The sequence below is a fragment of the Streptomyces sp. NPDC048419 genome (genome assembly GCF_043200415.1).
GTDB lineage: Bacteria > Actinomycetota > Actinomycetes > Streptomycetales > Streptomycetaceae > Streptomyces.
Genome location: NZ_JBICXT010000001.1, coordinates 863,257 through 920,206 on the forward strand (window position 1 = coordinate 863,257; position 56,950 = coordinate 920,206).

Genomic DNA, 56,950 nt, shown 5'->3' on the forward strand with positions numbered 1-56,950 from the left:
GACGATGTACCGCATCGGCTGCACCATGACCGGCGGTTCGTCCGGCGGCGGCTGGTTCCGCGTGGTGAACGGCAGGACCGAGCTGGTGTCCAACACCTCCATCGGCCCGTCCAACAACACCTGGCTCGCGGGCCCGCAGCTCGGCAGGGGCGCCGAGGCGCTCTACGAGAACATGAGCAAGACGTACGGCGGTCAGTGACGCCGGAATGCTGAAGGCCCGCCCCCTGTCGCAGGGGGCGGGCCTTCGTGCTGTGGATCAGACGGCCGGAACGGGCACGTACGGCTGGAGTTCCGCGGCCAGTTCCTCGTGCACCCGCGCCTTGAGCAGGGTGCCCTCCGGGGTGTGCTCCTCGGAGATCACCTCGCCCTCGTCGTGGGCGCGTGCCACCAGCTTGCCGTGGGTGTACGGCACCAGGGCCTCGATCTCGACGGACGGCCGGGGCAGTTCGTTGTCGATCAGCGCGAGCAGTTCGGCGATGCCACGGCCGGTGCGGGCCGAGACGGCGATGGAACGCTTCTCGATCCGCAGGAGCCGCTGAAGGGTCAGCGGGTCGGCGGCGTCCGCCTTGTTGATCACGACGATCTCGGGCACGTCGGTGGCGCCGACGTCCCTGACCACCTCGCGCACGGCGGCCAGCTGCTCCTCCGGGTCCGGGTGCGATCCGTCCACCACGTGCAGGATCAGGTCGGACTCGCCGACCTCCTCCATGGTGGAGCGGAACGCCTCGACCAGGTGGTGCGGCAGGTGCCGGACGAAGCCGACCGTGTCCGCCAGCGTGTACAGCCGGCCGCTGGGCGTCTCCGCGCGGCGGACAGTCGGGTCCAGGGTCGCGAACAGCGCGTTCTCGACCAGGACGCCGGCGCCTGTGAGGCGGTTGAGCAGCGACGACTTGCCCGCGTTGGTGTAGCCCGCGATGGCGACCGAGGGCACCCTGTGGCGCTTGCGCTCCTGGCGCTTGATCTCGCGGCCGGTCTTCATGTCCGCGATCTCCCGGCGCATCTTCGCCATCTTCTCGCGGATCCGTCGCCGGTCGGTCTCGATCTTGGTCTCACCGGGACCACGGGTGGCGAGGCCGCCGCCCTTGCCGCCGCCCATCTGACGGGACAGCGACTGACCCCAGCCTCGCAGCCTCGGCAGCATGTACTGCATCTGCGCGAGCGCGACCTGCGCCTTGCCCTCTCGGGACTTGGCGTGCTGGGCGAAGATGTCGAGGATCAGGGCCGTACGGTCGATGACCTTGACCTTGACGACGTCCTCGAGGTGGATGAGCTGGCCAGGGCTGAGCTCACCGTCGCAGATGACGGTGTCCGCGCCCGATTCGAGAACGATGTCCCGCAGCTCGTTGGCCTTGCCGGAACCGATGTACGTGGCGGCGTCCGGCTTGTCACGGCGCTGGATCACGCCGTCGAGCACGAGCGCGCCCGCGGTCTCCGCGAGGGCGGCGAGCTCCGCGAGGGAGTTCTCCGCGTCCCGCACCGTTCCCGAGGTCCAGACACCGACGAGCACGACCCGCTCCAGGCGGAGCTGCCGGTACTCGACCTCGGTGACGTCCTCGAGCTCGGTGGACAGGCCCACGACACGGCGCAGGGCCGCGCGCTCGGAGCGGTCGAACTGATCGCCGTCCCGGTCTTCGTCGATCTCGTGGCTCCAGGCGACGTCCTCTTCCATCAGGGCATCGGCCCGAAGACCTTCGGCGTAGTTGTGCGCGAAGCGCTCAGTGTCCTGGGAAGGGGATGAAGAGGAGGTCATTGGATCCTTACGTCGATGGGGATTGCGTCAGTAATCACAACGTAGGAGTACCCCGGGAGATTCCCGCGACCCCGCGTCGTGGACCTGACGATGGTCGCACGGTACGGCCCGTCTCGTCATCGCCTTATTGCGCGGCCTTGCCCGACCGTCCCTTGCCGCCCTTGGCGTCGGGCGCGTCCGACTTCCAGTCCGGGTGGCCGGGCATCGGCGGGGTCTTCTCGCCGTAGAGCCACGCCTTGAAGAAGCCGCTCAGGTCGCGTCCGGAGATCCGGGAGGCGAGGCGCTCGTAGTCGGCGGTGTCGGCCGTCCCGTCCCGGTGGAGGCTCACCCAGCTCCGTTCCAGCTGCTCGAAGGCGGGGCGGCCGATCTCCTGGCGCAGGGCGTAGAGGGCGAGGGCTGCGCCGTCGTACACGTTCGGCCGGAAGATGCTGATCTTCTGGCCGGGCTCAGGTCCCTTGGGGGCGGCCGGCGGGCCACCGGCCGCGCGCCAGCCGTCGGAGGCGGCGTAGGCGGCCTTCATGCGCTTCTCCATGGGCTTGCCGGCCTTCTCCTCGGCGTACAGGGCCTCGTACCACGTGGCGTGCCCTTCGTTGAGCCACAGGTCGGACCAGGTACGGGGGCTGACGCTGTCGCCGAACCACTGGTGGGAGAGCTCGTGCACCATGATCGACTCGACGTACCAGGCGGGATAGGTGTTCCCGGCGAAGAGCTCCTTCTCGAAGAGGGAGAGGGTCTGCGTCTCGAGTTCGAAGCCGGTGGAGGCGTCCGCCATGAGGATGCCGTACGTCTCGAAGGGATAGCGGCCGACCTTGCTCTCCATCCAGGCGATCTGGCCGGGTGTCTTGGCGAGCCAGGGTTCGAGTTCCTTGCGGTCCGCGGTGCGCACGACGTCGCGTACGGGCATGCCGTGCGGTCCGGTGCGGTGCAGCACGCTGGAGCGGCCGATGGACACCTGGGCGAGCTCGGTGGCCATGGGGTGCCGGGTGCGATACGTCCACGTGGTCGTCTTGCCGGTCTTCTCCCGGTCGACCGGCAGACCGTTGGCCACGGCCGTGTAGCCGTTGGGGGCGGTGATCCGGAAGGTGAACAGCGCCTTGTCCGAGGGGATGTCGTTGCACGGGAACACCAGGTGCCCGGCGTCGGCCTGGTTGGCCATGGCGAGGCCGTCCGAGGTCTGCACCCAGCCGCCGTCCTGGCCCTTCGCGGGCACCGGGTCGCTGGTGTGCCGCACGGTGATGCGCGTCCAGCTGCCCGCGGGCAGCACCTTGTCCGGTGTGACGACGAGGTCCTCGCCCGCGCCGGCGAAGGTGGCCGGCTCGCCGTCGACCCGGACCGACTCGACCTTGCCGTGGGCGAAGTCGAGGTTGAAGTGGTCCAGCGCCGCAGTCGTCCTGGCGTTGATCGTGGTGACCGCCTGCAGCGGCTTGCTGTTGCTGCCGGGATAGGTGAAAGAGAGGTCGTACGACTGCACGTCGTATCCCGGGTTGCCCAGGTACGGGAAGAGGCGGTCGCCGACGCCCACAGGGGTGGCGGGTGTGCCCGCGGCGAGGAGGCAGACGGAGACGGCGGAGGCGAGCAGCGCGGTCGCCTTCAGACGGCGACGGCCGCGGAGCTGGAGGCGGAAGCGGGAGGGGGCGCCGGGCCGGAAGCCGTGGGAGGGGGTGTCCGGGGTCTGTGAGCGAGGGGTGAGCAGCATGGATCACCGCTATCAGCGCGTACGCCCCGGACGGCGGCGACGCGCGTTCCGCCCACTCGAACGGGTAGATCGGTAACGGCGTGCGGCTCCCGCTCACGCTCCCGGCGTGTGCGCCCTGCTCACGTCGTACACGCCCGCGACGTTCCGCATCGCCCGCATCAGCGCGGGCAGGTGCGCCGCGTCCGGGAGCTGGACGGTGTACGTGTGCCGGACGCGCTGCTGGGTGGGGGGCTCGACCGTCGCGGACACGATCTCGGCGCCTTCGAGGGCCATGGCCTCGGTCAGGTCCGCCAGCAGATGGGGGCGGCCGAACGATTCGGCGAGCAGCGTGACCCGGCACTCGGTGGTGTCTCCCCAGCGCACGCCGACCTCCGCGCGCCCGGCGCTCTTCATGCGCTCCACTGCGGCGCACTCGATCCGGTGGACGGTGACCACACCTCCGCGTACCGCGAACCCGGTCACCTCGTCGGGCGGCACCGGTGTGCAGCAGCCGGCCAGGCGCACGGTCGCGCCGGGCTGGTCCACGATGATGTCGGCCGTGGTGGACCGGAGGACCGAGCTCTCGGCGGTGGGCCGGAGCGCGGCCGCGGGCGGCTCCTGCCGCTGCTCCCGGGCGTCGTCCGCGGCCGGATGAGCCGCGAGCCAGCGCTGGATGGCGATGCGGGCGGCGGGCGTGTGCGCGTGCTCCAGCCACTCCCTGGAGGGCTCGGAAGCCGGGTCCTGGCCCATGAGGAGCTGGACGGTGTCGCCGTCGCGCAGGACCGTGCTCAGCGTCGCCAGGCGGCCGTTGACCCGGGCGCCGATGCAGGCGTGCGCGTCCTCGCCGTACTGGGCGTAGGCGGCGTCGACGCAACTGGCGCCCTCGGGCAGGCCGAGCGTGCCGCCGTCCGGCCGGAAGACGGTGATCTCGCGGTCCTGGGCGAGGTCCTCGCGCAGGGTGGACCAGAACGTGTCGGGGTCGGGCGCGCCCTCCTGCCAGTCCAGGAGGCGGGAGAGCCAGCCGGGACGCGTGGGGTCGATGCGCTCGCCGTCGGCCGGGTCGTCCGGCGCGGGGGCGTACGGGTTGCCGAGCGCGATGACTCCTGCCTCCGCGACCTTGTGCATCTGGTGGGTGCGGATGAGGACTTCGGCGACCTGTCCGTCGGGATGGGCGACCGCCGTGTGCAGCGACTGGTACAGGTTGAACTTGGGGACGGCGATGAAGTCCTTGAACTCCGAGACCACGGGCGTCATGCAGGTGTGCAGTTCGCCGAGGACGCCGTAGCAGTCCGCGTCCTCGTTCACCAGCACCAGCAGGCGGCCGAAGTCGGCGCCGCGCAGCTGGCCGCGCTTGCGGGCGACGCGGTGGACCGAGACGAAGTGCCGGGGCCGGATGAGGACTTCGGCCGTGATGTCGGCCTCCCGCAGGTGGCCGCGCACCTCGTCGGCGATCTCGGCGAGCGGGTCGTCGGCGCGGGAGGCGTTGTCGACGATCAGCTCCCGCGTGTGCTCGTACTCCTCGGGGTGCAGGATCGCGAAGACGAGGTCTTCCAGTTCGGTCTTGAGCGCCTGGACGCCGAGCCGTTCGGCGAGCGGGATGAGCACGTCGCGGGTGACCTTGGCGATGCGCGCCTGTTTCTCGGGGCGCATGACGCCGAGGGTGCGCATGTTGTGCAGCCGGTCGGCGAGTTTGATCGACATCACGCGGACGTCGTTGCCGGTGGCGACGAGCATCTTGCGGAAGGTCTCGGGCTCGGCGGCGGCACCGTAGTCGACCTTCTCCAGCTTCGTGACGCCGTCGACCAGATAGCGGACGTCCGCGCCGAACTCCTCACCCACCTGATCGAGGGTCACATCCGTGTCCTCAACGGTGTCGTGGAGCAGAGAGGCCGTCAAAGTGGTGGTCTCGGCGCCGAGTTCGGCGAGGATCAGCGTCACCGCGAGGGGATGCGTGATGTACGGCTCACCGCTCTTGCGCATCTGACCGCGGTGCGAGGACTCGGCCAGCACGTAGGCGCGGCGCAGGGGTTCGAGGTCGGCGCCCGGGTAGTGGGCGCGGTGGGCGTCGACGACATGGCTGATGGCGCTGGGCAGCCGGTCACGTGCGGTGGGGCCGAGCAGGGCGGCACGGCCGAGGCGGCGCAGGTCGATGCGCGCCCGCCAGCGCGCCGCGGAGCCTGCTACCGGACCTGGGGTCGCGGGGTTCGTCGCCTCCGCACTCATGGGCACCTCCGGCTGCATGGACCGGCGGACGGGGTGCCCCAGGACGGACACGGCTCAGGGGATGGCAACGGTCCCCCGCCCGGGCCGGTGCTTGATGCTACCGAGCCCATCACGTGCGACCGACCGCCTCTCGCCGAGCGTGAAACGGATCACCCCATCGAGCGAAGGGATCGAGGTTTACGATTTTGCGCCATGTGACAGGCGTCCCACCGTGCTTTCGAACGCCCGGTCGCCACAACGGTAGTTGACACATGCACCACCCGTCACACGCGCCTACGATCCCGAGCCGCCCCACCGTTCAGCGGACGAACGATTCCAGCCACTCGGCATCGATCTCGCCTTCGGCGACGATCACCGCGGGACCCGTCATCTCGATCTCGCCGTCGGGCCGCTCGGTGATGACCAGGACTCCGCCGGGCACATCGACGGTGTACGTCGCCGGGCTCCCGGTGACGGCCGGGTCGGCGCCGTCCCGGCGGGCGGTGGCCACGGCGACCGCGCACGCGCCCGTGCCGCACGAGCGGGTCTCGCCGGAGCCGCGCTCGTGCACGCGCAGGGCGACGTGCCGGGGGCCGCGGTCGGCCACGAACTCCACGTTCACCCCGTCCGGGTAGGCGGAGGCCGGGCTGAACGGCGGCGGGGCGTAGAGGTTCCCGGCGTGCGCGAGGTCCTCGACGAACGCGACCGCGTGCGGATTGCCCATGTTCACGTTCCGCGCCGGCCAGCTGCGCTCGCCGACGCTCACCGTGACGTCCCCCTCGGGCAGCAGCGCCCTGCCCATGCCGACGGTCACGTCACCGTTCTTGGCGATGTGCACGCTCTTCACGCCCGCGCGCGTGGCGACCGAGAGGTCGCCCTCGCCGGCGTACCCGGCACGCTGGAGGTAGCGCGCGAACACCCGCACGCCGTTGCCGCACATCTCCGCGACCGAGCCGTCGCCGTTGCGGTAGTCCATGAACCACTCGGCCTCGGCCGCCATGTGCCGCGCCTCGGGGTGGGCGGCGGACCGCACCACGTGCAGCAGACCGTCACCGCCGATGCCGGCACGGCGGTCGCACAGGGCGGCGACGGCGGCCGGGGGCGGGTCGACGGCGTTCTCGGGGTCCGGGACGATCACGAAGTCGTTCTCCGTGCCGTGGCCCTTGAGGAAGGCGATCCGCGTGCGCGTGCTCATGTCTCGATCGTACGGGGTGGGTAGGACGACCCCACGCGCGCGTGAACGTCAGCGCAGCCGGGCCACGCGCCATACGGCGAGCACCACGACCGCCGCGACGAGCACGACGTACGCCAGCACGACCCGCCAGTCCGGTCTGCGCCCGGAGCCGCGCTGCGGGAGCCCGGGCCACGTGTAACCCACGCGGCGGGCGGCCATCATGCCCCAGCCGGCCGCGCAGGAGCAGATCAGCAGTCCCAGCATGGCGATCACGGCACCGCTGTCGCCGAAGTCGAAGGCGAGCGGGAAGGCGAACATCAGGGAGCCGAGCGCGGCCAGGGCGACGATCGGGGCGAGCTGCCAGATGCGCAGCCGGCGCTGCGGGCGCAGCTCGACCTCGACCTCCGGGCCACCGACGAACATCTCGTCGGGCTCGGGGCCGTCCGCGGTCACTCCGCCCTGTGTGTCATCGGGCCCGTCGGAGCTCAGACGATCCTCGTCCTGCTCCTGTTCACCGCTGTCGACGGTGAGGGGCTCGGTACCTTGTGCGGTGTCGCGAGGGCCGGCCTCCATCGCCACGCGCCCTCCCAACTAGGACTCCACTTGGTCGATCGAAGCTCGATGATGGCACGGCACCGAAGGCCCGGATGGCGGCCGGAGCGTCCCGATGCCATCACGTGATCAGGCTGTAACCGGTCGTTCGACCAACGCCAGCGCGAGCTGCGGAAGTTCTGTGACATCCGCCGCAGCCCCACTGAGCCAGTGCACCCGCGGGTCGCGCCTGAACCAGGAATCCTGACGGCGGGCGAAGCGCTTGGTGGCGCGAACCGTCTCGGCCCGCGCCTCCTCGAGCGTGCACTCCTCCGCGAGCGCCGCGAGCACCTGCTGGTAGCCGAGCGCGCGGGCCGCCGTACGCCCCTCCCGCAGTCCCTGCGCCTCCAGCGCGCGCACCTCCTCCACGAGGCCCGCGTCCCACATCCGGTCGACTCGGCGGGCGATGCGCTCGTCGAGTTCGGGACGGGCCACGTCGACGCCGATCTGGACGGTGTCGTAGACCGAGTCGTGGCCGGGGAGGTTGGCGGTGAAGGGCTGCCCGGTGATCTCGATCACCTCGAGCGCCCGGACGATACGGCGGCCGTTGCTCGGCAGGATCGCCTGCGCCGCCTCGGGGTCGGCGGCGGCCAGCCGGGCGTGCAGCGCGCCCGAGCCGCGCAGCGTGAGCTCCTTTTCGAGACGCGCCCTGACCTCGGGGTCGGTGCCGGGGAACTCCAGGTTGTCGACGGCCCCGCGGACGTACAGACCGGAACCGCCGACCAGGATCGGCCAGCGGCCTTCGGCGAGCAGGGCGTCGATCTTGGCGCGGGCCAGCTTCTGGTACTCGGCGACGGACGCGGTGGCCGTCACGTCCCAGATGTCCAGGAGGTGGTGCGGGACGCCGCCGCGCTCCTCGGGCGTCAGCTTGGCCGTGCCGATGTCCATCCCGCGGTAGAGCTGCATGGAGTCGGCGTTGACGACCTCCCCGCCAAGGCGCTGGGCGAGAAAGACACCCAGATCGGACTTTCCGGCCGCCGTGGGGCCGACGACGGCGATGACTCGGGGGGTGGGGGGTGCGCTGCTCACCGCACCAGTCTCGCAAACCCCGAGGGGGCTCCTCGAACGAGTTACGTGACGGGGCAGAGGCGGGGTCGTTGCCCGTTGCGAGGTTCTCGCCGCCGGTTTCGAGAGGCGGCGACCCGGGCGGCGCAAACGGGCGCACCGGACGACGCGGGATTTCGCCCGCACGAGTAGCGTATGGAGTGGATATGGGCGTTTTCGCACGACTTCTCCGGAGGTCGAAGACCACGGAGGAGGCGTCAACCGCCGAGGCGGAGGCCGGCACACCGACGGCCGAGCCCGAGGCGGCCGAAGCTGCGGCGGAGGCGCCAGAGGCGACGGGGCAAGACCGGACCGAGGACCGGACCGAGGGCGAGCCGGCGAAGCCGGAGGCCGCCGGGGACGCCTCAGGCGAGGATGGCGCCTCCGGCGCGGACAACTCCTCGGCCGAGGGTGTCGAGATCCCCAAGCAGCAGTCCGGCGAGCAGGCGGCCGACAGCGAGGCCGGCGAGGACGCCCGTACGTAGTCGCTCCGCGCGCGAGTGAGCCGACCGTGGCGCGGCGGTGAGCCCCGCGGCGAACGAGCCCGGGAACGACGGAAGGTGGACGATGGGTCTCCTGGACAACTTCAAGGCCAAGCTCTCCCCGGCCAAGGACAAGGTCTCCGGGCTCGCGCAGCAGCACGGGGACAGGATCACGCAGGGACTCGACAAGGCCGCGAAGGCCGTCGACGAGAAGACCAAGGGCAAGTACAGCGACCGGATCCAGACGGGGACGGGCAAGGCCAAGGACGCCATGGACAAGCTCGCGCACAAGGACGACCCGGGCACGGGCGGCGCCACGACGGCGCCGCCCAGCTCGCCACCGCCGGCTTCCTGAGCGGCAGCACGGCGCATCGGCGGACGGCCGCGGGGCCCGAGGGCTCCCGGCCGTCCGCCTCTTTGGCTGCCCTCGCTCTTGCGACAGGTGCGCTACGACCAGGTCGCGACCAAGTACCCCACGCCGTACGGCGCGTCCTCGTACAGCAGGGCGCCGCTCAGGCCCGCGCCCTCGGCCGCGCCCGCGAGCACCTGCCAGGGGGCCCGGCCCGACGCCTTCAGTTCGTACGCCAGCTCGGGGTCCAGCTCCTCGATGGCCGCCACGTCCGCCGCGCCCAGCGCACGCGCGACCTCCGCGTCGAAGGGGGCCGCCCGCTCGTCGAGGTAACCAGGGGCCTTGAGCGTGCGGCAGGCGCTGGCGTCTCCCATAACCAGCAGCGCCACCCGCTCGGCCCGGGCGGCGATGTCCCTTCCCACTTGGATACACCGCTCGGGCGCGAGAGGTTCCCCCACGCCGAGTCCCTCGATCGGGGCGTCCGACCACCCGGTCCGCTCCAGCAGCCACGCGGCGACGGCGAGGGAGGGCGGCAGTACACGCTCCGGCTCCGCGTCCTGCGGTGCGCCCAGCCGTACGTCGACGTCCACGCCGAAGCCGCTGAAGGAACCCCGTGTGCCCTCCGGATGCGTGCCGCGCCCGCTCTGTTCGGCAGGTCCGAGGACCACGAGCAGGTCCGGCCGGGACGCGGCGAGCACCCCGAGCGCGTCGGCGCACGCGGCCCGGACGCCGTCCAGTTCGGGAGCGGCGCCCGCGGCGACCTCGGGCACGAGCAGGGGCGGGCACGGGCAGACCGCGGCGGCGACAAGCATGATCGGCAGCGTACGCCGTCAGTAGGTGATGGGCCCCGAGTCCCACTCCAGCTCGGTGAACAGGAACTGGTAGGTGAACACACCGCCGGACGAGCCGTCCCCGACCAGCATCCAGCCCTCGGCCGTACGGAAGCGCCGCATCCGCAGCGGATAGCGCGGATGCTTGGGCTGGTACAGCCGGACGAGCTCCCCGAACCGCGCCTCCGCCTCCTCGCGCGAGCCGTCGATCGTCGCCATCAGCTCGTACTGCCTGCGGTACGGCCCCTCGCCCGGTGGCTTGTCCAGCAGCAGCGCCCATCGCGCCATCAGGTGTTCTCCCCCGTGTTCACATCGTCGTCGGTCGTCCGGCCGGGGCCGGTCAGTCGCAGCCGCAGCCGCTTCCGGTCGCCACCGGCAGTGGCGCCGGCGCCCCGATCTTCGGCAGGCCCAGCATCACGCCCGCCGGCTTCGCCGCCTCGGCCGCGTGGCGCTTCTCCCAGGCGTCGCCCGCGCGCGTGCGACGCACGTCGAGGACGGCGCCTTCGGCGAGGAGGTGGTGCGGGGCGGCGTAGGTGATCTCGACCGTGACCACGTCGCCGGGGCGCACCTCCTGCTCCGGCTTGGTGAAGTGGACCAGGCGATTGTCGGGGGCGCGGCCGGAGAGGCGGTGGGTGGCACCGTCCTTGCGGCCCTCGCCCTCGGCGACCATCAGCTCCAGGGTCCGGCCGATCTGCTTCTTGTTCTCCTCCCAGGAGATCTCCTCCTGGAGGGCGACGAGACGCTCGTAACGCTCCTGGACGACCTTCTTGGGGATCTGGTCGTCCATGGTCGCGGCCGGGGTGCCGGGACGCTTGGAGTACTGGAAGGTGAAGGCCTGGGCGAAGCGGGCCTCGCGGACGACGTGCAGCGTCTGCTCGAAGTCCTCCTCGGTCTCGCCGGGGAAGCCCACGATGATGTCGGTCGTGATCGCCGCGTGCGGGATGGCGGCCCGCACCTTCTCGATGATCCCGAGGTAGCGCTCCTGCCGGTAGGAGCGGCGCATCGCCTTCAGGACCGTGTCCGAGCCGGACTGCAGCGGCATGTGCAGCTGCGGCATCGCGTTCGGGGTCTCGGCCATGGCCGCGATCACGTCGTCCGTGAAGTCGCGCGGGTGCGGGGAGGTGAAGCGGACGCGCTCCAGGCCGTCGATCTGCCCGCAGGCACGCAGCAGCTTGCTGAAGGCCTCGCGGTCGCCGATGTCGGAGCCGTACGCGTTGACGTTCTGGCCGAGCAGGGTGATCTCGGAGACGCCCTCGGCGACCAGGGCCTCCACCTCGGCGAGGATGTCGCCTGGCCGGCGGTCCTTCTCCTTGCCGCGCAGGGCCGGGACGATGCAGAACGTGCAGGTGTTGTTGCAGCCGACGGAGATCGACACCCATGCCGCGTACGCGCTCTCGCGCCGGGTCGGCAGGGTGGAGGGGAACGCCTCCAGGGACTCGGCGATCTCGACCTGCGCCTCCTCCTGCACGCGTGCGCGTTCCAGCAGGACCGGGAGCTTGCCGATGTTGTGCGTGCCGAAGACGACGTCCACCCAGGGCGCCCTCTTCACGATGGTGTCGCGGTCCTTCTGCGCCAGGCAGCCGCCGACCGCGATCTGCATGCCCGGGCGCGAGGCCTTCTTCGGGGCAAGGTGACCGAGGTTGCCGTACAGCTTGTTGTCGGCGTTCTCACGGACCGCGCAGGTGTTGAAGACGACGACGTCCGCGTCACCGTCCGAACCCTCCGGTGCGCGCACGTAACCGGCGTCTTCGAGCAGGCCTGACAATCGCTCGGAATCGTGGACGTTCATCTGGCACCCGTAGGTGCGCACTTCGTAGGTCTTCACGCCCACGGCCGGGCTCCGGTCGATGCTGCTCATGTGACAAGGGTAGGCGGTGCCGGAAGTGCCTCCCGCAGCCCTGTGGACAACCGGGGGCTCAGGGTTCGATCAGGCCCGCGCGGATCGCGTACCGCGTCAGTTCCAGGCGGTCGCGCATGCCCAGCTTGTGCAGCAGGTTGGCGCGATGGCGCTCGACGGTCTTGGCACTGATGAAGAGCAGCTCGCCGATCTCCTTGGAGGTGTGCCCCTCGGCGACCAGCTTGAGGATCTCCTCCTCGCGTTCGGTGACCGCGCGCGTGGGCAGGTCGTCGCCGCGGCGCAGGCGCTCCAGGTAGGAGCGGACGAGGGCGCGCTCCGCTCCCGGGTACACGAACGGCTCGTCGCGCACGGCCGCGCGGCACGCCCCGACCAGGTCCCGGTCGGCGGCGGACTTGAGGACGTATCCACTGGCTCCGGCCTTGAGCGCCTCGAAGAAGTACTGCTCGTTGTCGTACATCGTCAGGATGAGGATGTGCAGGCCCGGCAGGCGGCGGGACAGTTCGCGGGCCGCCTGGAGGCCGGTCATGCGGGGCATGGCGATGTCCAGGACGGCCAGATCGACTGCACGCGTGCGTGCCAGCTCGACGGCCTCGGCTCCGTCCCCGGCCTCGGCGACGACCGTCAGGTCCGGCTCGCCGTCCAGGATGAGGCGCACTCCCTGGCGTACGAGGGCGTGGTCGTCGGCGAGCAGCACGCGCGCGGGGGCGGTCATCGGCGGCCTCCCCCGGCGACGGGTATGCGCAGGCGCACGTCGGTTCCCCCCTCGGGGCCGGGTTCGAGCAAGAGGTCGGCGCCGACGAGCAGTGCCCGTTCGCGCATGCCGCGGATCCCGGCGCCCTCCGGGGCCGCACCGAGGCCCTTGCCGTTGTCGCGGACGAGGAGTTCGACGCCGTCGGCGAGGGGCCGCAGCCGGACCTCGGCGCGGTCGGCACGCGCGTGCCGGGCGGTGTTGGTGAGCCCTTCCTGGGCCACGCGGTAGACGACCAGTTCGGACTCCTCGCTCAGCGGGGGCAGATCGCCGGGGACGCTGTGGCGCACCGTCAGGCCGTGCGCGGTGAACTCGGTGGCCAGCGAGCGCAGAGCGCTGACCAGGCCGAGTTCCTCCAGAACGCCGGGGCGCAGCCGGCGGGCGATGCGGCGGATCTCGTCCAGGCCGGCGCGGGCGGCCTCCTGCGCCTGGCCCACCTCCGCGCGCAGCTCCCCGGGGACCCGGTCGGCGACGCGCTTGAGCTGGAGGAGCACCGCGGTCAGGGTCTGGCCGACCTCGTCGTGCAGCTCGCGGGCGATGCGCTGCCGCTCGCGCTCCTGCGCCGACAGGGCACGGGCCGCACCGGCGGCCCGCTCGCTCTCCAGCCGGTCGAGCATCGTGTTGTACGTCGTGATCAACTCGGCCGCCTCCGCCGGGCCGCCGACGACCGCGCGGGCGCCGGGACGCAGCAGGTCCGCCGTGGCCATGGCGCGGCCGAGCCGCCGTAGCGGGGTGAGGCCGAGGCGCAGCACGACCGCGTTGCAGAGCAGCAGGAAGGCCAGGCCCACGACGACGATCAGCGCCTCGGCCGGCAGGACGGGCGTCGAGACGGTGACCGGGCCCAGCAGCAGGGCGGCGGCCACGGTCAGGCCCACGGCGTTCAGCAAGAAGATCCGCCAGAACAGCGACACGGTCTTCCCTCTCGCTCTCTTCGCGGACGCTTCCGGCGTGCGTTGCGCGGGCACTCCCGGCGTCCTGCTCACCGGCGCTTGCGGCGTGCTCTCCCCCGGTGCCTCCGGCACGGCTCCGGCCAGCCTCGTCGTCCGCCCCCGGCCGCGTATATCCGTCACGTCACCCATGTCGCCACCGTACGGCCGAATGACAGCATGCGAAGGGGCCCGGTGATCACCGGCAGCTCATGACCATGCCGCCCAAACAAGGGGAGAAACGTGCCTGCGCCACGACTGAGGGCGACACCGCTGCCGGGCATCGGGGTCCAGTACGACCTCGTGACACGTGACCAACGCCATCTGTCGGTGGTGGCGCACCGCGACGGTGCCCGCACGGTGAACGTGTACCGGGCCGAAGACCCCGACTCGTGCGCTCACTCCCTGCGGCTGACCGGCTCCGAGGCGGGCGCGTTGATCGACGCGCTGAAGCCGTCCCACCACAGCGCGAGCCTGCTGTACACCTCCGACCTGGGCCTGGTCGCCGAGCGGATCGAGGTGGCCGCGGCCTCCCGCTGGAACGGGCGGGTGCTGGGCGATACACGAATGCGGACCGAGACGGGGGCGTCCGTGGTGGCGGTGCTGCGCCGGGCCGAGGCGATTCCGTCGCCCACGCCGGACTTCAGGCTGGCCGGCGGTGACATCGTGATCGTCGTGGGCACCCGCGAGGGCGTCGACGCCGCCGCGGCGATACTCGGGCGGGAGTGAACCGGTGCACTCCGCGGTGTTGTTGATCGAGTTCGGTTCCATCCTCCTCGGCCTCGGTCTGCTCGGCCGGGCCGCCGGCCGCTTCCGGCTCTCCCCCATCCCGCTGTATCTGCTGGCCGGGCTGGCCTTCGGCGAGGGCGGCCTGCTGCCGCTCGGGGCGAGCGAGGAGTTCGTCGCCATCGGCGCCGAGATCGGCGTCATTCTGCTGCTCTTGATGCTGGGGCTGGAGTACACGGCCGGCGATCTGGTCACCAACCTCAAGGCGCACTACCCCTCGGGCCTGGTCGACTGCGCGTTCAACGCCGTGCCCGGCGCGGTGGCGGCACTGCTGCTCGGCTGGGGGCCGGTGGCGGCGGTCGTGCTGGCCGGCGTCACCTGGATCTCGTCGTCCGGGGTCATCGCGAAGGTGCTCGGCGACCTCGGGCGGGTCGGCAACCGGGAGACCCCGGTCATCCTGAGCATCCTCGTGCTGGAGGACCTGGCGATGGCGGTGTACCTGCCCATCGTGACCGCGCTGGTGGCCGGGGCCGGGCTGATGGCCGGGAGCGTGACGCTGGCGGTCGCGCTGGGCGCGGCGGGGCTGGTCCTGTTCGTGGCCGTGCGCTACGGGCGCGTCATCTCACGGTTCGTCTCCAACGACGATCCGGAGAAACTGCTGCTCGTCGTGCTGGGTCTGACGATCCTGGTCGCGGGCGTCGCCCAGCAGCTCCAGGTGTCGGCCGCCGTGGGCGCCTTCCTGGTCGGCATCGCGCTGTCCGGTGAGGTCGCGGAGGGCGCGCACACCCTGCTGAGCCCGTTGCGCGACCTGTTCGCCGCGGTCTTCTTCGTCTTCTTCGGGCTGCACACCGACCCGGCGAGCATCCCGCCCGTGCTGCTGCCCGCCCTCGCGCTCGCCCTGCTCACCGCGGCGACGAAGATCGCCACCGGGTACTGGGCGGCACGGCGGGCCGGTATCTCGGTCAAGGGCCGGTGGCGCGCGGGCGGCGCCCTGGTGGCCCGCGGCGAGTTCTCGATCGTCATCGCCGGGCTCGCGGTGAGCGCGGGCATCGAGCCCTCGCTCGGTCCCCTCGCCACGGCCTACGTCCTGATCCTGGTCGTCCTCGGCCCCCTCACCGCCCGCTACACCGAACCCTTGGCCCGTCGTCTGACCGGCCGCGGGACGGCCCGCCCGGATTCCTCACCACCGGCGGAGACGCCTGCGCCGGTGGGCGACCGGCCGTCTTGACTTCGTGACGTCGCGACGACAGGGAGACCGGTCGTGTTGCGGCGGACGGCCTCCCGTCCCGGGCGACGGGCAGTCGGCGGACCCGGCCGCGAACCCGACCACGGACGAGCCGTGCGGCTCACTCCCCGCCCGGTATCCACCCCTGGCGCCGCAGCACCGCCGACACGTCCGGGGCCTCGTAGTGATCGCCCTTGAGGACCTTGCCGTCGGCTCTGCGGCAGACCTGGCCGTCGGGGCCCAGCTTGGTCATGTTGGAGCGGTGGATCTCGGCGATCACGGCGTCGAGGTCGATGCCGTGGACCAGGGCGGTGCCGTAGGCGACGTAGACGACGTCGGCCAGTTCGTGCGCCAGCTTGTCGAGCGGGCCGGTGACCGAGACCTCGGCGACCTCCGCCGCCTCCTCCGCGAGCAGCTTCCCGCGCTGGGCGGCCGGCCGGGCCGGGACCTCGGCGGGCGTGGTGCGGGCGTCGAGCCCGACGGCGTGGTGGAACCGGCGGACCAGGTCGGCGGGCGATGAGCTCATACGGCGACTGTATCGACCGGCACTGACAACGCCCGTCGTGATCGAGTTGCGACCCCCTTGTGACTCCGGCCCTGGTCAGCACCGCGTACCGGCTGGCAGGATCCCACGCATGTCCAAGATGTTCCGCCGGATCGGCCGGCGCCGGGCCCTGGAGGGCGCGGCCGCCGCCATCGTCGCCCTCGGGTTGCTGCTGTGGTGGCTGCTGCCCCTGGGCGAGGCGGCTCCGAGCGGGGCCATCACCATCAGCACGGGCACGCAGGCAGGCGTCTACCAGCAGTACGCCAAGCTCCTGCGCACCGCGCTCGACAAGGACATGCCCGACCTGAAGGTGACGCTGCAGACCAGCGACGGCTCGCAGGAGAACGTCACGCGCGTGGCGAACGGCGAGGCTGACTTCACCATCGCCGCGGCCGACGCCGTCGAGACGTACAAGCTCCAGCACCGGCCCAACGCCGGTCATCTGCGCGGCGTCGCCCGTCTCTACGACGACTATGTGCAGCTCGTCGTCCCGCGCGGCTCGCACATCCACTCCGTCGCGGACCTGAAAGGCAAGCGCGTGGCCGTGGGTCCGCCCAGCTCGGGTGTGCGGCTGATCGCCGAGCGCGTGCTCAACGCGGCCGGCATCGACGCGAAGAAGGACATCACGCCGTTCGCCGACGGCATCGACACCGGCCCGGACCGGCTGCGGCAGGGCAAGATCGACGCGTTCTTCTGGTCGGGCGGGCTGCCGACACAGGGGCTGCAGCAACTTGCCGACCGCTTCACCTTCCGGTTCGTACCGATCGGGGCCGACCTCGTCGCCAAGTTGCACGACCAGGGTGGCGCCACCCGGTACTACCGCGCCACCAACATGCCGGAGTCGGCCTACCCCAGCGTTCAGAACGGCGTCGCCGTACCGACGCTGGCCGTCTCCAACCTTCTGATGACGCGCACGGACGTCAGCCCGCGGCTCACCGAGTGGGTGACCCGCACCGTGATCAGGAGCCGTGACGGGATCGGCACCCGCGTCCACTCGGCCCAGCTCGTCGACCTGCGCACCGCGATCTACACCGACCCGCTGGCGCTGCACGAGGGCGCCAGGCGCTACTACCGCTCGGTCAAACCGTAGGCCCCCTCACGGAGAGCCGTTGGGCAGGTCGCGGAGCCACTCGTCAGGTCACAGCGCCGTCCGTCAGACCGTGGGGCTGTGCCTCGGCACCGCCACCGTCACCGTCAGGCCGTTCGGCTCGTGATGGGCGTAGGAGATGGAGCCGCCGCCCGCCGCGAGCAGGGTGCGCGAGATGGACAGGCCGAGGCCGGAACCCTTGACGTTCTGATCGCGGCCGCTGCGCCAGAAGCGGTCGCCGACGCGGCCGAGCTCCTCGTCGGTCAGGCCCGGGCCGTCGTCGCTCACCACGACGGTCGAGGTATCGCCGTCGGCCGCGACCGTCACCTCGACGCACTCGCCCTCGGGCGTGAACTTCACCGCGTTGTCGATCACCGCGTCAAGGGCGCTGGACAGGGTGACCGGATCGGCCCAGGCGGTGGTCGCCGGGCAACTGCCCACCAGCCGCACGCCCTTGGCCTCGGCGGTCGGCGTCCAGGCCGCGACGCGCTCGGCGGTCAGCGCGCCGATGTCGGTGACCCGCAGGTCGGCCTCGGTGTGCTCGGCCAGTGCCAGGTCGAGCAGGTCGTCCAGGACCTCCGCGAGGCGCTTGCCCTCGGTCCGTACCGATGCCACCTCCTCGTTGCCCTCCGGCAGCTCCAGCGCGAGCAGTTCGATGCGCAGCAGCAGCGCGGCGAGCGGGTTGCGCAGCTGGTGCGAGGCGTCGGCGACGAAGGCGCGCTGCTGCTCCAGGACGTCCTCGACGTTGTCCGCCATCTCGTTGAACGACCGGGCCAGGCGCTGGAGTTCCGGCGGTCCGCCGGCGGCCGCGACCCGGGACTTCAGCCGGCCGCTCGCGATCGCGTGCGTGGTGGCGTCCAGCACGCGTACGGGCCTGAGCACCCAGCCGGTGAGCCGGAGCGCGGCGCCGACCGCGAGCAACATCGCGGCGATCTCGCCCACGCCGATGATCAGCCAGCCGTGCAGGATCCGTGAGCGCAGCTGCCCGGTGGGCGAGTCGGTGACGACGACCGCGACGACGTCACCGTCCCGGATGACCGGTGAGGCGACGACCAGCCGGCCGCGCTGCCAGGGCCACACCTGCCGGGGGTCGTGGCTGCGGCGGCTGAGCAGCGCCTCGGCGAACGCCTCGCGCACCTCGCCCGTCTCGGGGAGGAAGAAGGTCTGCGGCGCCTGCGCCATGGGGACGTCGGTACGGCAGAAGACTCCGGCCCTGATGCCGTAGACGCCGTAGTAGCTGTTCAGCTCGGTGGTGAGGGTGGCGAGGCGCTCGTCCGTGGACGTGCGCGTGGAGCTGCAGGCGTCGGTGACGAACTGCGCGAGGGACGCGAAGCGTGCCGTGTCGTCGATCCGGTCGACGACGACCTTCTGCTGCTGGGCGGCGGCCACGCTGACGGCGAGCGGGACACCGAGAGCGAGCAGTACGGCCGCCATCAGGACGATGAGCAGCGGAAGAAGACGTGTACGCACCCGTGCAGGCTACGAAGCCGGGGCGACGAGCCGGTAACCGACGCCGCGTACGGTCTCGATCAGGGCCGGCATGCGCAGCTTGGCGCGCAGGGACGCGACGTGCACCTCCAGGGTGCGTCCGGTCCCCTCCCAACTGGTGCGCCACACCTCGCTGATGATCTGCTCCCGGCGGAAGACGACCCCGGGGCGCTGCGCGAGCAGGGCGAGCAGATCGAACTCCTTGCGGGTCAGTTGGACAACCGAACCGTCCACGCTGACCTGCCGGGTGGGCAGCTCGATGAGCATCGCGCCGAGACGCAGCTCGTTGTCGCCGCCGCCCGCGGGGTCCTCGTGGGTGGTGCGCCGGCTGACGGCGTGGATGCGCGCGAGCAGCTCACCGGTGTCGTAGGGCTTCACCACGTAGTCGTCGGCGCCGAGGTTGAGCCCGTGGATGCGGGAGCGCACGTCGGAGCGGGCGGTGACCATGATCACCGGGGTGCTGGTGCGCTTGCGGATCTTGCCGCAGACCTCGTATCCGTCCTGGTCGGGCAGCCCCAGGTCGAGCAGGACGACGCCGAAGCAGTCACCCTCCGGAACCAGCGCCTGCAGTGCTTCCTCGCCGCTGCGCGCGTGCGTGACGTCGAAACCGTGCCGGGCCAGAACCGCAGAAAGAGCGGCGGCCACATGGTTGTCGTCCTCGACGAGGAGCAGCCTCATCCGGTCCTCCTTCGATTCATCGGCCGTACGATCAGGATGCGTAAAAACTGCGTGCACGCGCGCGCGTGCACCAACGCAGTCACGCTGATGGACGACAACGGCGTCAAGAGGGTTCCGGTTGCGCGCGGCTTCCGTTATCCGGCCGATACGCCCCCGCCGGGAACTGCTACGACACGTGTCCGATTGCTATCGGATCGTGATGCTCAGATTCCCCTCAGATGTAATGACGCTGGTCGTCGCCGGTTACTACTGTCCTCCGAAACCGAGGAGGACGGAGCCTGAGAGCGATGACCGAAGTATCGGTGGCCAAGAAGGACGTGGCCAGTGCAGGCGACCTTGTCGTCCTGAAGAGCGTCAACAAGCACTTCGGCGCGTTGCACGTGCTGCAGGACATCGATCTGACGATCGCCCGCGGCGAGGTCGTCGTGGTCATCGGGCCCTCCGGGTCCGGCAAGTCCACGCTGTGCCGCACCATCAACCGGCTCGAGACCGTCGACTCGGGCTCGATCGCGATCGACGGCAAGCCGCTGCCCCAGGAGGGCAAGGAGCTGGCACGGCTGCGCGCCGACGTCGGCATGGTCTTCCAGTCCTTCAACCTCTTCGCGCACAAGACCGTGCTCGAGAACGTGATGCTGGGCCAGATCAAGGTCCGCAAGGCAGACAAGAAGAAGGCCGAGGAGAAGGCCCGGGCCCTGCTGGACCGGGTCGGCGTGGCCACACAGGCGGACAAGTACCCCGCGCAGCTCTCCGGCGGCCAGCAGCAGCGTGTCGCCATCGCGCGCGCCCTGGCCATGGACCCGAAGGTCATGCTCTTCGACGAGCCGACGTCGGCCCTCGACCCGGAGATGATCAACGAGGTCCTCGAGGTGATGCAGCAGCTCGCCCGGGACGGCATGACCATGATCGTCGTCACCCATGAGATGGGCTTCGCACGATCGGCTGCAAACCGCGTGGTCTTCATGGCGGACGGCCGGATCGTCGAAGAGGCTGCGCCCGACCAGTTCTTCAGCAACCCGCGCAGCGACCGCGCCAAGGACTTCCTGTCGAAGATCCTTCACCACTGACAGCCGGTCCGCCCCGCCCAGCCACCGCCGGCCCGCATCTCCACGCCGGCTCTCATCTCTTCACCACCCAAAGGATGTTCACCATGAAGCTCCGCAAGGTCACCGCCGCCTCGGCCGCCGTCCTCGCCCTCGCCGTGGCCGCCACGGCTTGTGGGTCCAGTGACAACAAGGACAAGGGCAGTGGGTCCTCGGGCGGCGGCAAGAAGATCACCATCGGCATCAAGTTCGACCAGCCGGGCCTCGGCCAGAAGACGCCGCAGGGCTACTCCGGCTTCGACGTCGACGTCGCCACGTACGTCGCCAAGAAGCTCGGCTACAACGCGAACCAGATCGAGTGGAAGGAGTCGAAGAGCGCCGACCGCGAGACCATGCTGCAGCGCGGTGACGTCGACTTCATCGCCGCCACCTACTCGATCACCCCGGAGCGCCAGCAGAAGGTCGACTTCGCCGGCCCGTACCTGCTGGCCCACCAGGACGTGCTGATCCGCTCCGACGACAACTCCATCAAGTCGCCGGCGGACCTCAACAAGAAGAAGCTGTGCTCGGTCACCGGCTCGACCTCCGCGCAGAACGTCAAGGACAAGCTCGCGCCCAAGGCCCAGCTGCAGCAGTACCCGACCTACTCGGCCTGCCTGACCGGTGTGCAGAACGGCGCCATCGACGCTCTCACCACCGACGACTCGATCCTCGCCGGCTACGCCGCCCAGTCCCAGTACAAGGGCAAGTTCAAGCTCGGCGGCTTCAAGATGACCAACGAGAACTACGGCATCGGCGTCAAGAAGGGCAGCGACCTCAAGGCGAAGATCAACACGGCCCTCGAGGCCATGGTCTCCGACGGGTCGTGGGACACGGCCGTCAAGAAGAACTTCGGCCCGGCCAAGTACAAGAACGAGCCCGCGCCGAAGATCGGCGTCGTCAAGAGCTGAAGCAACGCCTGACAGGTGCGCCGCCTTCACGGGCGGCGCACCCGGGCATCCCTACACGCGGAAGCGCGGGAGATCGTGTTCGACTTTCTTGAAGGTTACGACGTACTGGGTGCCTTCTGGACGACAGTGCAGCTGACGCTGCTCGCCGCCGTCGGTTCCCTGATCTGGGGCACTCTGCTGGCTGCCATGCGGGTCGGCCCTGTGCCCCTGATGCGCGGTTTCGGCACGTTCTACGTGAACACCGTGCGGAACATTCCGTTGACCGTGATCATCCTGTTCACGTCACTGGGCCTGCACAACACCCTGGGCATCGACCTCGGCTCGAAGGTCATCAACACGGTCAACTTCCGGCTCGCCGTCCTCGGCCTGGTCGTCTACACATCGGCGTTCGTGTGCGAGGCGCTGCGGTCCGGCATCAACACGGTGCCGGTCGGCCAGGCGGAGGCGGCACGAGCGATCGGTCTCAACTTCTCGCAGGTGCTGCGGCTGGTCGTGCTGCCGCAGGCGTTCCGTTCGTCCGTCGGCCCGCTGACGAACGTCTTGATCGCACTCACGAAGAACACCACGGTGGCCGCCGCGATCGGCGTCGCCGAGGCGGCCACCCTGATGAAGGAGATGGTCGAGAACGAGGCCCAACTCATCCCGATCGCCGCGGTCTTCGCCCTGGGCTTTGTGATCCTTACCCTGCCGACCGGCCTGATCCTCGGCTGGGTGGGCAAGAAGCTGGCGGTGAAGCGATGAGCTCCCTTCTCTACGACGCCCAGGGGCCCCGCGCCAAGCGGCGCAACGTGCTCTTCACGGGCATCTTCGTCGTCGCCTTCGCGGCGGTGGTGTGGTGGGTGTACACCAGCCTCGACGACAAGGGCCAGCTCGACTGGGCGCTGTGGAAGCCGTTCTTCAGCGGCACCGAAGCCTGGTCCACGTACATCTGGCCGGGCCTGAAGAACACGCTGAAGGCGGCGGCACTGGCGATGATCATCGCGCTGCCCCTCGGCGCGATCCTCGGCATCGCCCGGCTCTCCGACCACGCCTGGATCCGCGTCCCTGCCTCGGTCGTGGTGGAGTTCTTCCGCGCCATCCCCGTACTGGTCCTGATGATTTTCGGGCTGGCCCTGTACGCGAACTACACCAACGTCAGTTCGGACGACCGCCCGCTGTACGCGGTCGTCACCGGCCTCGTGCTCTACAACGCGGCCGTTCTCGCGGAGATCGTCCGAGCCGGAATCCTGGCCCTGCCCAAGGGGCAGTCCGAGGCGGCGATGGCGATCGGTCTGCGCAAGAACCAGGTCATGCGGCTCATCCTGCTGCCTCAGTCGGTCACCGCGATGCTCCCGGCCATCGTCAGCCAGCTCGTCGTGATCGTGAAGGACACGGCCCTCGGCGGCGCGGTCCTCACCTTCCCGGAACTGCTCTCGTCGGCGAACACGATGATCGGCTACTACGGCAACACGATCGCCAGCTTCACGATCGTGGCCGTGATCTACATCGTGGTCAACTTCTCCCTGACGAGCTTCGCCGGCTGGCTGGAGGCCCGGCTGCGGCGGGCCAAGAAGTCGACTGGCGCGGTGGTCGGCGTCGACGCGGTCGCCGAACTGGCCGCTCCGGGCGATCACGAGGACCTGCAGAAGAGCAACTGACGACAGATCAGAAAAGAAGACGGCGCACGGAGGCAGTGGCATGATCGCCACTGCCTCCGTCGCTTGACGCAAACCCCGCCAATGGGTTGCATACGTTCTGTGATCGTGCACCCTGCTCCAACTTTCTGTTCACATGCGTCCGCCGGGACATCGCCGCGGGCAGGGGGCGCCACGCCGTGGACCCGGTGATCATCGTCGGAGCGGGGCCCGTCGGGCTCACGCTCGCCCTGGCGCTGGCCCGTCAGGAAGTGCCTGCCGTCGTGCTGGACGAGGGCTCCGGCAAGGACGAACAGCGTCCCGCGCGCACCGTGGTCCTGCGCGAGGAGACCGCCGCGCTGATGGAGCGGCTGACGGGCGTGCCGCTCGCGCGCGAGGGGGCCCACTGGGCCGCATGGCGGTCCGTGCGGCGCAAGCAGGTGATGCGTGAGGTCACGTTCGGCGACTTCGAGCCCTCACCCGTGCACATCGCCCAGCACGTCCTGACCGGCGCCCTGCGCGACGCCCTGGCCGCCGAGCGCCTCGTCCAGGTCGTCGTGGACAGCCGTCTCGACGGCCTCGAGCAGGAGACCTCGGGGGTCACCGCGCACACCCGCGGCCCCAAGGGCACGTACTGGCGCGGCAGTTACCTGGTCGGCTGCGACGGCCCCCGCTCCACCGTGCGCAAGCTCCTGGACATCCGCTTCCCGGGCCGTACGGCGGTGGAGCGACACGCCGTGGCCACCCTGCGCACGGAACTTCCGTGGCCGGACGAGGCGTTGCTCCATCGGATGCCGCCGTGGCGGACGTCCGGGCCCTCGGCCGTGGAGGTGACCGCCCGCCCCCTCCCGGACGACGTATGGCGCCTGGACTGGCTGCTGCCGCCGGGCAAGGACCTGGTCACGCCCGAGCTGCTGCTGGCGCGCGTCCGGGAGACACTCGCCGGCTGGTCGGGCGGCTCGACACCGGCGTACGAACTCCTCGACACCGGCGTGCACACCGTCCACCACCGGCTGGCCCGCAGGTGGCGGGTCGGCCGGGTCTTCCTCGCCGGGGACGCGGCGCACCTGCTCGGCGCGCTGGGCACGCAGGGGCTCGACGAGGGGCTCAGAGACGCCGACAACCTGGCCTGGAAGCTGGCGCTGACCTGGCATCACGGGCCGCACGAGGCCCTGCTCGACAGCTATCAGGCGGAGCGGCGCGGAATCGTCGCCGCCCGGCTCCGCGCCGCCGACCAGGTGCTGCCGCTGCTGCGCGGCGGCGGAGGGCTGCGCGCGTACGTGCCCGGCTCGGCCCGCGGCCACGACGCGCTGCTCACGGACGGTCACCTGGGGCGCGGTGCGCTCGGTGCGCCGGGGGCGTACGACCACTCGCCGCTCGCACCCCGGCACCTCGAGGCGGAGGTCCCGGTGGACACGGTGCCCGGCGCCACGGTCACCGATGTGACCGTCACCGCGGAGGACGGTTCCTTCGTGCAGCTCCGGGAGCGGCTCGGGCGCGGTGCCCTGCTGGTGGTGCTGGTCGCGCCGGGCACGGGGGTGTGGGAGCGCAAGCACTGGGTGAGCGCCGGGATCATGCCGCGGCTGGCGGCCGCGGTGGCCGCGCTGCCGCACCGCGCCGAGCTGCTGGTCGCCGAGAGCTACCCGGGTGCGGCCCCGCACACGGTGCTGCTGGTGCGCCCCGACGGTCACCTGGTGACGGCGCTGGGCGGCGTGCGCCCGGCCGACCTGTACGCGGCGGCGGAGGCCACGCTGGGCGGGCCGGCGAAGGAGGAGGCCACGGCCGGCTCGGCCGTGAAGTGACCGCACTCACCGTCACCCTGTAGTCCAGATAGTGACGGTGAGTTGACCGCCCTGCTCCGTCGATGGTGTACTCCGGATCGTGACCGACACCTTTGCGCGCCTGTGGCGGAGGGTCCACATGGACCTCGTCCGCTATGCGGGCTGCGTGTGTCGCCCGTCCTGCTGAATTCGCATCCCTTTTTCCCGCGCGCGCTTCAGTGCTTCCGCGCGCCCCACGCGAACGCTCTTCAGGACGGTGTCCCATGTCTGTCTCCTCCCCTGCGCCTGCCTCGCCCCCGGCCTCCGCACCCGCCGCCCAGGGTCCGACGCAAGCGGACCTCCTCGACTTCGTACGGCGTACGGCCGCCGACGCCGAGCTGATCGCCTCGCTCCCCCTGGACCCGGAGGGCCGCACCTGGGTGCGCCTGGAGGGACCCGGCGGCAGCGAGGCCTGGCTGATCGGCTGGCCGCCCGGCACGGGCACCGGCTGGCACGACCACGCCGAATCCGTCGGCGCCTTCACGACGGCGGCCGGTGAGCTCAAGGAGAACTCGCTCGCCGCCCGGCTGCCCGCCGACGGCTGGAAGACACTGGAACTCGACGACGGAGTCGACCGGGAGCGGCGGCTGCCGGCCGGCCGAGGGCGCGCCTTCGGCCGCCATCACGTCCACGAGGTGCTCAACGAGTCCACCGACCGGCACGCGATCTCCGTCCACGCCTACTACCCGCCTCTGCCGCAGATCCGCCGCTACAGTCGCGTGGACCAAGTGCTCCGGCTGGAGCAGGTCGAGCGTCCGGAGGACTGGCAGTGAGCGAGGCGGCGAACGGCGCGGGCGAACGGCCCGTCGGCATCGACGAGTTGCTGGAGCGGGTGCGCCAGGGTTACGAGAGGATCGAGCCCGGCGAGGCGTACGACGCCGCCGAGTCGGGCGAGGCGGTCCTCGTCGACATCCGCTACGCCGCCCTGCGCGAGCGGGACGGCGTGATCCCGGGCGCACTCGTCGTCGAGCGCAACGAACTGGAGTGGCGCCTCGACCCTCAGGGCACCCATCGCGTACCCGAGGCCACCGGTCACGATGTGCGGGTCGTGGTGATCTGCAACGAGGGCTACGCGTCGAGCCTCGCGGCAGCGTCCCTGCACCAGTTGGGGCTCGACCGGGCAACCGATCTGGTCGGCGGATTCCAGGCGTGGAAGGCGGCGGGGCTGCCGGTGACGTCGTAGGCGGGTCGTGACCTGTCGCCGTGTGGCACGAAGTACTCCCGCCGTCACACCTCGGTCAGAACCCCTCGTCCCCGAGGAACTCCGTGTCCTCGCCCTCTTCCTCCAGCGCCTGCCGTACCACTCGCAGGGCCATGCCCTGGGGGTAGCCCTTGCGGGCGAGCATGCCCGCGAGGCGGCGCAGCCGCTTGTCGCGGTCGAGGCCGCGCGTGGCCCGCAGCTTGCGGGCGACGAGGTCACGCGCGGTCGCTTCTTCCTGTTCGGAGTCGAGCTGTGAGACGGCCTCGTCGATCAGCGTGGAGTCGACGCCCTTGGTCCGCAGTTCCTGGGCCAGCGCCCGCCTGGCCAGACCTCGGCCGTGGTGCCGGGACTCCACCCAGGCCTCCGCGAACGCGCTGTCGTTGATCAGCCCGACCTCCTCGAACCGCGACAGCACCTCCTGTGCGACCTCGTCGGGGATCTCCCGCTTGCGCAGGGCGTCCGCGAGTTGCTTGCGCGTACGCGGGGTCCCGGTGAGCAGACGCAGGCAGATCGCCTTCGCCCGCTCCACCGGGTCCCCTGAGGACTCCTCCTGCTCGGCCCTCGACGAAGAGGAGGAGCCCCCGTCCTGATCGGACGCCTCGTCGCGACGCCGCCGACGGCGCCCTCGGGAGCCGTCGGCGCCACGGGCCCCACCGCCCCGGCGTGAGCGGCCACGGGACGAACCGAAACCCTCCGGCGCCCCGTCCTCACGCCACTCTCCGCCGCCCGGCCCGTCGCTGTACGAGCCGTCGTCACCGAACGGCCCATCGGCGCCGTACGAGCCCCCCGCGCCGTACGGCGTCGCGCGGCCGTGTCCCCCTTCCGCGCCGTGCCCCGCTGCTTCCCCGTACACGTCGCGGTCCGGCTCGGCGGATCCCCCGTCGTCCCCGCCGTTCCGCTCAGCCGCGGCGTCCTGGTAGGCGTACTCGGCCCAGTCGGTTCGCCGTGTCATCTGTCAGCTCTTGGCAGCCGGAGCCTTGGCTGCCTTGGTCGCTTTGGTCGCCGGGGCGGGCACCGACTTCGCGGCGTCGTCCGCGGTGGCCGAGACGGCGGCGTCCGTACCGGGCTCCGCGGCCGGCTTCTCCGGACGGACACCGACGCCCAGCTTCTCCTTGATCTTCTTCTCGATCTCGTTGGCCAGGTCGGGGTTGTCCTTGAGGAAGTTGCGCGCGTTCTCCTTGCCCTGGCCGAGCTGGTCGCCCTCGTACGTGTACCAGGCGCCGGCCTTGCGGACGAAGCCGTGCTCCACGCCCATGTCGATCAGGCCGCCCTCGCGGCTGATGCCCTGGCCGTAGAGGATGTCGAACTCGGCCTGCTTGAAGGGCGGCGCGACCTTGTTCTTGACGACCTTGACCCGAGTGCGGTTGCCGACGGCGTCCGTGCCGTCCTTCAGGGTCTCGATGCGGCGGATGTCCATGCGCACCGAGGCGTAGAACTTCAGCGCACGGCCACCGGTCGTGGTCTCCGGGGAGCCGAACATCACGCCGATCTTCTCGCGGAGCTGGTTGATGAAGATCGCGGTGGTCTTGGACTGGTTGAGCGCGCTCGTGATCTTCCGCAGCGCCTGGCTCATCAGACGGGCCTGCAGACCCACGTGGGAGTCGCCCATCTCGCCTTCGATCTCCGCGCGCGGGACGAGCGCGGCGACGGAGTCGATGACGATCAGGTCGAGGGCGCCGGAGCGGACCAGCATGTCCACGATCTCCAGGGCCTGCTCGCCGTTGTCGGGCTGGGACAGGATCAGGTTGTCGATGTCGACGCCGAGCTTCTTCGCGTACTCGGGATCGAGGGCGTGCTCCGCGTCCACGAAGGCCACCTGGCCTCCGGCCCGCTGCGCGTTCGCCACGGCGTGCAGCGTCAGGGTCGTCTTGCCGGAGGACTCCGGCCCGTACACCTCCACCACTCGGCCGCGGGGAATGCCGCCCACGCCGAGCGCTACGTCGAGCGCGGTCGACCCGGTGGGGATGACCTCGATGGGCTCGTTCGGCCGCTCGCCCATGCGCATGACCGCGCCCTTGCCGAATTGCCGTTCAATCTGTGCGAGAGCGGCTTCGAGGGCCTTCTCGCGGTCGGTTCCTGCCATGGGTTCCACCCGATTTGCTTGAGTCGATCGCTTCACGTCAAAGACGCTAACGCCTGCCACTGACAATGCGCCCCGACGCCCGTCCGGCCTGTGGATAACTCGGGCACTTCTCTGTCAAAACTGGGGTGAACCACCCACGGAGAACCTGGCCGGAGTCTCCATGAGAATGGATGTTCGATTTTCGTGTCAAGCGCACCACGCGGCACACCGGGACTGTGTCTGCGCGGAGTTGGTGCCCTGCGCCGCCCCGGCGCTACTTCCCGTGGCGTACGACGGGTGTCTTCGGCCGGACGACGACGGGGAGGGGCTCTCTCACGAGGCTGAGGGCATGGAGATCGAGAAGAGCACACGCGTCGCCCACGCCGTCGGCCTCGCCCTGGTCCTCTCCGGCCTGGTGCACCTGGCGGTGTTCGCCGTCGACGGCGGTCCCTGGTACGGGCCGGTCTCCTGGCGCAAGCCCGTCACGTTCGGACTGTCCTTCGGGGCGACGCTGATCGCGGTCACCTGGGTGACGTCCTATGTACGCATCGGCCCGCGGCCACGTGCCCTGCTGCTCGCCGTGTTCGCCGCCGACTGCGTCGTGGAGGTCGGCGGCATCACCCTTCAGGCCTGGCGCCGGGTGCCCTCGCACCTCGACATGGAGACGCCCTTCGACACCGCGGTGTCCATGACGCTCGCGGTGGGCGGCGGCGTCCTCGTGGTGCTGCTCACCGTGTTCGCCGCCGCGTCGTTCCGGCAGCGGCCCGCGGGGCCCGCGGGGATGGCCCTCGCGGTCCGTTCCGGCTTCGCGATCCTGCTGGTGGGGCTCGCCTCGGGCGCCGCGATGATCGCGCGCGGTGTCGTGCTCACCCGTACCGGCCACCAGGAGGCGGCGTACCACTCGACGGCCCCGCTCAAGCCGCTGCACGGGGTCAGCCTGCACGCGGTCCTGGTTCTGCCGTTGCTGGCCTGGTCGCTGTCCCGCACGTCCTGGAGCGCGCCGGTCCGGCGGCGGATCGTGGCGGCGGCGACCGGTTGCTACGTGATAGCCGTCATCGGCGCCGGGGTGTGGGCGGTTCTCACGTACTGACCAGTGCTGAGCAGTACTGACCGGCTTGGCGAGGGCGAGTCTCGACGCCGCAGCGCCTCATCACCTCACGAGGAGCCCTCTTGCGGACCCCTCGGCTCCCCTGGCTCCCCCGTCTCGTCCAGCGCCGCCGTCCGTCGCCCCCACAGCATCCTCGCGCGTGTGAGCAGGCCGGTTCCCGGTCCCCCTCGCCGGTGCCCGTGGACCCGGGGGTCGTCCGTGACCGCGTACCGCTTCACGTACGCCCCCAGGAACGCCTGAAGGGTGGCGATCGCGGGGATGGCGATCAGCGCGCCGACGGCACCGAGGAGGGCGGTGCCGGCGATGACCGAGCCGAAGGCGACGGCGGGGTGGATGTCGACGGTCTTCGAGGTCAGCTTGGGCTGGAGCATGTAGTTCTCGAACTGCTGGTAGATCACGACGAAGATCAGCACCCACAGCGCGTACCAGGGATCGACGGTGAACGCGATCAGCATGGGCAGGGCGCCCGCCAGATAGGTGCCGATGGTCGGGATGAACTGCGAGACCAGGCCTACCCAGACGCCGAGCACGGGCGCGTAGGGCACGCCCAGGATCTGCAGCAGGATGTAGTGGGCTATGCCGGAGATCAGGGCCATCAGGCCGCGCGAGTAGATGTAGCCGCCGGTCTTGTTGACGGCGATCTCCCACGCGCGCAGCACCTCGGCCTGCCGCGCGGGGGGCAGCACGGAGCAGATCGCGCGCCGCAGCCGGGGACCGTCGGCGGCGAAGTAGAACGAGAACAGGGCGATCGTCAGCAGCTGGAAGAGACCGCCGAGGACCTGGGCGGACACGTCCAGCACGCCGGTGGCGCTGTGCTGCACGTAGTTGCGCAGCCAGTCGGAGCGGAGCAGGCCCTCCTGGACGTCCACCCGCTTCAGGTCGGTGTGGAAGTGGGTGTTGATCCAGTTGATGACGGAGTCGAGGTAGTCCGGGAAGTCCTCGACGATCTTGATGATCTGGCCCGCCAGCATGGAGCCGAGCAGGATGACGAACCCGGCCGACACGATCATCACGCCGACGAAGACGATGGCGGTGGCCAGCCCCCTGCGCATCCCGCGTGAGGCCATCCAGCTCACCGCCGGCTCGATGGCGAGGGCCAGGAAGAACGCGATGAGGATGTTGATCAGCAGACCGGTGAGCTGGTGGAAGGCCCAAGTGCCCAGCTGGAAGGCGGCGTAGAGGCCGAGTACGAGCACCACGGCGCGCGGCAGCCAGCGCGGCATGCCGACGCCGGGCCCGGTGGCGGAGTCGGCCGGGGGCCGGCCGGGCGGCGTCGTGCCGAACGGGGATGCCTGCCGGGACGTCTGCCCGGTCTCGTCAGTGGGTGCCACGGACCAAGTCTCGCCCACCGGTCCGACAATCAACTGCCGTCCTGCGATCTTCGTGACCTATCAGTGCTTCTCCCGCGGAACGTCCATGACTGTGCAGACCACTCGCCAGACCTCCTTGGCGTCCCACCCCGAGTCCAGCGCCTCGTGCACCGTGCGGCCGCCGAGCTCCGCCATCACATGGTCGCGCGCGAAGGTGTCGGCGTACCCCGAACCGAAGTGATCCGCCATCCGCTGCCAGAAGACCGTCAACCGCATGACTCCAGTATCCCGCCCCAGGGGGTGGGCCTGAGCCGGTACCCGTTGCCGAGACCGCTTTCCGCTTTACGGTCTGTCGCATGTCCGAAACAGGAGCCTCCCCACTCCCTGCCACGTCCCCGGCACATTCCCCGCTCTTGCGCGCCGAGCAGTTCGTCTGGCTCACCGCGCGCGTGCTGGAACAGCGCCTTTTCGCACACCACTTCCTGAACGGGGGCGTGGACCCGGTGGACACGGCGCTGGAGGCCTACCGCAACGAGGACGGCGGGTACGGCCACGCCCTGGAGCCCGATCTGCGTGGCCCGGTCAGCCAGCCGCTGCACACCGGGCACGCGCTGCGCGTCCTGGACGCCATCGGGCGCTGCGGCGGGCAGCGCGTGGAACGCGTGTGCCGGTACCTGACCGCCGTCTCCACGGCGGACGGCGCGCTGCCGGCGACCCATCCCGGCCGGCGGGGCTATCCGGTGGCCCCGCACCTCCCGGTCGTGGACGATCCGCCGAGCGAACTCCTCACCACAGGGCCGGTGGTGGGGCTGTTGAACCGCAACGCGGTATGGCACGCCTGGCTGTTCAGGGCGACGGACTTCTGCTGGTACGCGGTCGACTCGCTGGACAAGTCGCACCCCTACGAGGTCCAGGCCGCCGTGGCCTTCCTGGACTCCGCTCCGGACCGCCCGCGCGCGGAGGCGGCCGCCGCCCGTCTCGGCCGCCTGGTGCGCGAACAGCGTCTCGCGGCGCTGGAACCCGGCCGCCTCGACACGTATCCCGTCGCCCCCGGTTACCTGCCCGGAGAGCAGCACTTCCCGCACGACTACGCGAAGACGCCGAGTTCCCTCGCGCGCGCGTGGTTCACGGACGCGGAGTTGGCGCGCTCCCTCGACCACCTCGCGGACGCCCAGCAGGAGGACGGCGGCTGGCCGGTACTGCCCCACTCCTGCGCGCGCGGCTGGTATCCCCAGCGCGCGTGGGCACCGGGCATCGCCCTGGAGACGCGCCCCATGGTGACCGTCGAGGCACTGCGCACCCTGAGGGCGCACGGACGCTCCATCGGCTGACCGGGGCGTCGTCAGCCGCCCATGGCCCGCACCCCGGCGGTCACCAGCACGGCCGCGGCCACGACGAGCAGGAACGGGGCGCGCAGGACCAGCGCCACGGCGGCCGCGCCGAGCCCCGCGACCCGTGCGTCGAGCACCAGCGCCTGCCCGTCGGCGAAGGTCTGCTGGGCCGTCAGCGCGGCCAGGAGCGCCACCGGCAGCAGCGCGGCCAGCCGTCTGACGAGCGGCTTCTCCAGGGCGCCCGCGGGCACGAGCAGTCCGGCGAGCTTGACGGCGTAGCAGCCGACGGCGGTCGCGCCGATCGCGATCCAGGTGTTCAACGGTCTTCCTCTGGTACGTCGTTCTCGTGTGCGTGGTCGGGGGAGGTGCCCCGGCGGCGGCCCTCCAGGAAGAGGACGGCGGGCGCCGCGAGGGCGGCCAGCAGGACGGGCAGTCCGGCAGGCAGTACGGGCAGCAGACCGAGCCCGAGGAGGACGGCGAGGCCGGCGACGGCGCGCTCGGTGCCGGTCTTGAGCATCGGCGCGAGCAGCGCCAGGAAGACGGCGGGCCCGGCCGCGTCCAGGCCCCATGCGTCGGTGTCCCCGATGGCCTGGGCGCCCAGCGCGCCGAGCAGGGTGGTGAGGTTCCACAGCACGTACAGGCTGAGCCCGGTGACGGTGAACCCGATCCGCGTGGCCCGCCGGGTGGGCTGGGCCAGCGCGACCGCCGTGGTCTCGTCGATGACCCACTGGGCGGCGAACGGCCGCACCGCGCGCGGGAGGGCCAGCAGCTGGGACAGGCGCAGCCCGTAGAAGGCGTTGCGGACGCCCAGGAAGAAGGCGCCCGCCGCCGCCGTGAGCGGATTGCCGCCGGCCGCGAGCGCGCCCACCAGGGCGAACTGGGACGCGCCGGTGAACACCAGGAGGCTGAGCGCGCAGGTCTGCAGCAGTGTGAGCCCGCTGCCGGCCGAGGTCACCCCGAAGGCGAAGCCGGACAGTCCTACGGCGACGCCTACGCCGAGGGCGTCCCGGACGACGGCGGCATCGGCTTTCCCGTCGTCCTGGGGGCGTATGTCTGCGAGAGCTGCATGTTCTGCCACCCGTCGGACGGTAGATGCAGTCGCCTTCGCGCGTCTTGTACGTTCTTGCGCTCCCGCCGGTACGCGCCCGGGGGCACGCCGACGATGCGGGTGAAGTGCCGGTTCAGGTGCGGCTGATCGGTGAACCCCACGGCCACGGCGGCCTCCGCCGGCGTCGTACCGGCGTCCAGCAGCCGCCGTGCCTGCCGCACCCGGGCGTCGGTGAGCCAGGTGTGGGGCGGCATCCCGTAGGTGTCGCGGAAGGCCCGCAGCAGCGCGAACGGGCTGGTGCCGAGGTCGGCCGCGAGCTTCTCGAGGGTCGGCGGCTCGGCCATCCGCTCCTCGAGGAAGGCACGCGCGCGTTCCGCGATCCTGGCCCCCGCCGTCCGCACCTCCCGCTGCGGCAGCGGCCCGCCGTTCAGCCGGAGCAGCCTGGTCACGGCGACGCGCAGCAGGGTGTCGGCGGCCAGCGCGTTGCCGTCCTCCGTGGCCCGCAGCACCCGGTGCACGAGCTGCACGGTGTGGGGATCGTCGAGCACCGGGCTCACGAACCCCGGCGTCCCGCGTATGAGGGTGGTCTCCGCCGCGATCTCGGCCACGACCTCCGGCGACGGGTAGACAGCGCCGTAGCGCCATCCCCCGGGCACTCCGGCCCGCCCGGTGTGCGTGGTGTCCGGGTTGACGAGCGCGAGTGCCCCGGCGCCGGCGTACTGGTCGGCGCCGCGGTGATGGAAGACCTCGACGCCGTCCGCGATGGCGGCGATGACGAAGTTCTCGTGGGTGTGCCGCACGAACGTCTTGCGGATGTACCGGGCGCGCAGCAGATCGACCCCCGGCAGCTCGGCGTACTGCCAGTGCCGCGCCGCCTCCTTCCCCGAACCTGCCATGCCCCCATTCTCCGCGAGCCGGCGCCGGCTCGCCCTGCCCACCCTCAGCGCCACGTCACCGCAGGTCAGGACCATTGTCAGTGGACGGGTGCAGGATGGACGCATGGTCAGCTCCGCACACCGAGCCCTCGACGGCTTCTCCCCCGCGACCCGCGGCTGGTTCACGGGGGCCTTCTCCGCGCCCACCGCGGCCCAGGCGGGCGCGTGGCAGGCCATCGGTGCGGGTTCGGACGTGCTGGTGGTCGCCCCGACCGGCTCCGGCAAGACCCTGGCCTCGTTCCTCGCCGCGCTGGACCAGCTGGCCTCGACACCTCCGCCGGCCGACCCGAGGAAGCGCTGCCGCGTCCTGTACGTGTCGCCGCTGAAGGCCCTCGCGGTCGACGTCGAGCGCAACCTCCGCAGCCCGCTGACCGGCATCCGCCAGGAATCCGTCCGCCTGGGTCTGCCCGAACCCGAGGTCAAGGTGGGCATCCGCTCCGGCGACACACCCGCCGCCGAGCGCCGCGCCCTGTCCACGCGGCCCCCGGACATCCTGATCACCACCCCGGAGTCCCTCTTCCTGATGCTGACGTCGGCCACGCGCGACGCGCTGACCGGCATCGAGACGGTGATCCTCGACGAGGTGCACGCCGTGGCGGGCACCAAGCGCGGCGCCCACCTCGCGCTCTCCCTGGAGCGCCTGGACGAGCTGCTGCCGAAGCCGGCCCGCCGCATCGGCCTCTCGGCGACCGTCCGCCCGGTGGACGAGATCGCTCGGTACCTCTCGCCGCGCCGCAAGGTGGAGATCGTCCAGCCGACGTCGGGCAAGGAGTTCGACCTCTCGGTGGTCGTCCCCGTCGAGGACCTGGGCGAACTGGGCGGCTCCCCGGTCGCCGACGGCTCCGAGGGCACGGAGCGCCCCTCGATCTGGCCCCATGTCGAGGAGCGGATCACCGACCTGGTCCAGGCCCACCGCTCCACGATCGTGTTCGCCAATTCCCGCCGCCTGGCGGAGCGCCTGTGCAACAGGCTCAACGAGATCGCGTACGAGCGCGCCACCGGCGAGCCACTGGACGAGCACCACTCCCCGGCCGAGCTCATGGGCGGCTCCGGAGCGGCCCAGGGCGCCCCGCCCGTCATCGCGCGTGCCCACCACGGTTCGGTCTCCAAGGAGCAGCGCGCCCTCGTCGAGGAGGACCTCAAGGCGGGCCGGCTGCCCGCCGTGGTCGCCACCTCCAGCCTCGAACTGGGCATCGACATGGGCGCGGTGGACCTCGTCGTCCAGGTGGAGTCCCCGCCGTCGGTCGCCTCCGGCCTGCAGCGCGTCGGCCGCGCGGGACACCAGGTGGGCGCGGTCTCCACCGGCGTGGTCTTCCCGAAGTACCGCGGCGACCTCGTCCAGGCGGCGGTGGTCACCGAGCGCATGCGCACCGGCTCCATCGAGTCCCTGAGGGTCCCGGCCAACCCCCTGGACGTCCTGGCCCAGCAGATCGTGGCCATGACGGCGCTGGACACCTGGCAGGTCGACGACCTGCTCGCCACGGTCCGCCGCGCCGCCCCCTTCGCGTCCCTCCCCGAGTCGGCGTTCACGGCGGTCCTGGACATGCTCGCGGGCCGCTATCCGTCAGACGCCTTCGCCGAGCTGCGCCCGCGCGTGGTGTGGGACCGCGTCACCGGGACGATCACCGGCCGGCCCGGGGCCCAGCGCCTCGCCGTCACCTCCGGCGGCACGATCCCGGACCGCGGCCTGTTCGGGGTGTTCCTCGCCGGTTCCGACCCCAAGAAGGGCGGGGGTCGGGTCGGCGAGCTCGACGAGGAGATGGTCTACGAGTCGCGCGTGGGCGACGTCTTCACGCTCGGCACCAGCTCCTGGCGCATCGAGGACATCACCCGCGACCGCGTCCTGGTCTCCCCCGCGCCGGGCGTACCGGGCCGGCTCCCCTTCTGGAAGGGCGACCAGCTGGGCCGCCCGCTCGAACTGGGCCGCGCGGTGGGCCAGTTCCTGCGCGAGGTCGGCTCGCTCCCCAAGGAGGACGCCCGGCTGCGCCTGCTCGCGGCGGGCCTGGACGCCTGGGCCGCGGACAACGTCCTGTCGTACCTGGACGAGCAGCGCGAGGCCTGCGGCCACATCCCCGACGACCGCACCATCGTCGTCGAGCGCTTCCGCGACGAGCTCGGCGACTGGCGCGTGGTCGTGCACTCCCCCTTCGGCGCCCAGGTGCACGCCCCGTGGGCCCTCGCCCTCGGCGCCAAGCTCTCCGAGCGGTACGGCATGGACGCCCAGGTCATGCACGCCGACGACGGCATCGTGCTGCGCCTGCCGGACGCCGACCTCATGGGCCTGGACCTGCTCGACCAGGAGCCGATGAAGCCGGGCGCGCCCCTCAGCACGGCGTTCGACGCCGACCAGGCGCCCGTCGGCGCGGCGGACGTCGTCTTCGACAAGGGCGAGGTCGACCAGGTGGTCACCGACCAGGTCGGCGGCTCGGCCCTGTTCGCCTCCCGCTTCCGCGAGTGCGCCGCCCGCGCGCTGCTGCTGCCCCGGCGCAGCCCCGGCAAGCGCACGCCTCTGTGGCAGCAGCGCCAGCGCGCCGCCCAACTGCTTCAGGTGGCGAGCGAGTTCGGTTCGTTCCCGATCGTCCTTGAGGCGGTCCGCGAGTGCCTCCAGGACGTCTTCGACGTCCCCGGGCTCGTCGAGCTGATGGGCGACCTCGAGGCCCGCAAGGTGCGCCTGGTCGAGGTCACCACCACCGAGCCGTCCCCCTTCGCCCGCTCCCTCCTGTTCGGGTATGTCGCCCAGTTCCTGTACGAGGGGGACTCCCCGCTCGCCGAGCGCCGTGCCGCCGCGCTCTCCCTGGACTCGCGGCTGCTGGCCGAGCTGCTGGGCCAGGCGGAGCTGCGCGAGCTGCTCGACGCCGAGGTGCTGACCGAGCTGGAGCGCGAGCTGCAGTGGCTCACCGAGGACCGCCGAGTCAAGGACGCCGAGGGCGTCGCGGACCTCCTGCGCCTGCTCGGGCCCCTCACCGACGCCGAACTGGCCGAGCGCGGCGCCGAGCCGCAGTGGGCGCAGGAGCTGACCGGCGCCCGCCGCGCGATCAAGGTCCGCATCGGCGGCGCCGACCACTGGGCGGCGATCGAGGACGCGGGCCGCCTGCGCGACGCCCTCGGCACCGCCCTGCCGGTCGGCGTCCCGGAAGCCTTCACGGAGCCCGTCAAGGACCCGCTCGGCGACCTCCTCGCCCGGTTCGCGCGCACCCACGGCCCCTTCACGTCGACCACCGCGGCCACCCGCTTCGGCCTGGGCGTGGCGGTCACGGAGGGTGCACTGCAGCGCCTCGCCGCGAACGGCCGTGTCGTACAAGGGGAGTTCCACCCCGCCGGCATCGGCCAGGAGTGGTGCGACGCCGCCGTACTGCGCCGGCTGCGCCGCCGCTCCCTGGCCGCCCTGCGGCACGAGTTGGAGCCGGTGGCACCGGCCGCCCTCGCCCAGTTCCTCCCGCAGTGGCAGCACATCGGCAAGGGACACGGACTGCGCGGCATCGACGGACTGGTGCGTGCCGTCGAGCAGTTGCAGGGCGCGTCGGTACCCGCGTCGGCCCTGGAAAAGCTGGTCCTGCCGTCCCGCGTAGCCAACTACACGCCCGCGATGCTCGACGAACTCACCTCCGCCGGGGAGCTCGTCTGGGCCGGCGCGGGCGCCCTCCCCGGCAAGGACGGCTGGGTCTCGCTGTACCTCGCGGACGCGGCACCCCTGCTCCTGCCCCCGCCGCACCCCTTGGAGCTGACGGCACTGCACCAGTCGGTCCTCGACGCCCTCTCCGGGGGTTACGGCCTGTTCTTCCGCCAGATCGCCGACCAGGTCCGCGCGACCACCCATCCCGACGCCACCGATCCCCAACTGGCCGACGCCGTCTGGGACCTGGGCTGGTCCGGCCGTCTCACCAACGACACGCTGTCCCCCATGCGCTCCCTGCTCGGCTCGGGCCGCACCGCGGGCTCCACGGCCCACCGCGCCAAGCGCAACGTCCCGCGCGGGCGCTACGGCTCCCTGACCGCCGCCGCCCGCACCGCCTCCCGTACCGGCCCGCCGACCGTCGCCGGCCGCTGGTCCCTGCTCCCGGCACTAGAGGCCGACCCCACGGTGCGCGCCCACGCTCTCGCCCGCACCCTCCTCGACCGGCACGGCGTGGTCACCCGGGGAGCCGTCGCCGCGGAGGGAGTCGAGGGCGGCTTCTCGGCGACGTACCGCATCCTGTCCGCCTTCGAGGACAGCGGCCAGGCCCGGCGCGGCTATGTGGTGGAGGGGCTCGGCGCGGCGCAGTTCGCGATGGACGGCGCGGTGGACCGTCTGCGCGCGGTGTCGAACGCCCGCGACCGCGGCGAATCCCTGCCGCCGCGGTCCTCACCCGACGGAGCGGACGCGCCGTTCAGCAATGAGTTCGGCACCGACTTCAGCACTGATTTCAGCACTGACTTCAACGCCCCATTCGGCATCGAATTCAAAGACTCGTTCGGCACCGAGTTCGAGGCATCCCCACCCGACGGTTCCGGCTCCCTCAACCCCCGCACCGCCGCGCACGAATACACCTCACCCCGCGATTTCCCCGCAGCGGGCACCCGCTGCCCACAGTCCGGCTTCGGGCACGCGGCGTACGGTTCCGGCCGCCGCACCCCCGGCTCCGACTCGCGGGCCGTCGTCCTGGCCGCCGCCGACCCGGCGAACGCGTACGGCGCCGCCCTCCCCTGGCCGGAATCCCCGACCGGAGCGGGGCACAAGCCCGGCCGGAAGGCGGGCTCCCTGGTGGTCCTGGTCGACGGCGAGCTGACGCTCTACATGGAACGCGGCGGCAAGACCCTGCTGGCCTGGCCCGCCGATCCGGACGGCACGGCGACCGACGACCCCCGCCTCCAGGCAGCCGCCCAGGCCCTGGCCGCGGCCGCCCGAGCGGGCTCGCTCGGCACGGTCACCGTGGAGCGGGTGAACGGCGCCTCGGCCCTGGCATCCCCCATCGGCACCCTCCTGGAACAAGCGGGCTTCATCGCCACCCCGCGCGGCCTGCGGCTTCGCGCATGAGCCGGCACCATCCGCGCCGTCCACCGCACGGGCACGCACCGTGCAACCCTTGACCCATGCCCGAAGGAGACACGGTCTGGCAGGCCGCGAGGCGGTTGCATGTCGCCCTCGCGGGCAGGGTGCTGACGCGCAGCGATCTCCGGGTGCCCAGGTTCGCCACGGCGGACCTCACGGGCCGCACCGTCCTGGACGTCACTCCGCACGGCAAGCACCTGCTGGCCCGTATCGAGGGCGGCCTGACGCTCCACTCGCATCTGAAGATGGACGGCTCCTGGAAGGTGTTCGCGAACGGCCGGCGCTGGACAGGCGGCCCCTCCCACCAGATCCGCGCCATCCTGGGCAACACGGACCTCACAGCGGTGGGCTACCGCCTCCCCGTCCTGGAGCTCATGCGGACCGCCGACGAGCAGCGCGTCGTCGGGCACCTCGGCCCCGACCTCCTCGGCCCGGACTGGGACCCGGAGCAGGCGCTCGCCAACCTCCTCGCCGACCCCGCCCGCCCCCTCGGCGAGGCCCTGCTCGACCAGCGCAATCTCGCCGGGATCGGCAACGTCTACAAGAGCGAGCTCTGCTTCCTGCTCGGCGTCACCCCGTGGCTCCCCGTCGGCGCGCTGCCCGCCGACCGCGCCGCGAAGCTGCCCGAGCTGGCCAAGCGGCTCCTGGAGGCCAACCGCGAACGCCCGGTCCGCACGACGACGGGCAGCCGCGGCCAGGACCTGTTCGTCTACGGCCGCGCACCCCGCCCCTGTCTGCGTTGCCGCACGTCGATCCGCGTCGCCGAGCAGGGCGACGGCTCCCGCGAACGCCCCACCTACTGGTGCCCCCACTGCCAGACAGGACCGGCCCCGAGCGCCTCCCGAAGCTCCAGAACTCCACGCCGTACGACTAATTGACGATCCGTCAGAAACCCTCGTACCGTCCCTACATGCCCGTCAAGGCGTACGACCTCACCGGACGCACCGCATTCGTCACCGGGGCCGGCGGCGGCATCGGCCGTGCCTCGGCCGTGCTGCTCGCCGAAGCCGGCGCCACCGTCCACTGCGCCGACCGCGACGCGGAGGGCCTGCACGAGACCGCGACGCTCATCAAGGACGGCGGCGGCACCGCCCGCACCCACCAGCTCGACGTCACCGACCGCGCGCAGCTCAGAGGGGCCGTCGAGTCCTGCGGACGCCTGGACGTGATGGCCGCGATCGCCGGGATCATGCACACCAGCCCGGTCCTGGAGACCCGGGACGAGGATTTCGACCGGGTGCTGAGCGTCAACTTCAAGGGGGTGCTGTACGCCTGCCAGGAGGCCGCACGCCTGATGCTCGAAGGGAAGACCGGCGGCAGCATCGTCACCATGGCCTCGGGCGCCGTCGACACCGGCCGCCCCGGACTGCTCTGCTACGGCGTGGCCAAGGCGGCCGTCGTCCAGCTGACGAAGACCCTGGCGAACGAGGTCGGCCGGCACGGGATCCGGGTCAACGCGGTCGCGCCCGGCTGGATCCGCACCCCCATGACCGACCGCCACGAGGCCGGGGCACAGGCGCAGACCGAGGCGACGATGGCCCGCATGGCGCCGCTGGGCCGGGTCGGCGAACCCTTGGACGTGGCCCACAGTGTGCTGTATCTGGCCTCCGACGCGTCGTCCTTCACCACGGGCCAGATCCTGCGCCCGAACGGCGGGGTGGCGATGCCGTGGTAGCCGGAGCGGCCCGCCGGCGCTCAAGCCCCACGACCCCGGCCGCCCGCGCCTTCGGCACGCAGTGCACCGGCAGCAGGCTCAGTCCCCATCCCCCGGCGGCGACCGCCCCTTCCAGCACCCCGGCGCCCGGCGCGAACGCCAGCCGCAGCACGGCCCACCACCACAGCACCCCGAGCCCGAGAAACGCCCCCCGGCGCACTATCGGCCGTGCCATGGACGCCACCTCCAGCCCCGAAGCCAGACCGCCTTCACCCCCAAGGAGGGCATACCGACGGCACATGGGCGCAACGCACCGCAAGCCTCCACCATGACCGCCCCCGGCCGCACCGGCAAACGGACCGGGAGGGCCGTAGGAGAAGTTCCGGAAACGCGAAAACCCCGACCGCTCCTCTCCAGTTCCCCCTGGAGAGACCCCGGCCGGGGCCTTGCACGTGCATGTCGGCTCACGCAGTCACGCGCGTGATCGTCACGCGGCGACCACGTCCACCGCCTCGGCGGGTGCCTTGATGGTCACCCGTTCCGGCGGCACGCCGGTCACTGAAACGGAACCCAGCATCGGACGAACCGGCGCGGGTACAGACTCGGTGGCCGCAGCAGACTGGGCCAGCTCGGCGAGGGCGAGCTCGTCGCTCACTTCTCGCATGAGCTCGGACATCCGTACGTCCAACGCGTCGCAGATGGCGGAGAGCAGCTCGGAGGAAGCCTCCTTCTGCCCCCGCTCCACCTCGGAGAGATAGCCGAGTGAGACTCGGGCGGACGAGGAGACTTCGCGCAGAGTACGGCCCTGGCGCTGGCGCTGCCGACGCAGCACGTCACCCAGCAGGCGACGGAGCAGAATCATCGGTGGCTCCCTCCTCGGACCGTGTAACCGCATCCTTCACGCCCCACCGTACCGCCTCGCGCTGCGGCCGTGCGGGGAGCGATGTCGTGTTCACTCAGGGCTGCAAACATCAAAACCCCCCGTTCTGTTCCGTATCCTGTGCCAGCTGATTCCCGGTCTGTTCGCCCGCAAGCTCCTTCAGAAGCAGTGCGAGTACGCTCCGTACACTCTCCATACGAATTTCCGCGCGGTCGCCGTTCAACCGCAGGGCCTCTACTTTTCCGCCACCGGCAGAATCACAATCCCTTCCGCGGGGCCCGGCCACGGCCACGAACACCGTCCCGACGGGCTTGCCGTCCTGCGGTTCCGGGCCTGCCACACCGGTGGTCGCCAGGCCCCAGTCGGCGCCGAGCGCCTTGCGCACTCCCACCGCCATCTGGGCCGCGACCTGCGGATCCACCGCTCCGCGCTGTGCGAGCAAGGAGGCGTCGACGCCCAGCAGCTGATGCTTGAGCTCGGTGGCGTAGGCCGTCACCGAACCGCGGAATGCCTTGGAGGCCCCGGGCACCGTGGTGATGTCCGCCGCGACCAGTCCGCCGGTGAGCGACTCGGCGACCGCGAGGGTCTCGCCCCTCACTGTCAGTAGTCGTACGACGTCGGCAGCCGGAGAACTCACCCTTGCGTCTCCTCCAACGCGGCCTTGCGCTCCGCGATTCCCTGCCCGCGCAGCACAATGGCCTGTCTCACATAGTCGAGCCCGGTCACCACGGTCAGGACGACCGCCGCCGCCATCACCCACCACCTCAGGGTGGCCAGCCAGCCCGTCAGCGCCAGGATGTACATCCCGACGGCCACGCCCTGGACGAGCGTCTTGAGTTTGCCGCCGCGGCTGGCCGGGATGACGCCGTACCGGATGACGAGGAAACGCAGCAGCGTGATGCCGAGTTCCCGACCGAGGATGACGATCGTCACCCACCACGGCAGGTCGCCCAGCCCGGAGAGGCAGATCAGCGCCGCCCCCATGATCGCCTTGTCGGCGATGGGGTCGGCGATCTTGCCGAAGTCGGTGACGAGGTTGTAGGTGCGCGCCAGATGACCGTCGAACAGGTCAGTGATCATGGCGATGGCGAAGGCCGCCCAGGCGAGGGAGCGCCACGCCGGGTCGTACCCGCCATCGGCCAGCATCAGCGCGACGAAGCCGGGCACCAGCAGCAGCCGGAGCATGGTGAGCAGGTTGGCGACGTTCCAGACGCTGGCCTGGTTCACGGCCGCGGCCGCCAGCTTCCCGCCCCTCGGGGACCGGTCCGTCTGCCGGTCGGAGGCGGCGGGGCCGGGCGACGAGGACTCCGCCTTGGAGGAGCCGTTCGCCGCCGATGCCGGTACTCCGGTCATCTGCCCGCCTCCTCACTACATCCGAGCGGGCCCGCCAGGGGCTCGGCCACCAGATCGACACCTTCCGTGCCGACCACCTTCGCCTCGACGATACGGCCGGGCTCGAGACCCTCGCCGCTCGTGAGCAGAACCTGTCCGTCCGTCTCCGGCGCCTGGTGCGCGCCGCGCCCGCGGACACCGTCCTCGTCCACGGACTCCACGAGGACGTGCACCGTCTCGCCCATGCGCTCTTCGGAACGCTGCGAGACGAGCTCCTCGGCCAGCCGGGAGACACGTGCCAGCCGCTCGGCCACGACGTCCTCGTCCAGCTTGTTCTCGTACGTCGCCGCCTCCGTGCCCTCCTCGTCGGAGTAGCCGAAGACGCCGATGGCATCCAGCCGCGCGCCGTTCAGGAACCGCTCCAGCTCCGCGAGGTCGGCCTCGCTCTCGCCCGGGAAGCCGACGATGAAGTTCGAGCGGACGCCCGCCTGGGGCGCCTTGCCGCGGATGGTGTCGAGCAGTTCCAGGAAGCGGTCGGTGTCGCCGAAGCGGCGCATGGCGCGCAGCACGTCGGGCGCGGAGTGCTGGAAGGAGAGGTCGAAGTAGGGGGCGACCTTCGGCGTCGAGGTCAGTACCTCGATCAGGCCCGGGCGCATCTCGGCCGGCTGGAGGTAGCTGACGCGCACGCGCTCGATGCCGTCGACCTCCGCCAGGTCCGGCAGCAGCGACTCCAGCAGGCGGATGTCGCCGAGGTCCTTGCCGTAGGAGGTGTTGTTCTCGGAGACCAGCATGATCTCCTTCACACCCTGCTCGGCCAGCCAGCGCGTCTCGTTCAGCACGTCGCTCGGGCGGCGGGAGATGAAGGAGCCGCGGAAGGACGGGATGGCGCAGAAGGAGCAGCGCCGGTCGCAGCCGGAGGCGAGCTTCACCGAGGCGACAGGCGAGCCGTCGAGCCGGCGGCGCAGGGGCGCGCGGGGGCCGGAGGCGGGCGCCAGCCCCTCCGGCAGGTCCACGGGGCCGTGCCCGGGCAGCGCGACCTCGGCCGCGGACTCCTGGCGCTCGGCGGGGCTGATCGGCAGCAGCTTGCGCCGGTCACGCGGGGTGTGGGAGGCGTGGATGCCGCCGCCGAGGATGGTCCGCAGGCGGTCGGAGATGTCCGTGTAGTCGTCGAAGCCAAGCACGCCGTCGGCCTCGGGGAGGGCCTCGGCGAGCTCCTTGCCGTACCGCTCGGCCATGCAGCCCACCGCCACGACGGCCTGGGTTCTGCCCTGTCCCTTGAGGTCGTTGGCCTCCAGGAGGGCGTCGACGGAGTCCTTCTTGGCGGCTTCCACGAAGCCACAGGTGTTGACGACCGCGACGTCCGCTTCCGCGGCGTCCTCCACGAGGTCCCAGCCGTCCGCCTCCAAGCGGCCTGCGAGCTCCTCCGAGTCCACCTCGTTACGGGCGCAGCCAAGGGTGACGAGTGCGACGGTACGGCGTTCAGGCATGCGCTCAAGACTACTTTGTCTCTCCGACAGCCCACGTCGACGGGGCTGGCGATCTTCGCCGGCCCCGCGGCACCGCGTCAGGCCTAGCCGACCTGCGGGTCGCCCTTCGTGTACGTCAGACGCTCCACCGCGCCGGGCTGGAAGTCGTTCTCGACCTTCTTGCCGTTGACGAAGAGCTGGATCGAGCCCGCGTCACCGAGGACGAGGTTGATCTTCTCGCTGTCCTGGAAGGTCTTGGAGTCGCCCTGCTTGAGGAGCCCGTCGAACAGGAGCCGGCCGTTGTGGTCCTTGGCCGAGATCCAGCTGCGGCCGTCGGCGGCGCTCACCTGGACGGTCACCTTGTCCTGGGGCGCGGCCGCGATGGCGCTGTCCGAGGGGTTCGTCGTCGGGTTGTCGGACTTGCTCTTCTTGGGCGTGGGCGAGGCGGCCTTGCTGGTCGTGGGCGTCGATCCCTCGGCGACCTGCGTCTTGCCGCCGCCGTCGTCGCCGCCCTTGAACGCGGTGAACCCGACGAAGCCGACCACCGCGACGATCGCGGCGACCATGGCCGCGGTCCAGTTGGGTCCGCGCCGCTCGGGGCGGATGCGTTCCGCCTCGAAGAGGGGGGCCGCCGGGGTCGGCGTGGGACGGCCGCCGTGGTCGGCGTCGTACTGCGCAAGCAGCGGGGCCGGATCGAGACGGACGGCTTTGGCCAGGGTCCGGATGTGGCCCCGGGCGTAGACGTCTCCGCCGCAGGGGGCGAAGTCGTCCGCTTCCATGGCGTGCACGATCGAGATCCGGACCCGGGTGGCGTTGGTGACGTCGTCGACGGTCAGCCCGGCCGCGATACGGGCCTGCCGAAGGGCATGACCGATGGAGAGGCGGGCTTCCTCGCGATCGTCTTCGAACGGACGCTCGTCTTCAGGAGAGTTGCCGATGGACACGGGGGCGCCTTTCGAGCGTTAAGCCACCTGTGCTGGAGGTTCAGTCTATGGGGGGTACAAATGGGTGGGGCAACCGGACGGCGGAGCTTGTTAGCCCATCGGTATGGCCGGACACGCCGATGGTTGTGTACACGCTTGTCGCTTCCCTCAACTTGACGTACGCCGAAGGGAAACGGTTGCTCAATGATCCCTTACGGGTGAGTCACGATCCGACATCGCTCGCCCCTTTGATCGGACCTTTGCCTCAAGCCTCCCCGCGGATCACCGCGAGCACTCCGTCCAGCTCATCAGACTTCACAAGAACGTCACGAGCCTTCGAACCTTCACTGGGCCCGACGATGTTCCTCGACTCCATCAGGTCCATGAGCCGCCCGGCCTTGGCGAAGCCGACGCGCAGCTTGCGCTGGAGCATGGACGTCGAGCCGAACTGCGTGGAGACCACCAGTTCGGCCGCCTGGCACAGCAGGTCGAGGTCGTCGCCGATCTCCTCGTCGATCTCCTTCTTCTGCTTGGTGCCCACGGTGACGTCGTCCCGGAAGACCGGCGCCATCTGGTCCTTGCAGTGCTGGACGACGACGGCGACCTCCTCCTCGGTCACGAAAGCGCCCTGCATACGGGTCGGCTTGTTCGCGCCCATCGGCAGGAACAGCCCGTCGCCCTTGCCGATCAGCTTCTCGGCGCCGGGCTGGTCGAGGATGACCCGGCTGTCGGCGAGCGAGGAGGTGGCGAAGGCGAGCCGCGAGGGCACGTTCGCCTTGATGAGACCGGTGACGACGTCGACCGACGGCCGCTGCGTGGCCAGCACCAGGTGGATGCCGGCCGCGCGCGCGAGCTGCGTGATGCGCACGATCGCGTCCTCGACGTCACGCGGGGCGACCATCATCAGGTCGGCGAGCTCGTCGACGATCACCAGCAGATACGGGTACGGCTGGAGCTCGCGCTCGCTGCCCTCCGGCGGCTTCACCTTGCCGTTGCGCACGGCCTCGTTGAAGTCGTCGATGTGCCGGAAGCCGTACGCCGCCAGGTCGTCGTAGCGGAGGTCCATCTCCCGTACGACCCACTGGAGCGCCTCGGCGGCCCGCTTCGGGTTGGTGATGATCGGCGTGATCAGGTGCGGAATGCCTTCGTAGGCGGTCAGTTCGACCCGCTTGGGGTCGACGAGAACCATCCGGACGTCCTCGGGAGTCGCGCGGACCATGATGGACGTGATCAGGCAGTTGATGCACGAGGACTTGCCGGAACCGGTGGCGCCGGCCACCAGCACGTGCGGCATCTTCGCCAGGTTGGCCATCACGTAGCCGCCCTCGACGTCCTTGCCGAGCGCGACCAGCATCGGGTGGTCGTCCTCGGCGGCCGCCGCGAGGCGCAGCACGTCGCCGAGGTTGACCATCTCCCGGTCGGTGTTGGGGATTTCGATGCCGACCGCGGACTTGCCCGGGATCGGGCTGATGATCCGCACGTCCGGGCTGGCGACGGCGTAGGCGATGTTCTTCGTCAGCGCGGTGATGCGCTCGACCTTCACGGCGGGGCCGAGTTCGACCTCGTAGCGCGTGACCGTCGGTCCGCGCGTGAAGCCGGTGACGGCGGCGTCGACCTTGAACTCGGAGAAGACGTTCGTGAGTGAGGCGACCACCGCGTCGTTGGCGGCGCTGCGCACCTTGCCGGGGCCGCCGCGCTCGAGGAGGTCGAGCGAGGGCAGGGAGTAGGTGATGTCCCCGGACAGCTGGAGCTGCTCGGCGCGCGGCGGCAGGTCGCCGGGCGCCTCGGGCGCGGGCTTGGTGAGGTCCGCGACCTCGACCTTCAGCTTCTCCTGCTTGGGGCGGGCCGCCGGGACGGCCTTCGAAGCCGGAACCGGCGTCGGCGTGCTCTCCTCGCGGTCCCCGACGCTCACGCCCTGGGTGAGATCGGCGACGACCGGCGAGGGGGGCATGCCGTGCATGACCGCGCCGTCGAGCGCGGCTGCGGCCGCCGCGGCGACGTCCACGGCGTCCATGGGACGCGCCATGTCCGGCTGCGGCACCGCGGAGCGCCTGGGGCGGCCACGGCGCTTGGAGAGGGCCTCCTGCTCGGCCGTGTCGGGGTCGTAGGACTCCGGGGCCGGACCGCGCTTGCGCGAGCGCGCGGGCAGCCCGTCACGCCACTGGTCGTCGTAGCGCTGTTCGTCCTCGGTGAAGTCGTCGTCCTCGGGGTCGTGCAGGACGCCGAGCTTCACGCCGAGCAGCCGCAGCCGCTGCGGGATGGCGTTGACCGGGGTGGCCGTGACGACGAGCAGACCGAAGATCGTCAGCAGCACCAGCAGCGGTACGGCGAGCACCTCGCCCATCGTGTACGTCAGCGGCGTCGCCGCGCCCCAGCCGATGAGCCCGCCGGCGTCCCTTATGGCCTGCATGCCGTCGCTGCGCGCGGGCGCGCCGCAGGCGATGTGGACCTGGCCGAGCACGCCGATGACGAGCGCGGACAGGCCGATCACGATGCGGCCGTTGGCCTCGGGCTGCTCGGGATGCCGGATGAAGCGCACGGCGATGACCGCGAGCAGTATCGGTACGAGGAGGTCGAGACGGCCGAAGGAACCGGTCACCAGGATCTCGACGAGATCGCCGACCGGGCCGCGCAGATCGGCCCAGGTGCCCGCGGCGACGATCAGCGCGATGCCGAACAGCAGCAGCGCGACACCGTCCTTGCGGTGCGCCGGGTCGAGGTTCTTGGCGCCGTTCCCTATGCCCCGGAACACGGCGCCGACGGCGTGCGCGAGGCCCAACCAGAGGGCGCGCACAAGCCTGTAGATGCCGCCGGTCGGACTCGGTGCCGGCTTCGGGGGCGGCGCCGCCTTCCTCGCGGCGGGTTTCCTGGCGGTCGGCTTCTTCGCCGGAGCCTTCTTCGCAGCGGCCTTCTTCGCCGGAGCCGCCGCCTTCTTCGCGGGCTGCTTCTTGGCAGCGGAGGGACGTGAGGCCATAGATGTGAGGTTACCGGTGGAGACGGCAACCGACACGTGTGCCCACTGCTTCACCCGTTCGTGTCGCTTTGGAGCGGGCGCGGAACTGACGCGTCCTCATGCGCAACTGGTGCGCGCCGGAACGTCAGTTCTGCGAGGACACCGGCGACGTACTGCCGGCACCCGGTTCCAGAGCGTCCAGCGCCCGCCGCAAACCCGTCAGTTTGCGTTCGAGATGGGCCGCGGTCGCCACCGCCGCCGCATCCGCCGACTCGTCGTCCAGTTGCTTGGACAGTGCCTCGGCCTGCTCCTCGACCGCCGCGAGCCGCGCGGACAGCTCGGCGAGCAGACCGGCAGGCTCCTTGGCGTCGCCGACCGCGACCTTGCCACCGCCGCCCTCCAACTGGAGCCGCAGCAGCGCCGCCTGCTCCCGCAGCTGGCAGTTCTTCATGTACAGCTCGACGAAGACGGAGACCTTGGCGCGCAGCACCCAGGGGTCGAACGGCTTCGAGATGTAGTCCACCGCGCCGGCCGCATACCCCCGGAAGGTGTGGTGCGGCCCGTGGTTGATCGCGGTGAGGAAGATGATCGGGATGTCCCGGGTCCGTTCTCGCCGCTTGATGTGCGCGGCTGTTTCGAAACCGTCCATGCCCGGCATCTGCACGTCCAGCAGAATGACCGCGAAGTCGTCCGTGAGCAGTGCTTTGAGCGCTTCCTCCCCGGACGATGCCCGCACCAGCGTCTGATCGAGCGCCGAGAGGATGGCCTCCAGCGCCAGCAGATTCTCCGGCCGGTCATCGACCAGGAGGATCTTGGCCTTCTGCACCATGGCCCGCCCTCCTCGCCCCGGCTGTGCACCGGGCGCCGCCCCTGGGGACGACTCCCTTTCGCCGCCCGTCCTTGTGCCGGTCATCGTAGCCGCACCCCGCTCGTCGCCACACCCTGTCACCGCGATGTCACTGTGCACGTAGCAGAAACGTAGCGGGGGACCAGAAGGTTCCCCGAATCCCGTACTTCTACACGGCATCGGCCACACTGAGTCAGCAACTCCGAGTGAACATCGATGGTTCCCGTCACTCCTCTCGCATCCACTGTTCCATCACCGACAGCAGGTGATCGGGGTCCACCGGTTTGGTCACATAGTCGGAAGCGCCCGACTCGATCGCCTTCTCCCGGTCGCCCTTCATCGCCTTCGCCGTCAGCGCGATGATCGGCAGGCCCGCGAACTGCGGCATCCTGCGGATCGCCGTCGTCGTCGCGTACCCGTCCATCTCCGGCATCATGATGTCCATCAGGACGACCGCGACATCGTCGTGCTGCTCCAGGACCTCGATGCCCTCGCGGCCGTTCTCGGCGTACAGCACCGAGAGACCGTGCTGCTCCAGGACGCTGGTCAACGCGAACACATTACGGATGTCGTCGTCCACGATCAGCACCTTCTGGCCGCCGAACCGGACGCCGCGGTACGACTGCGGCGCGGTCTTCTGCTCGGCCGACCACTGCTCCGGGGCAGCGGTGATCTGCTCCGCGTCGAGGCTCCGGCGACGGCGCCTGAAGAGTGCGGCGGCGCCGTTCTGCGTCTCGCGGTACGACTTCACCTCGGCCGGTGTCTCGATCTCCGCCTGGGCGAGCTGGGCCAGGTCCGAGGCGGCCACCAGATCTCCCGCCTCCAGGGCCGGCAGCGCCTGCTGATAGCCCTGCGGCGGCAGTTCGCTCGGATGCAGAGGCAAATACAGCGTGAACGTCGAACCGCGCCCCGGTTCGCTCTGTGCGTGGATCTCACCGCCGAGCAGCTGGGCGATCTCCCGGGAGATCGACAGCCCCAGGCCGGTGCCGCCGTACTTGCGGCTGGTCGTGCCGTCCGCCTGCTTGAACGCCTCGAAGATCACCCGCATCTTGCTGGCGGCGATGCCGATACCGGTGTCGGTGACCGAGAACGCGATCAGGCCCGCGTCCGGATCGCTCAGCGAGCCGGTCTCGAGCAGCTGCTCCTTGATCCTCGCCGGGACGTCCCGGCCGGCCGGCCGGATCACCAGCTCGACCGAACCGGAGTCGGTGAACTTCACCGCGTTCGACAGCAGGTTCCGCAGCACCTGGAGCAGCCGCTGCTCGTCGGTGTGCAGCGTGGCGGGCAGCTCGGGAGAGACCCGTACGGACAGGTCCAGGCCCTTCTCCGCGGTCAGCGGCCGGAACGTGGCCTCCACGTAGTCGACGAGCTGGACGAGCGCGATACGCGTCGGGGAGACGTCCATCTTGCCCGCCTCGACCTTCGACAGGTCGAGGATGTCGTTGATCAGCTGGAGCAGGTCGGACCCCGCGCCATGGATGGTCTCGGCGAACTCGACCTGCTTCGGCGTGAGGTTCGCGTCCGCGTTGTCCGCGAGCAACTTGGCCAGAATCAGCAGTGAGTTGAGCGGCGTACGCAGCTCGTGGGACATGTTGGCGAGGAACTCGCTCTTGTAGCGCATGGAGACCGCGAGCTGCTCGGCACGCTCCTCCAGGACCTGCCGCGCCTCCTCGATCTCGGTGTTCTTCACCTCGATGTCCCGATTCTGCTGGGCCAACAGCTCGGCCTTCTCCTCGAGTTCGGCGTTGGACGCCTGGAGGGCCTTCTGCCGGTTCTCCAACTCGGCCGAGCGCTCACGCAGTTGCTCGGTCAGCTCCTGCGACTGCTTCAGCAGCTGCTCGGTCTTGGTGTTGACCGAGATGGTGTTGACGCTGGTCGCGATCATCTCGGCGATCTGGTTGAGGAAGTCCTTCTGGATCTGCGTGAACGGCGTGAACGAGGCCAGCTCGATGATGCCGAGCACCTTGCCCTCGAACAGCACGGGAAGGACGATCACCTGCGCGGGCGGCGCCTCGCCGAGGCCGGAGGAGATCTTCAGGTAGCCGCTGGGCGCGTTCTCCACCAGGATCGTGCGCTTCTCCTCGGCGGCCGTCCCGATCAGCGCCTCGCCCGGCCGGAACGACGTCGGCATGGAGCCCATCGAGTAGCCGTAGGACCCCAGCATGCGCAGTTCGTACGCGTCCTCGCTCTCGGCACTGAGGTCCTTGCCGTCGACCAACGGCATCGCCACGAAGAACGCGCCGTGCTGTGCGGAGACCACCGGCGTCAGCTCGCTCATGATCAGCGAGGCCACGTCCTGCAGGTCGCGCCGGCCCTGCATCAGCGCGGAGATGCGGGCGAGGTTGCCCTTGAGCCAGTCCTGCTCCTTGTTGGCGATGGTGGTGTCGCGCAGGTTGGCGATCATCTTGTTGATGTAGTCCTGCAGCTCCTGGATCTCGCCGGACGCGTCGACGTCGATCTTGAGGTTCAGGTCGCCGCGGGTCACCGCGGTCGCCACGCGCGCGATGGCGCGCACCTGCCGGGTGAGGTTCCCGGCCATCTCGTTCACTGACTCGGTCAGGTCGCGCCAGGTTCCGTCGACGTCACGCACGCGTGCCTGCCCGCCGAGCGCACCCTCGGTACCCACCTCGCGGGCCACCCGGGTGACCTCCTCGGCGAAGCTGGACAGCTGGTCGACCATCGTGTTGATCGTCGTCTTGAGCTCGAGGATCTCGCCGCGGGCGTCAATGTCGATCTTCTTGGTCAGGTCACCCTTGGCGATGGCCGTGGTGACCATGGCGATGTTGCGCACCTGACCGGTCAGGTTGGACGCCATCTGGTTCACGGACTCGGTGAGGTCCTTCCACGTGCCGGACACACCCGGTACGTGCGCCTGGCCGCCGAGGATGCCGTCCGTGCCCACCTCGCGGGCCACCTTGGTGACCTGGTCGGCGAACGAACTCAGCGTCTTCACCATGGTGTTGAAGGTGTCGGCGAGCTGCGCGACCTCTCCGCGCGCCTCGATCGTCACGGTCCGCGTCAGATCGCCGTTGGCGACCGCCGCCGCGACCTGGGAGATGTTGCGCACCTGCACGGTCAGGTTCTTGGCCATGAGGTTGACGTTGTCGCTGAGGTCCTTCCAGATGCCGACGACGCCCGGTACGTGCGCCTGGCCGCCGAGGATGCCCTCGGTGCCCACCTCGCGGGCCACCCGGGTCACCTGCTCGGCGAAGCTGGACAGCTGATCAACCATCGTGTTGACCGTCGTGACGAGCTCAAGGATCTCGCCCTTCGCGTCAACAGTGATCTTCTTCGACAGGTCACCCTTGGCGACCGCGGTCGTGACCTCGGCGATGTTGCGCACCTGGATGGTCAGGTTGTTCGCCATGAAGTTCACGGACTGCGTGAGGTCCTTCCAGGTGCCGGATACACCCTGGACCTCGGCCTGACCGCCGAGCTGGCCCTCCGTGCCCACCTCACGGGCGACCCTGGTGACCTCCTCCGCGAACGACGACAGCTGGTCGACCATCGTGTTCAGCGTGTTCTTCAGCTCAAGGATCTCCCCGCGCGCGTCCACAGTGATCTTCTGCGACAGGTCACCGCGGGCCACCGCGGTGGCGACCTGGGCGATGTTGCGCACCTGGGCCGTGAGGTTCCCGGCCATGCCGTTCACGGAATCCGTCAGGTCCCGCCACACGCCGGCGACGCCGGGCACCTGCGCCTGACCGCCGAGGCGGCCCTCGGTGCCCACCTCGCGGGCCACCCGGGTCACCTGGTCGGCGAACCCGGAGAGCTGGTCGACCATCGTGTTGATGGTGTTCTTGAGCTCAAGGATCTCGCCGCGCGCGTCCACGTCGATCTTCTGCGACAGGTCACCGCGGGCCACCGCGGTCGTGACCTGGGCGATGTTGCGCACCTGGCCCGTCAGGTTCCCCGCCATGCCGTTGACGGAGTCGGTGAGCTCCTTCCACGTACCGGCGACGCCCGGTACGACCGCCTGACCGCCGAGGCGGCCCTCCGTGCCCACGTCCCGGGCCATCCGCGTCACCTGGTCGGCGAAGGAGGACAGCTGGTCCACCATCGTGTTCACGGTGTTCTTCAGCTGGAGCATCTCGCCGGAGACGTCCACGGTGACCTTCTGCGACAGATCACCGTTGGCCACGGCCGTCGTCACCTGGGCGATGTTGCGGACCTGCCCGGTGAGGTTGCGGAATGCAGTGTTGACGGAGTCGGTCAAGTCTTTCCATGTACCGGCGGCACCCGGCACCTGCGCCTGCCCGCCCAGCTCACCCTCGACGCCGACCTCGCGCGCCACGCGCGTGACCTCGGAACCGAAGGACGACAGCTGGTCCACCATCCCGTTGACGGTGTTCTTCAGCTCGAGCATCTCGCCGGCCACGTCGACGGTGACCTTCTGGGAGAGATCACCGTTGGCCACGGCGGTCGTCACCGCGGCGATGTCCCGCACCTGGGTCGTGAGGTTCCGGAAGACCGTGTTGACGGAGTCCGTCAGGTCCTTCCAGGTACCGGCGGCGCCCGGCACGTTCGCCTGACCGCCCAGCTGCCCCGCGGCACCGACCTCGTTGGCCACGCGGGTGACCTCGTCCGCGAAGATCCGCAGCGTCTCGGTCATCTGGTTGATCGTGTCGGCGAGCTGCGCGACCTCGCCACGTGCCGACACGGTGACCTTCTGCGACAGATCGCCGTTGGCGACCGCGGTGGTCACCTGGGAGATGCCGCGCACCTGGGCCGTGAGGTTGCCGGCCATGAGGTTCACCGAATCGGTGAGGTCCTTCCACACACCGGCCACACCCGGCACCCGCGCCTGGCCGCCGAGCTCGCCCTCGGTGCCCACCTCGCGCGCGACCCGCGTCACCTCGGAGGAGAACGACGACAGCTGGTCGACCATCGTGTTGACGGTGTTCTTCAGCTCCAGCATCTCGCCGGCGACATGAACGGTGACCTTCCGCGACAGGTCGCCCTTGGCCACCGCGGTCGTCACCAGGGCGATGTCCCGCACCTGGGCCGTCAGCCGGTATGCCATGGTGTTGACGGAGTCCGTGAGGTCCTTCCACGAACCCGACATGCCACGCACGCGTGCCTGCCCGCCCAGCTTGCCCTCGGTGCCCACCTCGCTGGCCACGCGCGTGACCTCGTCGGTGAACGTCGACAGCTGGTCGACGAGATTGTTGACCGTACGGCCGACCTTGAGGAACTCCCCGCGCAGCGGATGCCCGGTCCCGTCGGACGCCTGCGTCCGCAGCTCCATGCGCGGCGACAGATCACCCTCGGCCACCGCCGTGAGCACCCGTCCGACCTCGGAGACGGGCCGTACGAGGTCGTCCACGAGGGCGTTGGACGCCTCGATGGCGGCGGCCCAGGAACCCTCGTAGGCGCCCGTCTCCAGCCGCTCCGTGAGCTTGCCCTCGCGGCCCACCATGCGCCGCACCCGCGACAGCTCACCGGTCAGATGCAGATTGCGGTCGGCCACCTCGTTGAAAACGGCAGCAATCTCCGACATCACGCCGTCCCCGGACACCGTGAGCCGCTTCCGGAAGTTCCCGTCGCGCATCGACACAAGAGCCGCCAGCAGTCGGTTCAGGGACGCCGTGTCCACTGAAGTGGTGCCGCCACGCGGTTTGCGTTGATTACTCAGGGACTGTCCGCCTTTCGCGCGCGTTTTAGTGCCCCGCGTCGCTGCGCCAGACTCCACTGTGTCCCTCCCGCAGGGGTCGACCGTTACTGCTGTGCTCCGGTACTTCCGTTCGACGTACCAGTTACTACTGCGTATTCCTGCCGGATATACCAGGCCGCACCCCGGGCTGCTGCCCACTGCGTGTGGAAGTCACTCGGCCTGCCCGGACCTTCACAAGAAGCTTGCCCAGTGTTTCACCCTGCTTGAACCCGGCCATAACAGTTCGGCAGCTTCGCACATCGTCCGCACACCCTCTGGGCGGAAACACTGCAGACCGGCATCCGCATGGACGGCGAAGGTAAGTAACCTTGCATGCGGCTGTCCAGCCGTGCCGGTCCGTCCGGCCTGGGCGGTGGCACGAGTACGAGCGGGCATCGGAGGGCGGCCGCACAACATGACCACCGGACTGATCCCGGGGGAGCAGCCCCCGGACCCCCGGCCGACGGGCGCTCTGCCGCATCAGCGGCACGAGCCGGTCGGCCAGGCAGCCCTGCCCGTCGACAACCGGACGAGGAGTTCTGTGATCACCGCGCGTGCGGCCGCCACCTTCGAGCCCGTCGGGCGATCGGTCGCGACCGCCCGCTCGTTCGTCCGTGACACTCTCCAGGGCTGGGGCTTCGCCGACATCGTCGACGACGCCGTGGTCCTGACCAGCGAACTCGTCACGAACGCCGTCGTCCACGCGGGCACCTCCGCCGACGTTCTGTGTCTGCGCAGTGACGAAGGCGTACGGATCGAGGTCGCCGACCGCTACCCCGAGCGCGAGATCCCCCTCCAGGGCTCCCCCGTCAACATGGGCAACCCCGACCGCGAGGGCGGCCGCGGCCTCCAGCTCTGCGCGGCCCTGGCCGGCCGCTGGGGCGTCGAGTACACGCCCACGCACAAGCAGGTCTGGTTCCAGCTGGACCTCCCCGCACGCGCGGTCGGCACCCGCGCCGCGGGCCCGTCCCTGCCCTCCGCCCTCCTCCCGGTCGCCGACGGCCGGGTCCGCGTCGCGGTCGTCCAGATCGACCGCACAGGCTCCATCGCGGCCTGGAACGAGGACGCGGAGGAGCTCTTCGGCTACGCGGCCGAACAGGTCACCGGCAAGCCCCTCACCGACCTCGCCGCCTGGCCGCACACCCCGGGCACCAGCACGGGCATCGCGGAGGCGCTCCAACTCTCCCGCTGGGAGGGCAGTTACGGCATCAGAGATGCCGGCGGCCGCGTCCTCCCGGTCTACGCCTCGCACCTCCGCGTCCGCGACACGGGCGGCGAGCCCTCCACGGTCTGCCTCCTCGTCCGGGACCACGAACGGGCCGTTCTCCAGACCCCGTTGCGCATGCCCGCCTCGGACACCGTCACCAACGCCGAGGGCCAGAGCAACGACCCCTTCGAGGTCTTCATCGGCTCCCCCGCCCCGGACGACCTCGACGGCCTCCTGCAGCGCACGGTCGAGCGCGCCCGCGACATGCTCGACGCCGACTCCGCCTTCCTGCTCCTTGCGACCGACGACGAAACGGAGTTGGAGGTCCGCGCCTCCACCGGCCTGCCCTCCGCCCGCCAGCGCTTCGCGCGCGTGCCCGTCGAGGCGGGCCCCGGCCGCTACGGCTCGGCCCGCATGCCGGCCGTCCACGACGACCTCTCGGCCGTGCCCGGCGCCGTCCCGCTCCTCAGCGGCACCGGCATGCGCTCGGTCGTCACGGTCCCCCTGAAGGTCGAGGGACGGCTCACCGGCTCCCTGGGCGTGGCCGCCGAGGGCGCGGGCAGATACTCCAACGAGGAGGCCCTGCGCCTCCAATTCGCCGCCGACCGCATCGCGTTGGCCGTCGAGTCGGCCCGCCTCGGCGAACTGGAACGCCTGCGCCGAGGCTCCCTGAGCTTCCTCGTCGAGGCCTCCGACCTCCTCGCCGGCACCCTGGACCGCGACCAGACCCTCGCCCTGATGGCGCAGATGACGGTCCCCACCCTTGCCACCTGGTGCGCCGTCTACACGATCGCCGACCAGGCCTCCGAGCCGTACCTTTCGTACGTCCTGCACGAGGACGAGGAACTCATCGACGGCATCAAGTCGTTGCTCTCCAAGGTCCCGCCGCCCGATCCGGTACCGACCCCCGGCGCCCGTGTCTGGACGGCCCCCGGCGAGGTCGCCCACCAGGCGGCCCTGCGCAGTTCCATGCGCAGCCTGGGCCTCAGCGGCGGCCCGACCCGCCAGATCGCCTCGGGGATCGGTCCCACGCTCGCCACGGCGTCCGCCGTGGGCGGCGAGACCGTCGTCCTCCCCCTGGTGGCGCGCAACCGCGTCATCGGCATGCTGACGCTCGGCAAGCCCACCGACGAGCACTTCCGCCAGGAAATCCTGGAACTGGCCGAGGACTTGAGCCGCCGAGCGGCCCTGGCACTGGACAACGCCCGCTT

50 protein-coding genes (2 of these 50 running past the window's edge) are annotated in these 56,950 nt (G+C 70.7%); 20 read left to right on the top strand and 30 right to left on the bottom strand.

The annotated features are described in order from the left end of the window. Positions 1 to 199, top strand: the 3' portion of a protein-coding gene (locus ACGFYN_RS03695; RefSeq protein ID WP_393864081.1) for a trypsin-like serine peptidase. The gene continues 1,016 nt to the left of window position 1, outside the view; only the last 199 of its 1,215 coding nucleotides appear in the window; its start codon lies off the left edge, out of view; the stop codon is at positions 197 to 199. Positions 200 to 256: 57 nt separating this feature from the next. Here the strand turns inward: ACGFYN_RS03695 and hflX are convergent, their stop codons facing one another. From hflX to miaA, 6 genes are all read right to left on the bottom strand, one after another. Continuing rightward, entirely contained in the window at positions 257 to 1,750 is a 1,494-nt protein-coding gene (hflX, locus tag ACGFYN_RS03700) for a GTPase HflX (RefSeq protein WP_393864082.1), read from the bottom strand. Positions 1,751 to 1,874: 124 nt separating this feature from the next. Beyond that, positions 1,875 to 3,446, bottom strand: coding sequence for a M1 family metallopeptidase (locus ACGFYN_RS03705; protein ID WP_393864083.1), 1,572 nt, complete (start codon positions 3,444 to 3,446; stop codon positions 1,875 to 1,877). Positions 3,447 to 3,539: 93 nt separating this feature from the next. Beyond that, the gene (locus tag ACGFYN_RS03710; protein WP_393864084.1) at positions 3,540 to 5,648 is read right to left on the bottom strand and encodes a RelA/SpoT family protein; all 2,109 of its coding nucleotides are present in this window, start codon (positions 5,646 to 5,648) and stop codon (positions 3,540 to 3,542) included. A 298-nt stretch (positions 5,649 to 5,946) separates the two neighbouring features. Then, entirely contained in the window at positions 5,947 to 6,822 is an 876-nt protein-coding gene (gene dapF / locus ACGFYN_RS03715) for a diaminopimelate epimerase (protein ID WP_393864085.1), read from the bottom strand. A gap of 48 nt (positions 6,823 to 6,870) precedes the next feature. After that, on the bottom strand, positions 6,871 to 7,374 hold the full coding sequence (locus ACGFYN_RS03720) for a hypothetical protein (protein ID WP_393864153.1): 504 nt from the start codon (positions 7,372 to 7,374) through the stop codon (positions 6,871 to 6,873). Between the two features lie 108 nt (positions 7,375 to 7,482). Beyond that, positions 7,483 to 8,421: a tRNA (adenosine(37)-N6)-dimethylallyltransferase MiaA gene (miaA, locus tag ACGFYN_RS03725; protein ID WP_393864086.1), complete on the bottom strand. Its 939-nt coding sequence runs from the start codon at positions 8,419 to 8,421 to the stop codon at positions 7,483 to 7,485. 182 nt (positions 8,422 to 8,603) lie between these two features. Here miaA and ACGFYN_RS03730 point away from each other — a divergent pair, with 182 nt between their 5' ends. Further along, a complete protein-coding gene (locus ACGFYN_RS03730) occupies positions 8,604 to 8,921 on the top strand; it encodes a hypothetical protein (protein ID WP_393864087.1) in 318 nt (105 codons plus the stop codon). Positions 8,922 to 9,003: 82 nt separating this feature from the next. Beyond that, positions 9,004 to 9,273: an antitoxin gene (locus tag ACGFYN_RS03735; RefSeq protein WP_393864088.1), complete on the top strand. Its 270-nt coding sequence runs from the start codon at positions 9,004 to 9,006 to the stop codon at positions 9,271 to 9,273. Between the two features lie 92 nt (positions 9,274 to 9,365). Here the strand turns inward: ACGFYN_RS03735 and ACGFYN_RS03740 are convergent, their stop codons facing one another. The 5 genes from ACGFYN_RS03740 to ACGFYN_RS03760 are packed head-to-tail and all read right to left on the bottom strand — an operon-like array spanning position 9,366 to position 13,614. After that, positions 9,366 to 10,079, bottom strand: coding sequence for a class III extradiol dioxygenase subunit B-like domain-containing protein (locus ACGFYN_RS03740; RefSeq protein ID WP_393864089.1), 714 nt, complete (start codon positions 10,077 to 10,079; stop codon positions 9,366 to 9,368). Between the two features lie 18 nt (positions 10,080 to 10,097). Further along, positions 10,098 to 10,385 carry a hypothetical protein gene (locus tag ACGFYN_RS03745; RefSeq protein WP_393864090.1) on the bottom strand — a complete coding sequence of 96 codons (288 nt, stop codon included), beginning with the start codon at positions 10,383 to 10,385 and terminating at the stop codon, positions 10,098 to 10,100. A 52-nt stretch (positions 10,386 to 10,437) separates the two neighbouring features. Beyond that, a complete protein-coding gene (miaB, locus tag ACGFYN_RS03750) occupies positions 10,438 to 11,955 on the bottom strand; it encodes a tRNA (N6-isopentenyl adenosine(37)-C2)-methylthiotransferase MiaB (protein WP_393864091.1) in 1,518 nt (505 codons plus the stop codon). A gap of 58 nt (positions 11,956 to 12,013) precedes the next feature. Beyond that, positions 12,014 to 12,667 (bottom strand): response regulator, encoded by a 654-nt coding sequence (locus ACGFYN_RS03755; protein ID WP_393864092.1) that lies wholly within the window; start codon positions 12,665 to 12,667, stop codon positions 12,014 to 12,016. Continuing rightward, positions 12,664 to 13,614, bottom strand: coding sequence for a sensor histidine kinase (locus ACGFYN_RS03760; RefSeq protein ID WP_393864093.1), 951 nt, complete (start codon positions 13,612 to 13,614; stop codon positions 12,664 to 12,666). The genes ACGFYN_RS03755 and ACGFYN_RS03760 overlap by 4 nt, the downstream gene beginning before the upstream one ends. Positions 13,615 to 13,872: 258 nt before the next feature. On the opposite strand from ACGFYN_RS03760, the gene ACGFYN_RS03765 reads away from it, so the two are divergent. After that, positions 13,873 to 14,358, top strand: a complete 486-nt coding sequence (locus ACGFYN_RS03765) for a cation:proton antiporter regulatory subunit (protein ID WP_393864094.1) — start codon at positions 13,873 to 13,875, stop codon at positions 14,356 to 14,358. A gap of 4 nt (positions 14,359 to 14,362) precedes the next feature. Beyond that, entirely contained in the window at positions 14,363 to 15,583 is a 1,221-nt protein-coding gene (locus tag ACGFYN_RS03770; RefSeq protein WP_393864095.1) for a cation:proton antiporter, read from the top strand. Between the two features lie 118 nt (positions 15,584 to 15,701). Here the strand turns inward: ACGFYN_RS03770 and ACGFYN_RS03775 are convergent, their stop codons facing one another. Further along, positions 15,702 to 16,106: a MazG nucleotide pyrophosphohydrolase domain-containing protein gene (locus ACGFYN_RS03775; protein WP_393864096.1), complete on the bottom strand. Its 405-nt coding sequence runs from the start codon at positions 16,104 to 16,106 to the stop codon at positions 15,702 to 15,704. A 109-nt stretch (positions 16,107 to 16,215) separates the two neighbouring features. Here ACGFYN_RS03775 and ACGFYN_RS03780 point away from each other — a divergent pair, with 109 nt between their 5' ends. Further along, complete coding sequence (locus ACGFYN_RS03780; protein WP_393864097.1) at positions 16,216 to 17,214, top strand: TAXI family TRAP transporter solute-binding subunit; 999 nt, start codon at positions 16,216 to 16,218, stop codon at positions 17,212 to 17,214. 63 nt (positions 17,215 to 17,277) lie between these two features. Here the strand turns inward: ACGFYN_RS03780 and ACGFYN_RS03785 are convergent, their stop codons facing one another. Beyond that, on the bottom strand, positions 17,278 to 18,681 hold the full coding sequence (locus tag ACGFYN_RS03785) for an ATP-binding protein (RefSeq protein ID WP_393864098.1): 1,404 nt from the start codon (positions 18,679 to 18,681) through the stop codon (positions 17,278 to 17,280). A gap of 9 nt (positions 18,682 to 18,690) precedes the next feature. Further along, positions 18,691 to 19,377, bottom strand: a complete 687-nt coding sequence (locus tag ACGFYN_RS03790; RefSeq protein ID WP_393864099.1) for a response regulator transcription factor — start codon at positions 19,375 to 19,377, stop codon at positions 18,691 to 18,693. 287 nt (positions 19,378 to 19,664) lie between these two features. On the opposite strand from ACGFYN_RS03790, the gene ACGFYN_RS03795 reads away from it, so the two are divergent. The 8 genes from ACGFYN_RS03795 (at position 19,665) to ACGFYN_RS03830 (ending at position 25,983) form a co-directional block, all read left to right on the top strand. Further along, on the top strand, positions 19,665 to 20,441 hold the full coding sequence (locus tag ACGFYN_RS03795; RefSeq protein WP_393864100.1) for an amino acid ABC transporter ATP-binding protein: 777 nt from the start codon (positions 19,665 to 19,667) through the stop codon (positions 20,439 to 20,441). 83 nt (positions 20,442 to 20,524) lie between these two features. Then, complete coding sequence (locus ACGFYN_RS03800; protein ID WP_393864101.1) at positions 20,525 to 21,367, top strand: glutamate ABC transporter substrate-binding protein; 843 nt, start codon at positions 20,525 to 20,527, stop codon at positions 21,365 to 21,367. 75 nt (positions 21,368 to 21,442) lie between these two features. Next, on the top strand, positions 21,443 to 22,108 hold the full coding sequence (locus ACGFYN_RS03805) for an amino acid ABC transporter permease (protein ID WP_393864102.1): 666 nt from the start codon (positions 21,443 to 21,445) through the stop codon (positions 22,106 to 22,108). Further along, on the top strand, positions 22,105 to 23,004 hold the full coding sequence (locus ACGFYN_RS03810) for an amino acid ABC transporter permease (protein WP_393864103.1): 900 nt from the start codon (positions 22,105 to 22,107) through the stop codon (positions 23,002 to 23,004). Before ACGFYN_RS03805 ends, ACGFYN_RS03810 begins: the two co-directional genes overlap by 4 nt. A 176-nt stretch (positions 23,005 to 23,180) precedes the next feature. Next, the gene (locus ACGFYN_RS03815; RefSeq protein ID WP_393864104.1) at positions 23,181 to 24,782 is read left to right on the top strand and encodes an FAD-dependent monooxygenase; all 1,602 of its coding nucleotides are present in this window, start codon (positions 23,181 to 23,183) and stop codon (positions 24,780 to 24,782) included. Positions 24,783 to 24,900: 118 nt separating this feature from the next. Then, complete coding sequence (locus tag ACGFYN_RS03820) at positions 24,901 to 24,948, top strand: hypothetical protein (protein ID WP_309506048.1); 48 nt, start codon at positions 24,901 to 24,903, stop codon at positions 24,946 to 24,948. Positions 24,949 to 25,024: 76 nt separating this feature from the next. Continuing rightward, positions 25,025 to 25,573: a cysteine dioxygenase gene (locus ACGFYN_RS03825; RefSeq protein ID WP_393864105.1), complete on the top strand. Its 549-nt coding sequence runs from the start codon at positions 25,025 to 25,027 to the stop codon at positions 25,571 to 25,573. Beyond that, the gene (locus ACGFYN_RS03830) at positions 25,570 to 25,983 is read left to right on the top strand and encodes a rhodanese-like domain-containing protein (RefSeq protein ID WP_393864106.1); all 414 of its coding nucleotides are present in this window, start codon (positions 25,570 to 25,572) and stop codon (positions 25,981 to 25,983) included. Before ACGFYN_RS03825 ends, ACGFYN_RS03830 begins: the two co-directional genes overlap by 4 nt. 55 nt (positions 25,984 to 26,038) lie before the next feature. Here ACGFYN_RS03830 and recX read toward each other — a convergent pair whose 3' ends face one another. Together recX and recA are read right to left on the bottom strand one after the other, a co-directional pair. Beyond that, the gene (gene recX / locus ACGFYN_RS03835) at positions 26,039 to 26,953 is read right to left on the bottom strand and encodes a recombination regulator RecX (protein WP_393864107.1); all 915 of its coding nucleotides are present in this window, start codon (positions 26,951 to 26,953) and stop codon (positions 26,039 to 26,041) included. Between the two features lie 3 nt (positions 26,954 to 26,956). Next, positions 26,957 to 28,084 carry a recombinase RecA gene (recA, locus tag ACGFYN_RS03840; protein WP_393864108.1) on the bottom strand — a complete coding sequence of 376 codons (1,128 nt, stop codon included), beginning with the start codon at positions 28,082 to 28,084 and terminating at the stop codon, positions 26,957 to 26,959. A gap of 328 nt (positions 28,085 to 28,412) precedes the next feature. Between recA and ACGFYN_RS03845 the strand changes: the two genes are divergently transcribed. Continuing rightward, on the top strand, positions 28,413 to 29,153 hold the full coding sequence (locus tag ACGFYN_RS03845) for a hypothetical protein (protein ID WP_393864109.1): 741 nt from the start codon (positions 28,413 to 28,415) through the stop codon (positions 29,151 to 29,153). A 65-nt stretch (positions 29,154 to 29,218) separates the two neighbouring features. Here ACGFYN_RS03845 and ACGFYN_RS03850 read toward each other — a convergent pair whose 3' ends face one another. Together ACGFYN_RS03850 and ACGFYN_RS03855 are read right to left on the bottom strand one after the other, a co-directional pair. Beyond that, entirely contained in the window at positions 29,219 to 30,502 is a 1,284-nt protein-coding gene (locus ACGFYN_RS03850) for an AI-2E family transporter (RefSeq protein WP_393864110.1), read from the bottom strand. Positions 30,503 to 30,562: 60 nt separating this feature from the next. Further along, complete coding sequence (locus ACGFYN_RS03855; protein WP_393864111.1) at positions 30,563 to 30,757, bottom strand: DUF3046 domain-containing protein; 195 nt, start codon at positions 30,755 to 30,757, stop codon at positions 30,563 to 30,565. An 80-nt stretch (positions 30,758 to 30,837) separates the two neighbouring features. On the opposite strand from ACGFYN_RS03855, the gene ACGFYN_RS03860 reads away from it, so the two are divergent. Then, positions 30,838 to 31,812, top strand: a complete 975-nt coding sequence (locus ACGFYN_RS03860; protein WP_393864112.1) for a hypothetical protein — start codon at positions 30,838 to 30,840, stop codon at positions 31,810 to 31,812. An 11-nt stretch (positions 31,813 to 31,823) separates the two neighbouring features. On the opposite strand, the gene ACGFYN_RS03865 is transcribed toward ACGFYN_RS03860, so the two are convergent. From ACGFYN_RS03865 to ACGFYN_RS03875, 3 genes are read right to left on the bottom strand one after another with little or no spacing between them, the layout of a single operon-like run. Continuing rightward, the gene (locus ACGFYN_RS03865) at positions 31,824 to 32,132 is read right to left on the bottom strand and encodes an AzlD domain-containing protein (protein WP_393864113.1); all 309 of its coding nucleotides are present in this window, start codon (positions 32,130 to 32,132) and stop codon (positions 31,824 to 31,826) included. Continuing rightward, positions 32,129 to 32,890, bottom strand: coding sequence for an AzlC family ABC transporter permease (locus ACGFYN_RS03870; protein ID WP_393864114.1), 762 nt, complete (start codon positions 32,888 to 32,890; stop codon positions 32,129 to 32,131). Before ACGFYN_RS03870 ends, ACGFYN_RS03865 begins: the two co-directional genes overlap by 4 nt. Next, on the bottom strand, positions 32,803 to 33,756 hold the full coding sequence (locus ACGFYN_RS03875; RefSeq protein WP_393864115.1) for an AraC family transcriptional regulator: 954 nt from the start codon (positions 33,754 to 33,756) through the stop codon (positions 32,803 to 32,805). Before ACGFYN_RS03875 ends, ACGFYN_RS03870 begins: the two co-directional genes overlap by 88 nt. Positions 33,757 to 33,859: 103 nt before the next feature. Between ACGFYN_RS03875 and ACGFYN_RS03880 the strand changes: the two genes are divergently transcribed. The 3 genes from ACGFYN_RS03880 to ACGFYN_RS03890 are packed head-to-tail and all read left to right on the top strand — an operon-like array spanning position 33,860 to position 40,499. After that, on the top strand, positions 33,860 to 38,809 hold the full coding sequence (locus tag ACGFYN_RS03880; RefSeq protein ID WP_393864116.1) for an ATP-dependent helicase: 4,950 nt from the start codon (positions 33,860 to 33,862) through the stop codon (positions 38,807 to 38,809). Between the two features lie 56 nt (positions 38,810 to 38,865). Next, positions 38,866 to 39,702, top strand: coding sequence for an Fpg/Nei family DNA glycosylase (locus ACGFYN_RS03885; RefSeq protein ID WP_393864117.1), 837 nt, complete (start codon positions 38,866 to 38,868; stop codon positions 39,700 to 39,702). Between the two features lie 32 nt (positions 39,703 to 39,734). Further along, the gene (locus ACGFYN_RS03890; RefSeq protein ID WP_393864118.1) at positions 39,735 to 40,499 is read left to right on the top strand and encodes an SDR family NAD(P)-dependent oxidoreductase; all 765 of its coding nucleotides are present in this window, start codon (positions 39,735 to 39,737) and stop codon (positions 40,497 to 40,499) included. Here ACGFYN_RS03890 and ACGFYN_RS03895 read toward each other — a convergent pair. The 9 genes from ACGFYN_RS03895 to ACGFYN_RS03935 form a co-directional block, all read right to left on the bottom strand. After that, complete coding sequence (locus ACGFYN_RS03895; RefSeq protein WP_393864119.1) at positions 40,447 to 40,713, bottom strand: hypothetical protein; 267 nt, start codon at positions 40,711 to 40,713, stop codon at positions 40,447 to 40,449. The genes ACGFYN_RS03890 and ACGFYN_RS03895 overlap by 53 nt on opposite strands. Before the next feature lie 252 nt (positions 40,714 to 40,965). Continuing rightward, positions 40,966 to 41,340, bottom strand: coding sequence for a helix-turn-helix domain-containing protein (locus tag ACGFYN_RS03900; protein WP_016432287.1), 375 nt, complete (start codon positions 41,338 to 41,340; stop codon positions 40,966 to 40,968). A gap of 109 nt (positions 41,341 to 41,449) precedes the next feature. Further along, positions 41,450 to 41,995 carry a CinA family protein gene (locus tag ACGFYN_RS03905; RefSeq protein ID WP_393864120.1) on the bottom strand — a complete coding sequence of 182 codons (546 nt, stop codon included), beginning with the start codon at positions 41,993 to 41,995 and terminating at the stop codon, positions 41,450 to 41,452. Next, a complete protein-coding gene (pgsA, locus tag ACGFYN_RS03910; protein ID WP_393864121.1) occupies positions 41,992 to 42,711 on the bottom strand; it encodes a CDP-diacylglycerol--glycerol-3-phosphate 3-phosphatidyltransferase in 720 nt (239 codons plus the stop codon). The genes ACGFYN_RS03905 and pgsA overlap by 4 nt, the downstream gene beginning before the upstream one ends. Next, on the bottom strand, positions 42,708 to 44,177 hold the full coding sequence (rimO, locus tag ACGFYN_RS03915) for a 30S ribosomal protein S12 methylthiotransferase RimO (RefSeq protein WP_393864122.1): 1,470 nt from the start codon (positions 44,175 to 44,177) through the stop codon (positions 42,708 to 42,710). Before rimO ends, pgsA begins: the two co-directional genes overlap by 4 nt. Positions 44,178 to 44,260: 83 nt before the next feature. Further along, positions 44,261 to 45,100: a helix-turn-helix domain-containing protein gene (locus ACGFYN_RS03920; protein WP_393864123.1), complete on the bottom strand. Its 840-nt coding sequence runs from the start codon at positions 45,098 to 45,100 to the stop codon at positions 44,261 to 44,263. A gap of 244 nt (positions 45,101 to 45,344) precedes the next feature. After that, positions 45,345 to 48,053: a DNA translocase FtsK gene (locus tag ACGFYN_RS03925; RefSeq protein ID WP_393864124.1), complete on the bottom strand. Its 2,709-nt coding sequence runs from the start codon at positions 48,051 to 48,053 to the stop codon at positions 45,345 to 45,347. Between the two features lie 124 nt (positions 48,054 to 48,177). Continuing rightward, positions 48,178 to 48,861 (bottom strand): two-component system response regulator, encoded by a 684-nt coding sequence (locus ACGFYN_RS03930; protein WP_393864125.1) that lies wholly within the window; start codon positions 48,859 to 48,861, stop codon positions 48,178 to 48,180. Positions 48,862 to 49,105: 244 nt separating this feature from the next. Continuing rightward, complete coding sequence (locus ACGFYN_RS03935; protein ID WP_393864126.1) at positions 49,106 to 54,571, bottom strand: HAMP domain-containing protein; 5,466 nt, start codon at positions 54,569 to 54,571, stop codon at positions 49,106 to 49,108. Positions 54,572 to 54,947: 376 nt separating this feature from the next. Between ACGFYN_RS03935 and ACGFYN_RS03940 the strand changes: the two genes are divergently transcribed. Continuing rightward, a protein-coding gene (locus ACGFYN_RS03940; RefSeq protein WP_393864127.1) for a SpoIIE family protein phosphatase crosses the window boundary here: on the top strand, positions 54,948 to 56,950 show its 5' portion. The gene runs 751 nt beyond the window's last position; 2,003 of the gene's 2,754 nt are visible here — the first part of the coding sequence; the start codon lies at positions 54,948 to 54,950; its stop codon lies beyond the right edge, outside the window.

Bases quoted from the DNA above. Each gene is read 5' to 3' on its own strand.
- hflX (WP_393864082.1), bottom strand. From the start codon at position 1,750: ATGACCTCCTCTTCATCCCCTTCCCAGGACACTGAGCGCTTCGCGCAC.
- ACGFYN_RS03705 (WP_393864083.1), bottom strand. From the start codon at position 3,446: ATGCTGCTCACCCCTCGCTCACAGACCCCGGACACCCCCTCCCACGGC.
- ACGFYN_RS03710 (WP_393864084.1), bottom strand. From the start codon at position 5,648: ATGAGTGCGGAGGCGACGAACCCCGCGACCCCAGGTCCGGTAGCAGGC.
- dapF (WP_393864085.1), bottom strand. From the start codon at position 6,822: ATGAGCACGCGCACGCGGATCGCCTTCCTCAAGGGCCACGGCACGGAG.
- ACGFYN_RS03720 (WP_393864153.1), bottom strand. From the start codon at position 7,374: ATGGAGGCCGGCCCTCGCGACACCGCACAAGGTACCGAGCCCCTCACC.
- ACGFYN_RS03730 (WP_393864087.1), top strand. From the start codon at position 8,604: ATGGGCGTTTTCGCACGACTTCTCCGGAGGTCGAAGACCACGGAGGAG.
- ACGFYN_RS03735 (WP_393864088.1), top strand. From the start codon at position 9,004: ATGGGTCTCCTGGACAACTTCAAGGCCAAGCTCTCCCCGGCCAAGGAC.
- ACGFYN_RS03740 (WP_393864089.1), bottom strand. From the start codon at position 10,079: ATGCTTGTCGCCGCCGCGGTCTGCCCGTGCCCGCCCCTGCTCGTGCCC.
- ACGFYN_RS03745 (WP_393864090.1), bottom strand. From the start codon at position 10,385: ATGGCGCGATGGGCGCTGCTGCTGGACAAGCCACCGGGCGAGGGGCCG.
- miaB (WP_393864091.1), bottom strand. From the start codon at position 11,955: ATGAGCAGCATCGACCGGAGCCCGGCCGTGGGCGTGAAGACCTACGAA.
- ACGFYN_RS03755 (WP_393864092.1), bottom strand. From the start codon at position 12,667: ATGACCGCCCCCGCGCGCGTGCTGCTCGCCGACGACCACGCCCTCGTA.
- ACGFYN_RS03775 (WP_393864096.1), bottom strand. From the start codon at position 16,106: ATGAGCTCATCGCCCGCCGACCTGGTCCGCCGGTTCCACCACGCCGTC.
- ACGFYN_RS03780 (WP_393864097.1), top strand. From the start codon at position 16,216: ATGTCCAAGATGTTCCGCCGGATCGGCCGGCGCCGGGCCCTGGAGGGC.
- ACGFYN_RS03790 (WP_393864099.1), bottom strand. From the start codon at position 19,377: ATGAGGCTGCTCCTCGTCGAGGACGACAACCATGTGGCCGCCGCTCTT.
- ACGFYN_RS03795 (WP_393864100.1), top strand. From the start codon at position 19,665: ATGACCGAAGTATCGGTGGCCAAGAAGGACGTGGCCAGTGCAGGCGAC.
- ACGFYN_RS03800 (WP_393864101.1), top strand. From the start codon at position 20,525: ATGAAGCTCCGCAAGGTCACCGCCGCCTCGGCCGCCGTCCTCGCCCTC.
- ACGFYN_RS03810 (WP_393864103.1), top strand. From the start codon at position 22,105: ATGAGCTCCCTTCTCTACGACGCCCAGGGGCCCCGCGCCAAGCGGCGC.
- ACGFYN_RS03825 (WP_393864105.1), top strand. From the start codon at position 25,025: ATGTCTGTCTCCTCCCCTGCGCCTGCCTCGCCCCCGGCCTCCGCACCC.
- recX (WP_393864107.1), bottom strand. From the start codon at position 26,953: ATGACACGGCGAACCGACTGGGCCGAGTACGCCTACCAGGACGCCGCG.
- recA (WP_393864108.1), bottom strand. From the start codon at position 28,084: ATGGCAGGAACCGACCGCGAGAAGGCCCTCGAAGCCGCTCTCGCACAG.
- ACGFYN_RS03845 (WP_393864109.1), top strand. From the start codon at position 28,413: ATGGAGATCGAGAAGAGCACACGCGTCGCCCACGCCGTCGGCCTCGCC.
- ACGFYN_RS03855 (WP_393864111.1), bottom strand. From the start codon at position 30,757: ATGCGGTTGACGGTCTTCTGGCAGCGGATGGCGGATCACTTCGGTTCG.
- ACGFYN_RS03860 (WP_393864112.1), top strand. From the start codon at position 30,838: ATGTCCGAAACAGGAGCCTCCCCACTCCCTGCCACGTCCCCGGCACAT.
- ACGFYN_RS03875 (WP_393864115.1), bottom strand. From the start codon at position 33,756: ATGGCAGGTTCGGGGAAGGAGGCGGCGCGGCACTGGCAGTACGCCGAG.
- ACGFYN_RS03880 (WP_393864116.1), top strand. From the start codon at position 33,860: ATGGTCAGCTCCGCACACCGAGCCCTCGACGGCTTCTCCCCCGCGACC.
- ACGFYN_RS03885 (WP_393864117.1), top strand. From the start codon at position 38,866: ATGCCCGAAGGAGACACGGTCTGGCAGGCCGCGAGGCGGTTGCATGTC.
- ACGFYN_RS03890 (WP_393864118.1), top strand. From the start codon at position 39,735: ATGCCCGTCAAGGCGTACGACCTCACCGGACGCACCGCATTCGTCACC.
- ACGFYN_RS03895 (WP_393864119.1), bottom strand. From the start codon at position 40,713: ATGGCACGGCCGATAGTGCGCCGGGGGGCGTTTCTCGGGCTCGGGGTG.
- ACGFYN_RS03900 (WP_016432287.1), bottom strand. From the start codon at position 41,340: ATGATTCTGCTCCGTCGCCTGCTGGGTGACGTGCTGCGTCGGCAGCGC.
- pgsA (WP_393864121.1), bottom strand. From the start codon at position 42,711: ATGACCGGAGTACCGGCATCGGCGGCGAACGGCTCCTCCAAGGCGGAG.
- rimO (WP_393864122.1), bottom strand. From the start codon at position 44,177: ATGCCTGAACGCCGTACCGTCGCACTCGTCACCCTTGGCTGCGCCCGT.
- ACGFYN_RS03925 (WP_393864124.1), bottom strand. From the start codon at position 48,053: ATGGCCTCACGTCCCTCCGCTGCCAAGAAGCAGCCCGCGAAGAAGGCG.
- ACGFYN_RS03930 (WP_393864125.1), bottom strand. From the start codon at position 48,861: ATGGTGCAGAAGGCCAAGATCCTCCTGGTCGATGACCGGCCGGAGAAT.